A 57,671-nucleotide genomic window follows, 5' to 3' on the forward strand; every position below is an offset into this window, starting at 1 on the left:
GATATAGCAAAAATAATGTATAATATTATTTAATAAGGTAAATTTAACTCGCTAATTAATAACAATAAACTATAGTGTGGATAAGGATCAGTGAGCTTATTAAGGAGAGTGCAGGTGCGACTTATTCCGGCAATTTTTTATTTTTCAAGTGCGACAGAGCACGACTTCCAAAATCAACTTAATAAAAGCTCAATGCGCCTTGCTGATGCATCACTCTACCTTGTAACACTTTTTTTATTGTCTTTTATTTTTATGGCTTGGTTTAATCAACAAGAGCCTGCTAATTCAACCATAACAATTTTACGTGTAGTTATGGTATTGCTATCGATAGTTCTGATTATTATAAATAAAACACTAAGTTCAGAGTACTTACATTCGCGCTTTTTTAGTTATGCGGTTTTATTTTGTTTTTTATTTAGTTATTTCTTCTGGGTATATGTTCAGCGTTACGGTGAGTTGAAAGAGGGAGGGCCTATGCTTGTAGCGGCTGCATTTATAGCCATACCGATGCTGCACTTAGGACATAAACTGGTTTTATGGTCAATAATCGGCATTGCCTTGATATTTATTGAGCTTTTTTCTTCTACTTCGATTGTATGGACACTTTATTTTTATTTTAGCATGGTGATTGTATTGGCTATTGTGCAATATCAACTAGATACCTTATTAAGAAAGCAATATAAAGCGGAGTTATTTGAAACGGAAAAAGCCAACACCGATCAGTTGACAGGTATGCATAATCGGCATAGTTTTGATCGGCGCTGTAAAGCATTAATTAACAAGTTAGCGCCATCACAATATTTAGGGTTAGCCATGATTGATGTCGACTATTTTAAAAAATATAACGATAACTACGGCCACTTAGAGGGAGATAACGTACTAATAGCAGTAGCAAACCGATTAAAATATTGTGACGCTGATATTGTGGTGCGTTTTGGTGGTGAAGAATTCATATTGGTAAAAACATTGCAAGCGAATGAGCTAGACTGGTTGAATGACTTACCTAAGCGCTTCGCAGACGACCCCATTGCACACCAATATTCACCTTTTAACCGTATTACTGTCTCTGCCGGTATTGCAATTGATCAATACACGACATATAGACCTTCAATAAAATCATTGTTAGCAACAGCTGATGTAGGGGTTTATAAAGCTAAAAATGCAGGACGAAATATCAGTATTACCGATTTTGTTGACCCTAAACAACCTGAAATTGAGTAAGACAATGCAAAGCACTAAGCTGATAGTGCTTCGCATTGAATCGGATTACGAAAATGCAGATTCGGCGAGCTCTTCTTGCATTTGTTCACGCATTTTAAATTTTTGCAATTTGCCGGTTACCGTCATCGGGTAATTTTCAACAAAGCGAATGTATTTAGGTTGTTTAAAGTAGGCGAGTTTGTCCTTTAAAAACAGACGAATAGCTTGCTCATCTAGTACTTCACCTTCTTTGGGTTGGATCCAAGCACAGACTTCTTCACCGAATTTTTCATCACTAATGCCAAAAATAGCGGCGTCTTGTATACCCGGATAGGTGTAAAGCACTTCTTCAATTTCACGCGGATAAATGTTTTCACCACCACGAATAATCATGTCTTTAATTCTGCCAACAATGCTGACAAAGCCCTCACTGTCCATTACCCCTAAATCGCCCGAGTGCAGCCAGCCTTCATTGTCGATAGTAGCTTTGGTTTTCTCTTCATCATTCCAATAGCAACGCATTATGCCCGCACCACGGCTACATACTTCACCAGGCTGCCCGATTTTTTGAATGTCACCAACCTCATCAATAATTTTTACTTCGGTGTGTGCAAGTGCTCGGCCAACCGTAGTGACTTGACGCTCAATAGAAGAGTCGGTTTCGGTAATGTTATTAATTGGGCTGCATTCTGTTTGCCCATAGGCAATTACCACCTGATTCATATTCATGAGTGTTTGTACTTTACGCATCACCTGTTCAGGACAAGTTGAGCCTGCCATAACACCCGTTCGCAGTGTACTTAAGTCATACTCGTTAAAGTTATTAAGCTCTAACTCGCTTATAAACATAGTGGGTACACCATGAAGGCCGGTGCATTTTTCTTGTTGTACCACCTCTAATGTAGTTTTTGGATCAAAAGAATCACTTGGATAAATTGCAGCGGCCCCTTTACTGACACACAATAAACTGCCTAATACCATGCCAAAGCAGTGATATAGCGGAACAGGAATACAGAGCTTATCGCGCTCAGTAAAGTGCATAGCTTGTGCGACTAAAAGCGCATTATTCAATATATTTTTATGCGTCAACGTAGCCCCTTTAGGGTTTCCTGTTGTGCCAGAGGTAAATTGAATATTGATATCTTGATTGCAATCGAGGGTTTTGGCCACCGCTTGCAGTTCTAATTTATGTGCATCGGTGGGCATGCTCATAACCTCATTAAAGGAAAACATCCCATCGACGGGTTCATCACCAATACAAATTACATTTTTTAAAGTGGGTAATTTGACTGCGGTTAACTCACCTTTGTTACAACCGCTAAGCTCAGGAGCTAAACTTTGCAGCATATTAATATAGTGGCTGCCTTTAAATTCAGTGGCGGTTATAAGCGTAGAGCATTCCACACTGTTTAGTGCATATTGCAGTTCACTAGGGCGGTAAGCTGGGTTAATGCATACCATAATGGCACCTATTTTAGCGGTGGCAAATTGTGTTAAGCACCACTGTATATTGTTCGGTGACCAAATACCGACCCGTTCACCAGGTTTTACCCCTAAAGCCAGCAACCCCATAGCAAGTTGATTAATCTGCTGTTGAAATTGCTTATAGCTTAAACGTATATTTTGATGGGCAACGACTACGGCCAGAGCGTCTGGGTTATTGTCGACAATGGCGTCAAAGTAATCGCCTATGGTTTGTTCTATTAATGGTGTGCTCTGAATTCCTTTAAAATAGCTGCTTGATAGCGGTATAGTGTTTATTTGCTCTACTTCTTTTATCACTTTTTGTGTCGCTTTCATGACATACTCCATGTTTTTATTTTTGAGAGGCCTGCTGTTTAAATAAACACGAATTGTCGACAAAAGGAAGAGGGTTAGACTAATGTATTATACCAATCGGCAATAATACTAAATCATTTTGAGGGGGCAAATCAGACGCTAGCTGTGTTAAAAATTTCTCATTTAGAACAACTAACTAACGAAATTTTTGCTTTGATATCGACACGATTTTCCTCCCTCAAATTAGATCACTTAGTTAAGCGAATTGGTATTACTGTTTTTATGTAGAATTTAAAGACAAAAAAACGCGTACTCTCTAGCGAATACGCGTTTCTATAAGGATGTAATTAATTTACATTTCGTCGCTGCGATACGTTTTTTTCATGATGTAAACGTAAGCATTAATAAATGCATTTTCTTGATACTTTTTAAGACCGGTGTCTTCAAACGCGATAGGTATCGGATTACGTTTTACTTGTTCTTTTATTTCGGTGGTTGAAAACACGCGTACATCGAGATTATCGATTAACTGAATAGCGGTTTCCATTTTGAATCCTTTAGCGCTGCCAGCAAACTTACCTTTAGGTTGGCGTTCGCGAATGGCAACCGAATCAATTTGGTAATCTTGCATTAACTTGGCAAAATCAAACTGAAACTTACGCATTACTTCAGTGTCGTTACCGTTACCTAAGGTAAAGCGTGTTTGGCGCACATCACGAATATCAAAAACGTCATTATCTTTACTTAAAATACAAAGTAGTACATCACTACCGGTAATTTCTACACCACATGTTCTCATTGCTAATCTCTACTATAACTTAATTACCCGTTATTATACGCAACACGCATTAAAATGCGAGTTTAAGCACTTACAGTGGTGTTTTTGTTAGCGCTTAACGTCCATTCGTCATTTTGATGTAACAAGGTCTGTTTATCTTTGCGGCTAAATGTGCAGCCCTCCTTTTTTTAGCCAAGACAGCGCTATGGGTTGTTTACTTTAAATAGGTGTGAGCGTTGCTCAATTTTTTACTTAGCGCCAGGTGATAGCTCCCGGGCGTTAACTAAATCGCCCCTAGATTGAACAAATCCTAATATAGAAAGCCAACAGACTCCTATTAAACGTTATTAATTGCACTTTTATGGTAAAATTGGGTGGTTTTTAATAGCTTAAAACTTGTAATTAATGCTGCAGCACGCGACAATAACTCTCTTGTAGTTGAGCAGACTCAGCATCTACATTAGCCATTTTTGGCGAAAAATAGTCAATGCTTATTCGTAAAAGCGTTGTCGAGTCATTCTCATTTAATTAATTAAAAATACACGTGATACATTGTAGGTGTCACCACTGTATGTAAGGATTTATAATGCCAGTTATTACTCTTCCTGACGGTAGTCAGCGTAGTTTTGAAAACCCTGTAAGCACACTTGATGTAGCAAACGATATAGGCCCAGGTCTTGCTAAAGCCACCATTGCGGGTCGTGTTAATGGCGAACGCGTAGATGCGTGTGATTTAATTAGTGACGATTCTCGTCTTGAGATCATTACCGCAAAAGACGACGATGGCCTAGAGATTATTCGCCACTCGTGTGCGCACTTAATTGGTCATGCTGTTAAACAACTTTTCCCTGATGCAAAAATGGCGATTGGTCCAACAATTGATAACGGTTTTTACTACGATATTGATATGGAACATTCGTTATCTCAAGATGATCTTGATGCCATTGAAAAACGTATGCATCAGCTTGCAAAAACAAACTACGACGTAGTGAAAAAAACCGTTAGCTGGCAAGAAGCGCGCGACACTTTTGCAGCGCGTGGCGAAACATACAAAATTGAAATACTAGACGAAAATATCGCACAAGATGACCGTCCAGGTTTATATCATCACGAAGAATACATCGATATGTGTCGTGGTCCTCATGTGCCAAACATGAAATTTTGTCAAAACTTCAAAATTATGAAAGTGGCCGGCGCATACTGGCGCGGTGATTCTGAAAACAAAATGCTACAGCGTATTTACGGCACAGCATGGGGCGATAAAAAGCAACTTAAAGCGTATTTAAAGCGTTTAGAAGAGGCTGAGAAGCGCGATCACCGTCGTATCGGTAAAGCACTCGATTTATGGCACTGGCAAGAAGAAGCGCCAGGTATGGTATTTTGGCACAACGATGGTTGGAGCATTTACCGCGAGCTAGAAGACTTTGTGCGTGAAAAATTACGTGAGTACCAATACGAAGAAGTGAAAGGTCCAATGATGATGGATCGCTCTTTGTGGGAAAAATCAGGGCATTGGGAAAAGTATTCAGAGGCAATGTTTACCACTGAATCTGAAAAGCGTGAATACGCAATTAAACCAATGAACTGTCCAGGTCACGTACAAATATTTAACCAAGGTTTAAAATCGTACCGTGACTTACCACTGCGTATGGCAGAGTTTGGTTGTTGTCACCGTAATGAACCATCAGGCGCGCTTCATGGCTTAATGCGTGTACGCGGCTTTACCCAAGATGATGCTCATGTATTTTGTACAGAAGAGCAAATCATGGATGAAGTATCGGCCTGTATTAAAATGGTTTACGATACCTATGAAACATTTGGTTTCGAAAAAATTGTTGTTAAACTTTCAACTCGCCCAGAGCAACGTATTGGCGAAGATGAAATGTGGGACAAAGCAGAGCTTGCACTTGCTGACGCACTTAAAGCAAATGACATTGAATTTGATTATTTACCAGGTGAAGGGGCGTTTTATGGCCCTAAAATTGAATTTACTTTGTACGATTGCTTAGACAGAGCGTGGCAGTGTGGTACAGTGCAACTAGATTTTGCATTACCGGGTCGTTTGGGCGCTACTTATGTAGCTGAAAATAACGAACGTCGCACACCTGTTATGATACACCGCGCTATTTTAGGGTCTATTGAGCGCTTTATCGGTATCTTAACAGAAGAGTACGCTGGTTTATTCCCAACGTGGCTTGCGCCTAAGCAAGTGGTGATTATGAATATCACCGATAAACAAGCACCTTATGTGCAGGAAATTGTACAAAAATTAAATAAACTTGGAATTAGAGCCGCTGCTGACTTGAGAAATGAGAAGATTGGCTTTAAAATCCGAGAACATACACTTAAGCGTATTCCTTACTTACTGGTTGTTGGCGATAAAGAAGTTGAACAACAAGAAGTAGCAGTACGAACTCGCACAGGTGAAGACCTAGGCAAATTTAATGTCGATGATTTTATCGCTAAAATCAGTGAAGAAATCAAAAATCGACAGTAAAAATCGAGCGTGTAGGGCAATCACAAACGGCCAACTACACGCTTATATTATTGATATTCTTGGAGGAACGTACCATTAGAGGCGGCAAGAAAGGGCAACAAACAGCTCAAAAAAATCGTATTAACGAAGAAATTACAGCGCTAGAAGTTCGTTTAATCGACATCGACGGCGAACAAGCTGGAATTCAGTCATTAAAAGACGCGCAAGCTATGGCTGATGCAGCGGGTGTTGATCTTGTAGAGATCAGTCCAAACGCTGAGCCGCCTGTTTGTAAGGTTATGGACTACGGTAAGTTCATCTTTGAAAAAAGCAAAGAACTAAAAGAGCAGAAGAAGAAGCAAAAGCAAATCCAGATTAAAGAAATCAAATTCCGTCCGGGAACGGATGAAGGCGATTATCAGGTTAAGCTGCGCAACTTACGTAAGTTCTTAGAAGCTGGCGATAAAGCTAAGATAACTATCCGCTTCCGTGGTCGTGAAATGGCTCACCAAGAAATTGGTATCGAATTATTAAACCGTATTAAAACCGATTTAGAAGAATTAGCAGTAGTTGAATCTTTCCCAAATCGTGTTGAAGGTCGTCAGATGGTTATGATGATGGCACCGGTTGCTAAAAAGTAATAATTAGGCGATAATACGCACCGAATTTAGCTCAGGTTTGCAAGTGATGTGAAAATGTCCACCTGAGTTAACCGGTTTTAAAGTAAAATTGCGGTATTCATATCGGGTTTTCACCGGAACATAGCAGTAAGTTAGGCCTTTAAAGTGGAGCTATAGCAATATATCTCACGCCTTCTTACTAATTTTAAAGCAATACAATTGGAGTTATTGCAATGGCTTACAAGCTAAAAAGTCACAGAGGCGCAGCTAAGCGTTTCAAAAAGACTGCTTCTGGCGGTTTCAAGCGTAAACAAGCGCATCTTCGTCACATTCTTACTAAGAAAACTTCTAAGCGTAAGTTACACCTACGTCCTAAGATGATGGTTCATAAAAATGACCATGGTCTAGTTTCACGTATGTTACCATTCGCTTAATAGGGGTTTTTAGAAATGGCAAGAGTTAAACGCGGCGTTGTCGCACGTGCACGTCACAAAAAAGTTTTAAAACAAGCGAAAGGTTACTACGGAGCACGTTCACGTGTTTACCGCGTAGCTTTCCAGGCTGTTACTAAAGCGGGTCAATACGCTTACCGTGACCGCCGTGCTAAGAAACGTACTTTCCGTCAATTATGGATTGCACGTATCAATGCTGCTTCACGTCAAAATGGTCTGTCTTACAGCCGTTTTATCAATGGTCTTAAAAAGACATCTGTAGAAATCGATCGTAAGATCCTTGCAGATATCGCTGTTTACGACCAAGTTGCATTCGCAGCGCTTGTAGCAAAAGCAAAAGAAGGCCTAGCGGCAGCTTAAGTTTTTGTATAAGTAATGAAAAGGAGCCCATGGCTCCTTTTTTTGTGCCTGTAATTTATTATCTTTTTTATGCGCTTGTAGGCTTTTTCCTTTATTTATTACCGTTGTGTGTTCGTTTTTTTAGGTACTTATTAGCCCTTTTTATTCAGTAGATGTTGATAGCGTGGCTGGGCTGCAACTAAAAATGCCGTTGGCTGTATTTTTTTGTTGAACCACCGCAGTTTTGGCAACTAGAAAAGTTTAATTGCTATAATTTTTCTTAATTAATGGGTTTGTTAGAGAAGTATATGTTTATAAGTTTATTGGTTTTATCTGCAAGTATGGCAAATAGCAATCATTTACCGCCATTATTACCATGGGAAGGTAGTAGTACCTCACTATTGCAACAACAGGGACCCTTAACCACAGACTTTGAAATTTCTGCAGGAGTCTCGTCTCCCAATTATGCTAATACCATGGCATTTGTAGATAGATTAGTTGCGGCTAACCCTACTCAGTTCAAATCAAAAATAATAGGTCATAGTAACAGTAAGCGCGCTATAAAAATGCTAATTGCTAGTGAGCAAGGTTTTTTTGATGCGGGGCAAATGGCCAATAGCACTAAACCTACCGTACTTATACAGGCAGGTATTCACGCTGGTGAGATTGATGGTAAAGATGCGATGTTTATGCTGCTTAGAGATATTGCGACAGGTAAGCGCCGTGACATTTTAAAAAAGGTAAATATTTTATTTATCCCAATATTAAACGTTGATGGTCACGAGCGTAGTAGTGCGTTTAATCGTATTAATCAGCGTGGCCCTGTCAAAATGGGTTTTAGAACAAACTCAAATAATCTTAATTTAAATCGTGATTACACTAAGCTTGATACGCCAGAGGTTAAAAGCGTACTTAAAGTAATTAATGACTATAATCCGAATTTGTATATTGACGTACACGTGACCGATGGGGCTGATTACCAATACGATGTAACCTATGGCTATAACCCAGTATTTGCTAGCGAGTCGCCTGCCATTTCAGATGCGCTTAACCGTTATTTTAAACCAATGATTGATCAAACCCTCACTGAGCAAGGCCATATTCCGGGCCCTTTAGTGTTTGTTATGGATAAACAAGAATTTAAATCAGGTTTAGCAGGTTGGGTGGCGACGCCTCGTTTTTCTAATGGCTGGGGTGATTTAAAGTCATTGCCTACCATTTTAGTTGAAAACCATTCTTTAAAGCCATACAAACAACGCGTGTTAGGGACTTATGTGTTTATAGATGGTGCTATTGAAGCATTATCAGCGCATAAAGATAAACTCGCTAATGCAGTAAAAAAAGAACAAGAATTTGTTCCTAAGCAATTAATTGTTAAGCGTGGTTATTCTGAGCAGCCTGATCATATCGCGTTTAAAGGTATTGCTTATTCTAAAAGCCTGAGCCCATTGTCAAATCAACAAGAAGTAAGCTATTTGGGTAAAAAACAGGATTATGACAAGCTGCCTATTTTTTGGCAAAAAGAGGTACAGCACACGGTTGAAGTACCAAAATCATTTTTTATTCCACCTGTTTACACCGATATTATTGAGAAATTAGCCTTGCATGGTGTGTCAATTAATAAGCTCAGTGGTGCCAACACTCAGCCATTAAAAATGGCAAAAGTAGCGCAATATAGTTTTGATAAAGCGCCATTTGAAGGGCGTTTTAGAGTGTCGGCTAGTTTTGATTATGTACCAGCTACAAATGTGGATTTAGATGGTTGGTTTGAAGTGAGTACGCAGCAAAAGGCAGGAGAGTTAGCTGTCCACTTGCTACATCCTGAAGCACCAGATTCATTTTTTGCTTGGGGGGAGTTTAATACTATTTTTCAGCGCACTGAATATATGGAAAATTATGCTTTGATACCGTTTGCTGAAAAAATGCTTGCTGATGACCCCAAATTAGCCCAAGAATTTGATAAAAAAGTAAACCAGGATAAAGACTTTGCTAAGAACGCTGAAGCACGTTTAAATTGGTTATATGAGCATAGCCCATTTTATGATCAAGCTTATTTGAAATACCCAGTTTTAATGTCATACCAAGAGAATATAGTTATTCCAGCACAAAAAGATAAAGAAATATAAGATGAAAATAATCACTATTCCCGTAACCCCGTTTATGCAAAATTGCCGCATTATAGTATGTGAACAAACCCAGCAAGCTGTCGTGGTCGACCCTGGCGGTGATGCTGAAAAAATTAATGCATCACTTAAGCAGCATAATTTATCATTAGCAGCGATTTGGTTAACCCATGGGCATTTAGATCATGTAGGCGCTGCGCATAATTTACGCGAGCAACACAAGGTAAAGATGATTGGGCCTCATGAGGATGAACGTTTTTGGTTCGACAATTTACCGATGCAAGCCACTATGTTTGGCTTTAAACCGATCAACTCCTTCTATCCTGATGAATGGTTAGCCCATGGTGATAGTATCAAGGTTGGGCAGCTTGAATTTAAAGTACTTCATTGCCCAGGACATACGCCAGGGCATGTTGTGTTTTATCAACAAGCACACAATACGGTTATCGTCGGGGATGTTATTTTCAAAGGTTCAATAGGGCGTACCGACTTTCCTAAAGGCGACAGCAAGCAGTTAATCGACTCTATAGTGCAACATATCATGACATTACCACCGAACACTGCAATTTTAAGTGGCCATGGTGACAACACCCATGTTGCTCATGAACAGGCTACTAACCCATTTGTAAGTGGCCAGTTTGGTTGATGTGCATATTTGTTAAAAATAAGCAGACTGCTTTTTAAAAAGGCTGTATAATTTAACCAATTTATTAGATAAATAAGAAATAAAATGTCTCTAAATCACGTAGATCGCCAAATATTGGCACTTTTACAACAAGATGCAAGTTTATCAACTGCTGAGATTGCAGACAAAGTCGGACTTTCTCAGTCTCCTTGTTGGCGTCGTATTGCTAAATTAGAACAAGATGGCTACATCAAAAGTAAAGTCGCATTGCTTGATGAAAAAAAGCTGGGCTTTGATATGTTGGTTTACGCCCATGTACGTTTATCAAACCATGGTAAAAAGAATTTAGCTGAGTTTGAAAAATTAATACTTAGCTATGATGAAGTGACTGAATGTTACACCATGGCTGGCACTATGGACTTTATGTTGCGTATTATTTCTCAAGGCATAGAAGGTTATGAGCACTTTGTACGCGATAACTTGCTTAGCTTAGAATATGTGCAAGAGGTTCATTCTAATGTGACCATGACGTGTGTTAAACGAAGCACGGCACTGCCACTTTAAACTTTACTAAGCAGCTAAAAACACACAGGCTGAATTAACTATAATTGTGAAATGAGCGCTAATTTGATAAAATCTAGCGCTTTTTTTGTTAGCGAAATAAAACTGAGGAACTCAATGTTTAACTTACTCAGCAGAGCGCCAAGCTCTGCTAAAAACGATATTCTCTCTGGATTGACAGTGGCACTTGCCTTGATCCCAGAAGCTGTTGCATTTGCCTTTGTTGCAAATGTAGAACCTCTTGTTGGTTTATACGCCGCATTTATTGTGGGCTTAATTACGGCTATTTTTGGTGGTCGTCCGGGTATGATTTCGGGTGCAACCGGTGCATTAGCGGTTGTGATGGTAAGTTTAGTACTTGATCACGGAGTGGAATACCTATTTGCCACTGTGTTGCTGATGGGACTACTACAAATATTGGCTGGGGTATTTAAGCTTGGTAAATTTATTCGTATGGTTCCGCATCCTGTTATGCTCGGTTTCGTTAACGGTTTAGCGATTGTTATATTTTTAGCCCAGCTTGGACAGTTTAAAGTGCCTGATGGTGCTGGCGGCCAAATGTGGATGTCGGGCAGTGCGCTTTACATCATGTTAGGTTTAGTGGCGCTAACGATGGCAATTATTCACTTTTTACCAAAATTAACTACCGCAGTGCCTTCATCACTGGTTGCTATTGTTACTGTAACGGGTTTAGTGATTGGTCTTGATTTAGAAGCGCGTACAGTACTTGATTTCTTAAAAGGCATGACAGGAAATGAAGCTGCAACCATTGCCGGTGGTTTACCACAGTTTCATATTCCTATGGTCCCTTTTAACCTAGAAACACTACAAATTATCTTTCCATATGCGCTTATTCTTGCAGCAATTGGCTTAATTGAATCGCTGTTAACGCTAAGCTTGATTGACGAAATTACAGAAACCCGTGGCCATTCTAATAAAGAATGTATTGGCCAAGGTGCGGCCAACGTCACATGTGGTTTCTTTGGTGCAATGGGTGGCTGTGCCATGATTGGCCAATCTATGATCAACATTAATTCAGGTGGGCGTTCGCGTTTATCAGGTATTAGTGCCGCATTGATGTTACTTGCATTTATTATCTTCGCTTCAAGCTTAATCGAAATGATTCCACTGGCGGCATTAGTTGGGGTTATGTTTATGGTGGTGCTGGGTACGTTTGAATGGGCGAGTTTTAAAATGATGAAACGCGTGCCTTTATCTGATGCTTTTGTAATTGTATTAGTTTCGGGTGTAACGGTTATTACCGACCTTGCGATTGCGGTGTGTGTAGGTGTTATTGTCTCTGCGTTAGTGTTTGCATGGCAGCATGCAAAACATATTTACACAACTAACTATATTGATAAAGAAGGTTCAAAAGTGTACGAGCTACATGGGCCTTTATTTTTTGGTTCGGTTAAAAACTTTGCTGATTTATTTGATGTTAAGAATGACCCTAAAGATGTGATTGTTGAGTTTAAATACAGTCGCGTTGCGGATCATAGTGCGATTGAGGCCATCGACAGCTTAGCTGACAAATACAATAAAGCGGGTAAAAAGCTGCACTTGCGTCACTTAAGTAAAGACTGTACAGAACTACTTCATAAAGCACGTGACTTAGTTGAAGTGAACGTAATTGAAGATCCGACTTATAAAGTTGCTTCAGATAAGCTTGCTTAAAAAATAAAAGTAAACATTGATAAGCGAAAGGTGGATGCCTTTCGCTTTTTTTATGCGCTTTAAACCATCCGCAAGGGGTAATTGCAACACGAGTTTTAGCCTGTTTAACGTAACAACTAAACCAGAACTGAACATCCATCCTGTATTTATTTAATTTATTGTTTGCGATAGGGCTATTAAAAAGTAAGACAGTTGGTAGTGCTATACCCGACGATAAATCGATATAATAGTGACAAATTTACAAGGTAATAATTAATTTTGAATTGGCAGTCTTTAATTGATAACAGACAACGTTTTTTCTGGCTTTTGCAAATTGCAGGCTGGATAGGTTATGCGTTAGTTAACTATATTGGTTCTAAAGTATTCGAAATGCGTGATATTTACGTATTCGTTATTTTACTAAACGCCTATGCGGGCTGTTTAATGACTGTGCCTCTGCGTTATATTTATCGCAAAATTTGGAATGCCTCACCTTGGGTATTAATTATTGTTGTATTTGGCGCCTCTTATATAACCGGTACATTATGGGCCGTGGTGCAAAAGTTTAACCTGTGGGAAATTTATCGCCACGGATACCGTCCTGAAGAATGGTTTTATTATTTACAACAAGGACTTGATTCTGTTTATATTATTTTGTGTTGGAGTGGTTTGTACTTTGGGGTTAAGTATTACCAGTTATTACAAAGTGAACGTCAAAAAGCCTTAAAAGCAACCACAATGGCGCACGAAGCACAGTTAAAAATGCTTAGATACCAGCTAAATCCTCATTTTTTGTTTAATACGCTCAATGCAATATCAACCTTAGTTTTGGTAAAAGAAAATAAAGATGCTAACTTGATGGTATCTAAATTGAGTGACTTTTTACGCTATACGCTTAATACTGATCCAATTAAAAAAGTGCCGCTGGAGCAAGAGTTACATGCATTAATGCTCTATTTAGAAATTGAACGTGTACGTTTTGATGAGCGCTTACAAGTTAATGTGGACGTGAGTGAGCAGGCCAAACAAGCATTAGTGCCAAGCTTAATATTACAACCGATCATCGAAAATGCCATTAAGTACGCCATTGCCCATATGTCAGAAGGTGGTGTTATTGATATAAAAGCGCAAGTTTTTGCTAATGAATTATTACTTGAAGTGGGCGATAATGGGCCTGGCACTGATATTGAAAATGGTCAGTTAGTTAATGCACAAGGCGTAGGGGTGGCAAACACCCGAGACAGATTAAAAACGCTCTACGAAAATAATTACTCGTTTGTATTATCACATAATACGCCAAGTGGATTAAAAGTTAATCTGCGAGTCCCGTTTGAGAAGGCTGTGAAGAAATGACAAGAATAAAAACGCTTATTGTTGATGATGAACCATTAGCACGTAAAGGTTTAGCCGTCAGGCTTGAAGAGTTTTCTGATATTGAAGTGATCAAACTGTGTAGCTCAGGTTTTGATGCGATTGAAAGTTGTAAAAACGAAAAAATTGATCTTGTCTTTCTTGATATTCAAATGCCTGGTATGAACGGTTTTGAAGTGGCGCGTGCTTTAAGTGAAAGCAGTAAAGATTTACCTGCCATTGTGTTTGTTACGGCGTTTGATCACTTTGCTGTTAAAGCATTTGAAATTCATGCTTTAGATTACATTTTAAAACCCGTTGATGATAACAGATTAAAACAGGCGGTAGAAAAAGTGCATACCTATTTAAAAACTCAGCAGGATAACGCCCATAAGAAAAAACTAGCGAGTTTCGTAGCAGGGATAACAGGCAATAACTGCGAAGAAATTTTAAAGAAATTAGCCACAGGCGATACCCTTACAGATCGTCGTTATCCTGAGTCATTGGCTGTAAAAGAGCAGGGCGAAATTGTCAGAGTACCCGTTGCTACTATACAGTGGGTAGATGCGGCAGGTGATTACATGTGTCTGCATTGCCAAGATGGGCAAACGCATATATTACGTAAAACTATGAAAGAGCTTGAACAAGAATTAGATCCAAGCCTATTTGTACGTGTTCATCGCAGCGCGATTGTTAACACCAAACAAATTAGCAAGCTGGTAACTCAGGTTAGTGGTGAATATTTATTAGTGTTAGATAACGGACAAGAGCTTAAAGTAAGTAGAAGTTACCGTGATAAAGTAAAAGCAGCATTAGCAAGCTAACTTTAATAAATAGCATAAAAAAACGCGAGCTTTTAGCTCGCGTTTTTTTATGCGCGTTACAGTTACGAAACTGTGACTATTTTCATCGTGTTGGTTGCACCAATCGTTTCCATCGCATCACCGTGGGTAATAATCACGGTATCGCCTGCTTGTAATGAGCCTGCGGCTACGAGTGTGCTTAGTGCATCTTTAACCATGCTATCTTTTTCACATTTTGTAGAGTCAAAAAATACAGGGTAAACACCACGATACAGCGCTGTTTGACCTAATGTACTTGCATGACGTGAAAGTGAATAAATAGGCAGTCCAGAGCTAATACGCGACATCAATTTTGCCGTGCTACCTGACTCAGTAAGGGTGATAATCGCTTTAACAGAGTCTAAGTGGTTAGCTGCATACATAGCTGATAAGGCAATTGATTCGGCGTTAGAAGAAAAACGGCTGTCTAAACGATGTTTAGAAACGTGTGTTTCTTTTTGGGATTCAGCACCTAAACAAACACGCGCCATAGTAGCAACGGTTTCTTCCGGGTAATCACCAGCGGCTGTTTCAGCAGAAAGCATCACTGCATCTGTGCCATCAAGTACCGCATTGGCAACATCCATAACTTCTGCACGTGTTGGCATAGGGTTATCGATCATCGATTCCATCATTTGCGTAGCGGTTACAACGGTACGGTTCAATGAACGAGCACGACGAATAATGAGTTTTTGTTTACCCATTAGTGCAGCATCACCAATTTCAACACCTAAGTCGCCACGGGCAACCATAACAGCGTCAGAGGCTAAAATAATGTCATCAACTGCCTCTTGTGTTTCTACTGCTTCAGCACGCTCAATTTTAGCTAAAAGCTGTGCATTAGAGCCTGCAGCCTCCGCTAATGAACGCACATAACGCATATCATCGCCACTGCGAGGAAAAGAAACTGCAATGTAATCAACGCCAATTTCAGCAGCGGTGATTAAATCTTCTTTATCTTTTTCCGTAAATGCAGGTGCCGTTAAGCCTCCACCTAAACGGTTAATCCCTTTATTATTAGAAAGTACGCCGCCAACAGTCACAATGGTATGAACTAAGTGACCTTCAACACTTTCTACGGTGAGTTGAATTAAGCCATCGTTTAATAGCAATAAATCTCCAGGGGCAACATCTTGTGGTAGCTCTTTGTAGTCAATACCGACGGCATTAATATCGCCTTGGCCTTTTTCCATTTTGGCATCAAGAATAAATTTTGCACCAACAGATAAGGTCACTTTGCCTTCTTTGAAGGTTGAAACGCGAATTTTTGGGCCTTGTAAGTCAGCGAGAATCGCGATGTGCTTACCAAGTTTAGTTGCAATATCTCGAACAGCTTGTGCACGGTCTTTATGATCTTGTGCAACACCGTGTGAGAAATTTAATCGAACGACATTTGCGCCTGCACGAATAATTTTTTCTAAGTTATTATCTCTATCTGTTGCAGGTCCAAGTGTCGCGACTATTTTTGTACGTCTTAACATTAAATTCTCCTGTGTGCTTTTTTTAAGCAAGTTGACGGTTATTTTGTTTTTAGCGATCACTAATAAAGAGCAATCTTTAGTTTTATGCAATTTTTATAACATTGCGACTATTATATACAAAATGAATATGTCATCATTATGACACCGGTGTCACAGGGCGTCAATGATCTAAAAATTTAAATAGCACTGCTATTTCTTCCCCTGAGAGGGCGGTTGTTTGATATAATTGCGGCGTTTATTTTAACTGTAATAAATGCATGTAGCTTTGCTCATGGCTGCGGTCTGAGTATAATGCACGCGGTATTATTTTAATTTACTAACCAAATAGTTGTTACCGAGGAGGGCACTAAATGCAAGTTGCATTAGTAGGGTTAGGCGTTATGGGGAAAAATCTTGCCCTGAACTTGATTGAAAAAGGGATAACGCTTGTCGCTTATGACAAAAACCCAAATGCGGGTGAAGAATTACTAAGTTGTGCTAAATCACAAGGCATGGCTGATAAACTTCACATTGTCTCTGATCTAGGGGATATGGTTAGGCGTTTAGAAGCACCGCGTTCTATTTTATTACTTGTGCCTGCTGGTGAGTTAGTTGATGCGGTTTGCAACGAGCTTATTGAAGCGGGTGTTCAGTGTAGTGATATTATTGTTGATTGTGGTAACAGTAATTATAAAGACGGTATTAACCGTAAGCTCAAATACCAAGATAAGTTTGAATTTGCCACTATGGGTATTTCAGGCGGTGCTGAGGGTGCACGTCACGGTCCAGCTATGATGGCCAGTGGTTCTGAAGGCGGCTGGGAGCGTGTCGAGCCATGGTTTACAAAGGTTGCTGCAAGCTATAAAGGCGAGTCGTGTTTTGCGCGTGTGGGCCAGTCAGCCAGCGGCCATTTTGTAAAAATGGTTCACAATGGAATTGAATACGCACTCATGCAACTGATTGCAGAAATGTATCAGCTATTACGTCACGGCACTAATCGCTCACCTAAAGAAATTGCAGAGATATTTAACGAATGGTCTCAAGGGCAGCTAAATAGTTATTTACTGTCAATCTCAAGCCATATTTTATCACTTGAAAATTCGCATAATGTGCCGCTTGTAGATTTAATTGACAATAAAGTAGGCGCAAAAGGCACCGGTTTATGGACAGCACAAAACGCCCTTGAATTAGGTATTGCGGTACCGTCGCTAGTGGCTGCTGTACAAGCTCGTCATTTAACCAATGCGTGTAATACGACTGCCGCACAAGAAATGACATACAGCGCACAAAATACCACACAAGTTGATATTGATTTAGATGAATTAAAAGATGCGTTTACCCTTGCGAGCCTGTTGGCTTATCGTCAAGGACTTGCATTAATTAAAGGCGCTTCACGAACTCATCAATGGAAAGTTGATTTAGCGAAAACGCTACAAACATGGCGTGCAGGGTGTATTATCCGTGCTGATTACCTTGATAGTGTAGCGCAAGGCGTTGAGTTTATTGACACCCTTGAAAAAGAGTCATTAGCGATGCGTAAAGTGACTGGCCAAGCCGTTATGACGGGTCTGGCGTTTCCTGTGCTTAGTGCAACACAAACATACTTAGCAACGCTAACAACACCAAGTAATGGGCACTTAGTTCAAGCCCAGCGTGATTACTTTGGTGAGCATGGCATTAAAACCCACAGTGGTGAAACGTGTCATTTAACTGACTTAGTTGATATTGACGCAAAAGTTCGTTAATAAAATCTAAGTTATCAAAAAGGACGCTAAGTAGCGTCCTTTTTTGTTATTCGCTTAACTGATTACTTAACGGGTCAGCTCACCACGCAGGTTATCTTGCATTAAATGGCGAATTGTTTCAATTTCTAGGTTTTGACTAAACAAGTAATGCAGCTTAGTTAAGCATGCTTCTAAGGTCATATCGTAACCGCTGATCACGCCTATGTTTAACAGCGCATTACCCGTGGCATAACCGCCCATGTTCACTTGGCCTTTTAAACATTGGGTTAAATTAGTAATAATAACACCCCGTTTACTTGCTTCATCCAGAATCGCTAAAAACTCAGGGTCTTGTGGCGCATTGCCTACACCAAAGCTTAGCAGTACAAGGGCTTTAATATTGCCATTAACTAAGCTTTTTACTACTTCTTTGCTGATCCCTGGGTATAAATACAGCACGCCAATAGCTTGCGGTGTAATAGGGGTAACTTGGAGTTCATTTTCTACATACGGGCTTAATTGCCCTTTGATCAGCTGAATATTAATACCTGAAAGCGCAAGCGGCTCTAAGTTAGGTGAGGCGAATGCATCAAACCCATCTGCATGGGCTTTAGTGGCACGATTACCTCTGAACAACTGATTATTAAAAAATAAGCTGACTTCTGCAATGGGGTAGTTAGCCGCTAAATACATGGCATTAAGTAGGTTAACTTGGCCATCTGAGCGTAATTGAGACAGCGGAATTTGTGAACCGGTCACAATAATAGGTTTAGTTAAGTTTTCAAACATAAACGACAGAGCTGATGCAGTATAGGCCATAGTATCGGTGCCATGCAGTACCACAAAGCCATCGTAATCTTGGTATTTACTTTTTATGTCATCGGCGATGAGTTGCCAATGAGCAGGTGACATATCTGAAGAATCTATAAGCGGGCAGTATTCATGAATATCAAATAATGGCATTTCTTCACGATTAAACTCTGCGTTATTAACCACGGTTTCGGTTAAAAACCCTTCAGCAGGAATATAGCCGCGAATTGATTTTTTCATTCCTATGGTACCGCCAGTGTAAGCGATATAAATGCGTTTACGTTTCATAAAAAAAGCCCAGTAAAAAAACTGGGCTTAGTATAACGCTAACTGCTAATCAATACAGCCTGTTAAGGCACTATTGTGCAACTGTACACTCTAAACAGCGGGCATAAACACCTTGTGGATCGTTATAATCTTTTAGGTTTTCTACTTCACTGCTTAATTGTTTAATAACACTTTGCAGATTAGCTTGGCTGGCTAATACTGCTGTTTTTTGTGTTTCAAGCCCAAGTACTGATTTAACGGCGGCACTGCCGAAAATATCTTGAAGCATTTTTTCTTGTGGGCTAAGCGATTGCTTAATTGTTTTAACGTCATAGTAGTTAAGCTTTGCAAGCTCTGCAGCTGCTTTAATCGCATCTTGTTTATTACCAAGTTTATCAACTAAACCAAGCTCTTGAGCTTGAGAGGCAATCCATACCCGACCTTGGGCAATTTTATCAACTTGCTCTGGGGTCATATTACGTGCCTCAGCAACCACATCTAAAAAGCGTCCATACGCTTCTTCAACACTCATTTGAATAACTTTAGCCATTTTCTCGTTAAGTGGGCGAGTGATTGAAAAACCTGCCAATTCGGTGGTCGCTACGCCATCTGAATACACGCCTATTTTAGCGAGGGTATCTTCAAATGTCATAAAGGTACCAAATACGCCAATTGAACCGGTAATTGTACTCGGCGCTGCCCAAATTTCATTGGCCGCCGATGCAATCCAATAACCGCCTGATGCAGCTACTGAGCTCATTGATGCAATAACGGGTTTACCAGCAGCTTTAAGTGCAAGTACTTCAGCACGAATTACTTCTGAGGCAAACATGCTGCCACCGCCTGAATCTATTCGTAAAACCACCGCTTTAACCTTGTCATCAAGTCGGGCTTTGCGAAGGAGGGCTGCAGTTGAATCACCACCAATTTCACCAGCACGGCGTTCACCATCAACAATAGTGCCTTTAGCAACCACAACAGCGACTTTTTCAGTCATAGGGTTATCAAACTCAATAGGCGGTTTTACTAAACTTAAGTATTCACCAAAAGAGACTTGTTTAAATGTTTTTCCATCTTCATTTTCTCCAACCAATTCAATTAACTGTTGGCGAATTTGCTGATTGGTTTTTAATGAGTCAACCCATTGGTTATCCAGTGCATATTTACCGGCATCACCATTAGCGGCTTGCATTTTAGCTAAATAAACATCCATTGTTTCATCAAAGTTTGACTCATCAAAAGGACGTACAGCACTAACGTCTTGCTTATATTCATTCCATAAAGCACCAAGCCATACGCGGTTTGCTTCTTTAGCTGCCTCTGACATATCGTTTCTGATAAACGGTTCAACGGCCGATTTAAAGGTACCTACACGGAATATATGCTGAGTGACTTCTAATTTTTCTAATGCGTCTTTGAAGTAAAGCGGGTACATACCGTAGCCTTCAATAAGCACACTACCATAAGGATGCATCGCAATTTCGTCTGCATGCGCGGCAATGTAATATTGTGCTTGGGTGTAGTAATACCCTGAGGCAATCACTTTTTTACCAGTTGCTTTAAATGTTTCAAGTGCCTGCGTAATTTGTTTGAGCTTATTTAAATGTGCTTTTGGCATTTCTTGTAAATCAAGCAAAATAGCGCTTATACGCGAGTCTTGTGCTGCTTCATTAATTACTTCAACTACATCGTCGAGCAATATTTCACTGGGTGAGTCAGCACTGGCCGTTGCATCATTAATAGCGGCTTCAACAGGGTCTATATAGGTTTTTTCTTCGACAATAGGGCCATTAAGGTTAAGTCTAAGAACAGAGCCCTCTTCGACAATAATTTTATCACCGTCACTTGATACCGATACGATAAAAATGACGACCAAAAATAAAAACAATACGTTGAGTATTAAACGACGTGAGAAGTTGATCCCCGTCCATATACCTTTAAATACCTTTGCTATCAAAATAGCTCCTTAAATTGGTACAGCTAAAACGTTATTGCCATCTTAGCGTAGAAAATAAATAAATTTAACTGCTAAATCGTAACGAAACATTTATAAATTCAATTACACTTGAGATTAAACACGTGTTTATTTAATAAATAATTACTGAAATTATGGCTGTAGTCACTACTTTTATCACACGCTATTGGTCAAGATAAACGCAGTTAACAGATTTTGAGTTAAAAAATTATTAAGTTTAATCTGCTCATATATTGCTTATTGTTGGTCATTAAAGCAGAATTGACTAAATGCACACAGGTTAGACCAGTTATTGGGGCACAGGATGTTAGAACAAAAATTAGAACTAAAACACACACAATTACGTAACCGTTTAGTAATGGGATCAATGCATACCGGCCTCGAAGAGGGATGGCATAATCGTAAACGCCTACGTGCTTTTTATGAAGCACGTGCTAAAGGTGGCACAGCAATGCTCATTACGGGGGGATATAGCCCTAATCTTCGCGGCAAGTTAACGCCTATTTCATCATCATTTAATAGTTATTATGATGTTTTTAAACACCGCGCTTATACACAAGCTGTTCATCAACATGGTGGTAAAATTTGCCTGCAGTTATTGCATGCTGGGCGCTATGCTTATCATCCATTCAATCAAGCCCCAAGTGCGATAAAAGCACCGATCAACCCTTATAAACCTAAGGCTATGTCTTTAAGTTCAATTAAAAAAACCATTAAAGATTTTGCTCACTCTGCATATTTAGCAGAAAAAGCAGGTTACGATGGCGTTGAGGTGATGGGCTCTGAAGGTTACTTAATCAATGAGTTTATGGCACCGCATACAAACAAACGAGACGATGAGTTTGGTGGCAGTCTTGAAAACAGAATGCGTTTAGCTGTTGAGATTGTAAAAGCAGTAAGAGCTAAAGTTTCAGATAAATTTCTAATTATTTTTAGACTTTCTGTTATCGATTTAATTCCGAATGGCTCAACTCCTGAGGAAGTAACACAACAAGCTATTGCACTTGAAAAAGCAGGTGTTGATATTTTTAATACTGGCATTGGTTGGCATGAAGCACGGGTACCGACAATTGCAAGCATGGTACCCCCAGGCGCATTTAAAGAAGCGTCAAAGCGGTTGAAAGATGTTATTAGCGTGCCTGTTATTGCCGTAAACCGCATTAATACACCAGAGATTGCCAACGATATTTTAACGGCGGGTGAAGCTGATTTAATCTCTATGGCGCGCCCTTTACTTGCCGATCCTGAGTTTTTTAATAAATATCAAGCCAAGCGCTCTGACCATATTAATATTTGTATTGGATGTAACCAGGGCTGTTTAGACCATGTATTTAAAGGTAAACGTGCCACGTGCTTAGTTAACCCACAAGCGGGTTTTGAACTTGATTACCCTCTAGAAAAAGCCGCAACAGCTAAAAATGTATTAGTGGTTGGAGCGGGTCCTGCTGGGCTTTCTTCAAGTTGCTACTTAGCGCAAAAAGGTCACAATGTAACGCTTATTGACCAAAAGCAGCATATGGGTGGGCAGTTTAATTTAGCCATGCAAATACCAGGTAAAGAAGACTTTAACCATACACTGGCTTACTTTACCAATGAACTTAAGCGTTTAAACGTCACCATTGAATTAGGCAAAGCATTTGATGATAGTATGCTGAGCCAGTTTGACGATGTGGTTTTTGCCACGGGTGTAAGGCCACGTGAAGCCTCTATAGAATGTAGTGATGACAAACGTGTTTTTGCCTACGATGAAGTCATTCGCGGTGAGGTTGAACTTGGTAACTCGATTGCGATTTTAGGCGCAGGCGGTATCGGTTTTGATATGGTGGCATTTTTAAGTGAACATAAATCACAAAGTATCAGCGACTTTAAAACCCAGTGGGGAATAGAGTGCGATGCTCAGCCTCATAAAGATGAGCGTCAACTTTATATGCTTAAACGCAGTGAAGGGCGCTTTGGTGGTGATTTAGGTAAAACAACCGGTTGGATACATCGTCAAGTTGCTAAACAACATGGCGTTAAGCAAATTGCCAATTGCCAATACCATCGTTTTGATAAAAACGGCCTAACGATCAGTGTTGCTGGCGAAACGCAAGTATTGCCAGTTGATACTGTGATTGCTTGTATTGGCCAAGTGTCTAATGACGAACTATTTAAGACGCAAGCAGAGAATGCCAAGGTTCATGTTATTGGTGGCGCTAAACTAGCAGCGGCTATTGATGCCAAGCGCGCTATATTTGAAGCTTTACAAGTTGCACGCAGTATTTAATATGCAATTTAAGTAAGTACACGGGTCTGATTATTTTTTAAAGATAGTTAACTTTTAATCAGACCCTTATATTGTTGTTTTTTACCTTACCCCATTCCTTGTATAGCTAATAAATACGCTATTGCGACTTTCAATGGTGCCTCGGCTACAACGCTTAACTGGCAAAATTAAACCTATAAAGCCCCTCATTAGTTCGACCTAATTATTTACACGCAAAAGGCGAGCGCCACTTTGTAATGGCACAAATACACGGCTATTTGGGTTGCGATATTATTTGTGTGCTTTTTTAACCTAGGTACTTTCTTGATAAGCAAATAATAACAGCGGGGTGCCCATTATATTTTAACCTAAGGGTTTCAATGGTATGCTATTGTTTTGTCTTTTGAGTAATTATAATGGATGCTATTGAGCTTTTATTAACCCGCCAGTCAGATGCAAAACTGACAGAGCCAGGCCCTAATGAAGAACAACTAAACATTATTCAGCAGGCTGGGCTCAGAGTTCCCGATCATGGCTGTATTGCGCCTTGGCAATATATCATTGTTCAAGGGGATGCACGTCATAAGTTGGGTGAAATTTATTATCAAAGCGCTTTGGCCGAGCAGCAAGCTGAAAAAGTAATTAATCGTGCTAAAGAGTTACCCCTTAGAGCACCCATGATCATTATTGCCATTGCAAAATATCAACAACATCCAAAAGTACCAAGAATAGAACAAGTTCAAAGTGCAGGCTGTGGCGTGCTGGCTATGCAACAAGCCGCATTTGCACAAGGGCTTGGCGGTATTTGGCGCACAGGTTACTTTGCACAAAGCCCCAGTGTTAAACACGCGCTTAACTTAAACAATGATGATGAAATAGTGGGTTATTTGTATTTAGGGACGCCAGCAGTTGAGTGTAAAAAGTCACCGCGCCATAAACCAGAAAACTATTTTAGTTTTTTGTAGCAATAGGATGAACTTTTTATATTCAATATAGTCATAATTCATTAAGTTAATCGTGTTACACTACCTCGGTTAATATTGTAGCTGCGAGAAGCGCACGGAAGCACCATACGCAATAAATCTTCTTCAGTTTGTTTTTTAATCGGTTGTTTTTTGGTAATGTATGGAAAGTCTTACCAATAATAACGATAAAGAAGACGAAAATGATGGGAAATTTATTTTTACGTGAAAAAGAAAACTGGTTTGCCTGGTCAATCTGGGGTGTTGTTGGCGCGCTTGCGACATTTTATGTTGCAATGAATACACAAGCAGCTCACTTTATTGCTGCAACTGCGATGGGTGTCCTAGTACTGCTAACATGGTGGATGCAACAGTCTCGACGATTTGATTTTGGCAGAGCCTTTAAAATATGCTGCTATGTTCTATTATTCACCGTACTGCCTTCGTTTGTGTTAGTTGTGATCCCAAGTGATGATTTAAACCGCTTCGATTTAATATTTCAAAGTATTGCATTTTTAACTGCCAGCTTATTGGTGTGTTTAGTATGTTCTTGGATTGCCCGCAGACCTAAACAATATTACTAGGGTTTATGACTATCTTGGTTAATATTTAACTATTTAATCAGTTTTAGTAAAATAGGGCTTTACAAGCTAAGCGTATGATCTTATTATGCGCGCCGTACGGAGAGATGGCAGAGTGGTCGAATGCACCGGTCTTGAAAACCGGCAGGGGTTTATAGCCCCTCTAGGGTTCAAATCCCTATCTCTCCACCATTATTTAAAAAACCGCCTTATTGGCGGTTTTTTGCTATCTGGAGCTTTATTATGTCACAGTCCCCGGAGTTATCCTTTTCTAAACGTTTACTCAAGCACATCCTGCTATGGACTGTGTTTGGTTATTGTTACCAAAGTGCCATATCGTTATTACAAAAAATGGCCATTGATGCATACCCAGATAATGCGCTGATGATGACTTTCTTATATGGCATCGGGTTTAATCTTTTATCCGGGCATTTAATCACAAAATACGATCATTTTTGGCCAGTGTGGGGCGCGTTTTACATTGGCATTATCGGTTTGGTGGCTGTGCCTCTTTTGTTGATCGGCGTGGTCGGATTGTTGCCGATGAGCTTACTTGTTGGAATTTTGCTCAGTTTACCTGTGTGTACCTTTGCTATTGGTTTAATTAAAGAAAAACTCAATAAAAACTAGCCCCAAACGGCTTTTATTTTGTGATAGCATATACGGGTCTTTTAACTAACAAAACGTGAATAACACATTATGTCAGATAATTTTACTACAGATGCTGAAAAAGCAAGTTACGGTATTGGCTTACAAATGGGTGAGCAACTTAAGGCTAACCCTTTTGAAGGTTTAAACTTAAATTCAGTATTTGAAGGCATGAAAGATGCGTATGCAGGCAGTGCTTTTCAAGTAGAGATCCCTGAGATCCAAGCTGCATTTGAGAAAATCAATGAAGAGATCCAAGCTCGTCGTGAAGAAGAAGCTAAAGTATTGGCTGCTGAAGGTATTGCATTTTTAGAAGAAAACGCAAAACGTCCTGAAATTACAGTTACTGAGTCAGGTCTTCAGTACGAAGTACTTGCAACAGGTGAAGGCGAAAAGCCAACTGCAGAGTCTACAGTACGTGTTGATTACCACGGTACTTTAGTAAACGGTACTGTTTTTGATAGCTCATACGAGCGCGGTCAACCTGCTGAATTCCCAGTAGGTGGCGTGATCAAAGGTTGGACTGAAGCATTACAAATGATGCCAGTAGGTACTAAATGGCGTTTATACGTTCCTCATGAGCTTGCTTATGGTGAACGTGGTGCCGGTGCTGCAATCGCACCTTACTCAACTCTAGTATTTGACGTTGAGTTACACGCAATTCTTTAATTAGAATTTAGTTGTAAAAAAACCGCATTCATTATTACGAATGCGGTTTTTTATTGTCTGATTAAAAATGAGCGCGTTTTAAAAGTAGCCTCTAACGCCAAATTGGAAGTTACGTCCAGGAAGAGGTGCCGTATCTTTAATAAATGAACTATGTACAAAACCAAGTTCATCAGTAATGTTATCAACACTTAGGTATAGCTGCGTGTCAACTGCGCCTAAATCAAGTTGATAATTGGCTTGTAAATCAATTAATGTATAGCCATCCGTTGCCGTTTCGTAAGCACTAATATCATTTTGCTCAAAGTAATGGGTTCCTGTTAAGGTAAATTGCGCATTACCTAGGGTATATTGTAGTTCTGAGCCCAATTTATTGGCAGGGATATGTGGTAAATTACCTTCATTATCTTTTAGTTTGGCGCGAGTAGAGTCACCAAATACTTTTACCATGGCGCTGGGGTTTATTTGATAATGTGCATCAAATTCAAAACCATAAAGCTGCGCATCTTTACTGGTAAATTGATAAACATCAATTGCATCGCTGTGTCCATTGGCAGCAGACTCAAAGCCATCCATCTCATCAAACACTAATCCGGTGTTTTGTTGATAATAAAAGTTTTTAATATCGTTATAGAAAAAGTTGACGGTGTAGCCAAAGTCACCGCTAAAACGACGTAAACTAATATCAAGATTGGTAGAGGTCTCTTGTTTAATTTCTTCAGGTTCAAAATGCGCTTCTGCCCCTTCAATATGATAGCCCAAGCCAAGCTCATAAGTACCTGTGGCAACATGCAAACCATTAGAGAGTAATTCAGCTGAAAGTGGCGCACGCTCTGAATGTGATAAGCTAACGGCTAGGTTGTGACTTGGCATATACTCCCAAATCGCACCGGCTGAGGCACTTACATTAGTAAAGCTTTGGGTGTAGTTAATAGTCTCATCTGCCGATACAGGTTGTTCATCATGGCTGTGCTGATGTGTATCTACATCACTTTTGATATCATAATCTTCTAGGCGGGCGCCAAGCTCTACGGTGACATCGCCAAATGTGCGTTCTTCAAGTAAATATAACGCATGAGTGGTAGTGACACTTGCAGGCGTAAACGCTTCTTCGCCAATTGCATCGTAATCAGATTCACTATAGTGATAGCCAATCATGCCATGCCATTGGCCTAACTGATGCTCTACATTTAAACGTGCTTCAGTGGTTGCGTTACTAAACGTGGTGCCAATCGCGCCATCTTCAATTTCACTGTGAGTGTAGTCGGTGTAGCCAAGACGAAGATTAATCGATTCAATCCAGTTATCATGAAATGCATAACTTACCAGTCCTTGCCAACGATCTTGCTCTAAATGAGCATAAACGGGAGTTTCTGCGTGTTCTTCATCCGCATGATCTTCATGATCGCCTTCTTCTTCATGGGCATGACCGTGATCATGTGAATGCCCTGGAATGCCATAGTCTGTTTCAATATTGCCGTATGAAAAGCCAACGGTTAAATGCTCACCGACATAGCTGGTACCAAAGTTCACTGTTTCACTGTCGATAAAAGTATTTTCAACTGAAGTGGCTGTTTCTTCATCGCCCTCAATGTGTACTTCACCTTCTTCATGTTCATCTGGTAGGTTAAAGCGAGGCGTTTGATAGTCATCACCACTGCGTTTGGTGCCATCAAAATGAAAATTAAAGTTATTGCTGCCTGTTTCTAATTTTGCCGCATAGGTGTTCGCATTTGAAACGGTATCGTGTGTGTATTGTGCCGCTCCCGAGAGTGCGTCAATATTATTGGTTGGAATACGGTTATCAACCACATTTACTACACCGCCAATAGCACCAGAGCCATATAGTAGGGTGCTTGGGCCTCGTAGTACTTCAATTTGTTCAGCGGCTAAGCTATCACTTGATGTCGCGTGATCTGGACCGATACGTGATGCATCACTGCTATCTAAACCGTTTTGAGTAATTTTAACACGAGGACCACCTAGGCCACGAATAATCGGACTTGAAGAGACAGGGCCGAAGTAGCTAGCGTTTACTCCTGGTATTCCTTTAAGTGTTTCACCTAGGGTCGGTTTCGCTTTATTTTTTAGTTCATCCCCTGATAGTACGCTTACAGGTGAAATCATTTCTAAGCTATTTTTATGCAGTGCCGAGGCATACACAACCACAGTTTCAACCGAAGACGGCTTTAATGTAACAGTAATAGTATCGTCTACATTCTCAAGCGATATACGTGAATCGATGTAGTTATCTTTACTAATGTGTAATTGGCTTTTAGCATCTATGTCGATACTAAACTGACCTTGTTCATTGCTTTTCACGCTTTGTGACTTTCCATGAACATGGATAGTTGCATTAGCAATAGGTTGTTTTTTTGAATCTGTTACTGTGCCGTTAATCGTTGCTGCTAGGGCAGAGTGAGAACACAAAACAGACAGTAGCGCTGAGGATATGAGTGTTAACTTTGTCATAATTACTTCGAATCGTGGTTGTTATGTTGTGATATAATATAACACTACAAAATGGCATCATCAACAATGTTATACTATAACTTTTAATTTTGCGTTGAATGGCAAAATAATCGCGTTAAATTTACATTACCAGCTTATTATTACAGATCAGTGCATTTGTTATATTTATTCGCTTAAGAGCGGCTGTCTATCATTAGTATGTCTAATTTTTTTGTGCTTTGAAAGGATTTTGTTTATCGATTGGTTCAAGCATTTCACAGTCATCGTTTATCATTTCTGAAATTAAACTTGGGTAGTGTCGGCAATCTTGAGGACGGTCATGGTAAATACTGCATGTATATTTATCTTTTTCTTGTGGATATTTTTTACTGCTAAGTACTAAAAATGGGCATTGCGTTAATTGCTCGCCTGTTTTGGGATCAAACCATAACTGATCGTTTTTAACATATTGAAATATTTCTGGGTTGAATAACGCCCACATTTCAATTTCATCCTGATTTGTATCTAAATCTGCCGCACCATATTTAGTGCAGCATTTACCGCATTGATTGCAATTTTGCATAGGGTAGGTATTTACTATTGCGACTTAAATTAAGCGTTAAGTGTAGCACTGTAATATCCAGGTTTTTAAATTAAACCTCTATTTTTATCGCTTATAATACTTTTGTAACAACGCAGCGCTTAATAATAATGTACTATTAGGGAATATATTTCGAATACGATGCCTTTAATAAATCAAAAAAGGCGCGTTAATAAGGTAGCAATTAACTATGAATACTAAAGTATACAAAGCGGTTCACGATTTGGCGGAAAAGCTGATGGCAGCGGCTAATAAAAATGATACTAAACAGTTTGAATCTTTATATGCTGAGCTAAAAGCTATTTGTATTGAAAACGAAAATACAGCGAAAGATCACCCTGTTCAGTGGGAAACATTGGCTGATTTCACCGAAGAGCTAGAAGAAGCTATTGAGACTTACGAAAAAGCGTTACAGAAGTCGATAGAAATTAATAACAAAGATCATATGTCGTCTGTTGCCTTTTCTATGGCTACTTTACAGCTTGAGCTGGGTGATAAAGAGGCGGCAATTAAAAATCTGCAAGATGCTAAAATCAGTGCGAATAAAATTGAAGACAAAGAATTAAAATCAGAGATCCATGAGTTATTAGAATCATTGGTTGAAGAAGAAGGCTAGGCAATTTTATAGCCATTATTAATAATCAGCGTCAGTAATAATACCATTGGCGCTTTTTTTTGATAAAAGCAAATTCTGCGTCATTAAATATTTATGCTTAAATTAAGTCACTAAGCAAATTTTTTGGAGAAAACATGCTAGCGCAAATAGAACAATGGATTGATAAAACGAATAGCGAGTATGTTGATCAAAGAATATGTTGTGATACATTTGTTAGCGAATTTGCTGGCTTTTACCCGCATGATTTTTTGAAAACTGCATTTTATGTGGTTGTTGAACACATTCCCAAGCCTGACTTTACTGGTTTACGTGAAATTGGTTTAAGCGATTTTATTGACATGGATGTAGCAGGGATCACCTATAAAAACACTTATTACATATTACCTCATGTTGCGCGTAATTTAAGAGTGCATTTTCATGAGCTGGCTCATGTCGTTCAATGGCGCGAGCTCGGTGCTCACGCTTTTATTATGCGCTACATCAATGAAATCCAAACCTGTGGTTATGATGATGCTCCGCTTGAAAAAATGGCCTATGCACTTGATGCGCACTTTACCAGCAATGGAAATAAATTTAATATTCCTGACTATATTACTCAACAGCTTTAGTTAATAAATATTATAAAAGGAATTTATATGTCGCGCTTTGTGCTCTATTTACTAGCTTTATCTGCCCTTGATGTAAAGGCAGCCGATTTTAATCATGATATTGTCAACGCATTGATACACAGAACAACGCAACAAGTAACTTACGATGGCGCCTATCATAGGCTTGAATACCCTGGTGGCGATGTACCCGCTAATATTGGTGTATGTACCGATGTTATAATTCGATCCTATCGACAGCTTGGTATTGATTTGCAAAAGTTAGTACATGAAGACATGCAGGCCAATTTTCGCGCATATCCTTCTAAGCGTATTTGGGGATTAACCAAGCCAGATAAAAACATTGATCATCGACGTGTACCTAACTTACAGGTTTACTTTGAGCGCCATGCTCAAGTGTTAACTAAATCGCTTAATGCAGCAGATTATAAAACCGGTGACATAGTCACTTGGATGCTGCCAGGCAATTTACCGCACATAGGTATGGTCGTTAATCAAATAGCGCAGGACAGTGGTCACCCGCTTATTGTGCACAATATTGGTCGCGGACCTGAAATGAGCGATATGCTTTTTGCTTATACAATTACGGGTCATTACCGATTTGTACCTGCTGCTTATTCAGAGTAAATAACACGGCTATAATCGCGATTACTTGAGTAATAATTGCAGAAACAGGTAAGTGAATAAAGCGAGCTGTTAGGCATTATACTGTGTGGTTTGCTAGTTACTTTAAATTAATACTGATATCACCATTGGGCTTGCAGCAACACAATAGTATTTCACCATCACGCACAAAGGCTAACGGTTCTTCATTGTAATTGACTTCACCAGAGACAAGCGTAGCACGACACGCACCACAATATCCCTCACGGCACTGGTAAGCAGCATCAATTTTATTCGATTCTAAGCAGTGTAAAAGAGAAGGGCAGCCAGCGGTAAAATCTAAACACTGGCTGTTATCTGCAAGCGTAACACTTGCAGTGGTTCTATCAGTCATTATAAATCAAAGTCACCAAATTCAGCTGCATCAACCTGTGAATCAATTTGACCTACAAGGTATGAGCTAATTTCCGCTTCTTGTGGAGCAACTTGCACGTTATCAGAAACAAGCCATGAGTTGATCCATGGAATCGGATTACTGTTATTATCAAACTGTGCTGGTAAACCAATAGCAGTCATGCGTGCATTGGTAATGTATTCAACATACTGACATAAAATATGTTTATTTAAGCCAATCATTGAACCATCTTTAAACAGGTACTCTGCCCATTCTTTTTCTTGCTCTGCAGCGTCAACAAACATTTTGATTGCTTCTTCACGGCACTGTGCAGCAACAATTGCCATTTCAGGGTCGTCTTTGCCATCCTGCATAATATTTAAAATATGCTGAGTGCCTGAAAGGTGAAGCGCTTCATCACGGGCAATAAGCTTAATAATTTTTGCATTGCCTTCCATTAGCTCACGCTCTGCAAACGCAAATGAACACGCAAAGCTGACATAAAAGCGAATAGCTTCAAGAATGTTCACTGACATCATCGCCAGGTACAATTTCTTTTTCAGCTCGAATAGGTTAACCACCACGGTTTCACCATTAATGTCATGTTTGCCTTCACCGTACAGGTTGTAAAGCGACACTGAGTTAATTAAATCGTCGTAATAAGTGGTTACGGCATCGGCACGTTCACTAATTTTGTCATTGCTAACAATGTCGTCAAAGATGAGTTCAGGCGCTTGGGTTACGTTACGAATAATATGTGTGTATGAGCGGCTGTGAATGGTTTCACTAAACGCCCATGTTTCAATCCATGTTTCAAGCTCAGGAATTGACACAATTGGCAATAGTGCAACGTTAGGCGAACGGCCTTGAACACTATCAAGCAAAGTTTGGTATTTTAAGTTACTTAAAAAGATATGCTTTTCGTGATCAGGAAGCGCTTGAAAGTCTAAACGGTCTTTACTTACGTCAACTTCTTCAGGACGCCAAAAGAAAGACAATTGTTTTTCAATCAGCTTTTCAAAAATAGGGTATTTTTGTTGATCGTAACGTGACACGTTAACGGTTTGACCAAAAAACATTGGCTCTTGCATTTGGTTATTATGATTTCTGCTAAAAGTAGTATAAGACATGTTTATCACTCAAAAAACTATCACTAAAACTATCAGGACAAAGCGGGCAAGGCGCCCGCTTTAAGTTTAACTATTAAATTTTACACGCGCCGCCTGCACAATCGTCATCTTCCACTTCTGGAGCGTCTTCTTGTGCATCTGATGCGCCATCACGGGTGTTATGGTAGTACAGCGTTTTAACACCTAGCTTGTAGGCACCAAGTAAGTCTTTTAATAAGACTTTCATAGGTACTCTACCGCCTTCGTATTTATTTGGATCATAATTAGTATTTGCTGAAATCGTTTGGTCGATAAATTTCTGCATTATGCCTACTAATTGTAAGTAACCATCGTTAGATGGGATATCCCACAGTAGCTCATAGCTATCTTTGAGGCGTTCGTACTCAGGGACAACTTGTTTTAAAATACCGTCTTTACTTGCTTTAACACTAATATGGCCACGCGGTGGCTCAATGCCATTGGTTGCATTAGATATTTGCGATGATGTTTCTGATGGCATTAATGCGCTCAGTGTTGAGTTACGCATACCGTGCTCTTTAATGCTGGCACGTAACGTATCCCAATCAAGATGAAGTGGTTCATCACAAATTTTATCTAAATCACGCTTGTACGTATCCGTTGGCATAATACCTTGTGAGTACGTTGTTTCGTTAAATTTAGGACAGGCACCACGTTCTTTTGCCAGCTCATTAGACGCTTTCATTAGGTAGTACTGAATCGCTTCAAATGTTTTGTGCGTAAGCGCATTTGCGCTGCCATCTGAATAACGCTTACCGTTTTTAGCTAGGTAGTATGCGTAGTTAATAACGCCTATGCCTAGCGTACGACGTCCCATAGTTGCATTTTTAGCTGCAGGTACTGGGTAGTCTTGGAAATCAAGTAGGTTATCAAGTGCGCGTACTGCAAGCTCAGCTAACTCTTCTAGTTCATCTAAAGACTCAATCGCGCCTAAGTTAAACGCAGATAATGTACAAAGTGCAATTTCACCTTCTTCATCATTCACGTTGCTAAGAGGCTTAGTTGGTAACGCAATTTCTAAACATAAGTTAGATTGACGGATCGGAGCCACTTTTGAGATAAACGGACTGTGTGTATTACAGTGGTCAACGTTTTGTAAGTAAATACGACCCGTGCTAGCACGTTCTTGAGCAAACATAGAGAACAGCTCAATTGCTTTAATTCGTTTTTTACGAATTGACTCGTCTTGCTCATATTTTACATATAGCGCGTCAAACTCGTCTTGATCTTCAAAAAATGCATCGTAAAGGCCAGGCACATCAGAGGGGCTGAATAACGTAATGTAATCGTCTTTAATTAAACGTGAGTACATGAGTTTATTAAACTGTACGCCGTAATCTAAGTGACGTACGCGGTTATCATCAACGCCACGGTTGTTTTTAAGCACTAATAAGTTTTCAACTTCTAAATGCCAAAGCGGGTAGAAAAGGGTTGCTGCGCCACCACGTACACCGCCTTGCGAACAGCTTTTAACCGCTGTTTGAAAGTGCTTATAAAACGGAATACAGCCAGTGTGATACGCTTCACCGTTACGAATAGGGCTACCTAGTGCACGAATACGACCTGCATTAATACCAATACCAGCACGTTGAGAAACGTATTTAACAATCGCTGATGATGTAGCGTTAATTGAGTCTAGGCTATCGCCACACTCAATAAGTACGCATGAGCTAAACTGGCGTGTTGGCGTACGTACGCCCGACATAATTGGCGTAGGTAAAGAAATTTTAAATAATGAAACCGCATCATAAAAACGTTTAATGTAATCAATACGTGTATCACGAGGGTAATCAGAGAATAAGCTTGCAGCCACTAAAATATATAAAAACTGCGCGCTTTCGTAAATTTCACCCGTTACACGGTTTTGAACTAGGTATTTACCTTCAAGCTGTTTTACTGCTGCGTAGCTAAAGTTAAGATCGCGAGAATGATCTAAGTACGCATCTAGCTCATCTAATTCTTGCTCTGTGTAATCAACGAGTAAATGTGCATCGTAACGTTTTTGTTCAACCATGTTAGTAACATGGTCAAAAAGACGCGGTGGCTCAAACTGGCCATAGGCTTTTTTACGTAAATGGAATACAGCTAAACGAGCAGCAAGATACTGATAATCAGGTGATTCTTTTGAGATCTGATCCGCAGCGGCTTTAATAATCGTTTCGTGGATGTCTTTAGTACGAATACCGTCATAAAATTGAATATGCGATTTAAGTTCAACTTGTGAAACCGAAACGTTATTTAAACCTTCGGCGGCCCATTCAATAACGCGATGGATCTTATCAAGATCGAGTGGCTCTTTACGACCGTCACGTTTGCTTACAGATAACTGTTGGTTCATAGCTTTGCCTGTATTCCTTGGGAATTAAATATTTTTGACCAATGCGTGCACCTAAAAAAGCGCAGTGCCTATTCGTTTATTGTTATTTTCACCGGTTTGGTGAATTTAATTGAATAACATTTAGCCACAATATCTGGTGTTGTTCAAATTAGAGATCACAAGATAGTGTGGTCTGGTATCTTTTGCAAGGGACAGAAACCGCTCTCATTGTGGATAACGTTGGGATAACGTAATTGTGTTAGTAGGCATTAACCTTTGATCAATCGGTTAAGTTGAAATTTGTAAAAATCAACTAAGGAAAGATTAAATTTACGCTTTTTTAAAATAAATTTTGTCTGCTTTTTTTATCATCAAGCTTTGCGTAAAAACTAACACAATCACAATATGTAGTGTTTATTAATTAACATGGCACTATATGTGGTTAAATGCATCTATAGGACTGTGCCAATTAAAATCCGCATTCCAAGCCAATGCCTCGTCAACACTCGGTACATATCCCCATAGTGCGGTTGCGGTGTGCATATTGGCTGCTTTACCTGCTTGAATGTCACGCTGCGCATCACCTATATATAAGCAACGCGAAGGATCAACACTCATTTGCTCAGCGCAATACAGTAAAGGAAGGGGTGAGGGCTTAGATTCAGCTAAGGTATCACCGCTTATCACAATACGTGCATTTTTTAATGCAGGAATCGCCTTGACTAAAGGATCAGTTAAAAATCCGGGCTTATTAGTCATAATTCCCCAGGGTATTGCTTTGTTATCAAGTGCGATTAGTAATTGCTCTATTCCTACAAAACATCGAGTATGGGTGGCAATATTGGCAGCGTATTGCGTGACTAGCTCATGTAAAAGTTGCTCTTGCGGCTGTTGTGCCCAGCTTTCTTTAAAACCAGCAGCCAATAAAGCGGCAGCACCGTTTGAAGCCGCGGGGCGATATATATCACTGCCCACTTGGGGCTGTTGATGATTTTGCAGCACGGTGTTTAGTGCGGCGCCTAAATCATCAGCGGTATCGAGTAAAGTGCCATCTAAGTCAAACAGCAATGCTTGATATTCCATTGGGACAATGGGGGTTTGAGAGCTTGCCATTACGCTAACTTCTCAAAATGCAGCATATAATTTACGCTTACATCATCATTCATTGTGTATTGCTTAGAAAGCGGGTTGTAACTTAAACCAGCACTGGCACGTACTTTTAAGCCAGCTTGCTCTGCCCATGCAATTAATTGTGCAGGTTTAATAAACTTTTTATGGTCATGGGTACCCTCTGGGACCATTTTTAACAGTTTTTCTGCACCGACAATAGCGTATAAGTAAGCTTTTGGGGTTTTATTAAGAGTAGAGAAAAAAACATCAGCCCCAGGTTTTGCTAATTTAGCCACCGCATGAATAATAGAAGCAGGGTCGGGGACGTGCTCTAACATTTCCATACAAGTGATCACATCAAAGCGCTCAGGGTGCTCATCTGCAAACTGCTCTGCAGGTACTTTTATATACTCAACGGGGACACTTGTTTCTAAGCTGTGTAACTTAGCTACGGTTAAAGGCTCTTGGCCCATATCGATGCCTGTTACGTTTGCGCCCATTCGCGCCATGCTGTGACTTAAAATGCCACCACCACATCCTACATCTAGGGTTTCTTTATCAAATAATCCTTTGGTTTTGTCTGCGATGAAATCTAATCGTAATGGATTAATTTCGTGAAGCGGCTTAAATTCGCCTTCTAAATCCCACCAACGTTCTGCGATGGCTTCAAACTTTGCTATTTCTGCGTTATCTACATTTTGATGTTCGGTCATAAAATACTTCCTCGTCAATCTGAGGCCATTATATAGGCCTAAATTGATAAATCGCAAAGTTTTGCGCCTGTAAATTAAAATTAATTGTGATAGCATGGTTACTTAGAAATAATAACAAACACTCTTAATACCTAATACTGGGTTGTTAAGAGCTGATACTGAAGGAATGTGATATCAAATGACTGATCTCGCCAATGAAATTCTGCCAGTCAATATTGAAGACGAGTTAAAAAACTCCTACTTAGATTACGCCATGAGTGTAATTGTAGGACGTGCATTACCAGACGTACGTGACGGTTTAAAACCTGTTCACCGCCGCGTTTTGTTTGCAATGAACGAGCTTAGTAATGACTGGAACAAGCCTTACAAAAAATCGGCCCGTGTGGTCGGTGACGTAATTGGTAAATACCACCCACACGGCGACAGTGCAGTTTATGACACCATCGTACGTATGGCTCAGCCATTCTCACTGCGTTACATGCTAGTAGATGGTCAGGGTAACTTTGGTTCGGTTGATGGTGATTCTGCAGCGGCAATGCGTTATACAGAAGTACGTATGGCAAAAATGTCGCACGAATTATTAGCCGATCTTGAAAAAGAAACGGTTGATTTTGTGCCTAACTACGATGGCACAGAGCAAATTCCTGATGTGTTACCCACTAAAATACCTAACCTGTTAGTTAATGGTTCATCGGGTATTGCGGTTGGTATGGCAACAAATATTCCGCCACATAACTTAACAGAAGTCGTGAATGGCTGTTTAGCGCTTATTCAAAACCCTGAATTGACCATTACGGAGTTAATGGATTACATTCCTGGGCCTGATTTCCCAACTGCGGCGATTATTAACGGTAAAAAAGGCATTGAACAAGCTTATCAAACCGGTCGTGGTAAAGTGTACATGCGTGCGCGTGCTGACATCGAAACCGATGAAAAGACGGGTCGCGAAACCATTATTGTTCATGAAATCCCTTACCAAGTTAACAAAGCACGTTTGATTGAAAAAATCGCCGAGCTAGTTAAAGATAAAAAAATTGAAGGGATCAGCGCATTACGTGATGAATCAGATAAAGACGGTATGCGTATCGTTATCGAGATCAAACGTGGTGACGTAGGTGAAGTTATTTTAAACAACCTTTATGCACAAACTCAGTTGCAAACTGTGTTTGGTATGAATATGGTTGCGTTAATTAATAACCAACCTAAGTGTTTCAACTTAAAAGAAATGCTTGAAGAGTTTATTATTCACCGCCGTGAAGTTGTTACCCGTCGTACGGTATTTGATTTACGCAAAGCCCGCGACCGTGCGCATACGCTAGAAGGTTTAGCGATTGCACTGGCTAACATTGACCCAATTATCGAACTTATCCGTAAGTCGCCAACACCTGCTGAAGCAAAAGTTGCATTAACAGCGCGTCCATGGGAATTAGGTAATGTTAAAGCCATGCTTGATAAAGCAGGCGAAGACAACGTGGCACGCCCAGATTGGTTAGCAAGCGAGCTTGGTATTCGTGATGGTCAGTACTATATTTCTGAGCAACAAGCTCAAGCAATATTAGACTTACGTTTACATAAACTTACTGGTCTTGAACACGAAAAAATTCTTACCGAATATCAATCATTACTTGAGTTGATTGCTGAGTTATTATTCATTTTGGCAAATCCAGAGCGTTTAATGGAAGTTATTCGTGATGAGCTCGTTGAAATTAAAGAGCAATATGGTGATGAGCGCCGCACTGAAATAAATGCTGCAGCACACGATATTAGCCTTGAAGATTTAATCAACGAAGAAAACGTAGTTGTTACGCTTTCACATGAAGGGTACGTTAAGTATCAAGCATTAACTGATTACGAAGCGCAGCGTCGTGGTGGTAAAGGTAAATCAGCAACTAAGATGAAAGATGAAGATTTCATTGAACGTTTATTGGTTGCCAATACGCACGATACTATTCTTTGTTTCTCTACAGCGGGTCGTTTATATTGGCTTAAAGTATACCAGTTGCCACTTGCCAGTCGTGCAGCGCGCGGTAAGCCAATTGTTAACTTATTACCACTTGAAGCAGATGAACGTATTACTGCAATCTTGCCAGTACGCGATTATGAAGATGATAAGTACATCTTTATGGCGACAGCATTTGGTACGGTTAAGAAGACGCCATTAACGGCATACAGTCGTCAACGTGCAAGCGGTATTATTGCGGTTAACTTAAACGAAGGTGATAGCTTAATCGGTGTTGATATTACCGATGGCAGCAACGAAATTATGTTGTTCACTGATGCGGGTAAAGTTGTTCGCTTTAAAGAAGCTGAAGAAACGGCTGTCGTTGATGAAAATGGTAACCCAGTACTAGACGAAGAAGGCAAACCTGAAATCCGTTTCAAAGGTGTACGTCCTATGGGCCGTACTGCAACGGGTGTTCGTGGTATTAAGATGCCAGACGATCAGCGTGTTGTATCACTTATTGTACCAAAGAATGATGGTGCAATATTAACAGTGACAGAAAATGGCTACGGCAAGCGTACCCAACTTGAAGATTACCCATCTAAGAGTCGTGCAACTCAAGGTGTTGTATCAATCAAAGTGAGTGAGCGTAACGGTGCTGTTGTTGGTGCTGTACAGGTTGATGACAACGACGAAATAATGATTATTTCGAATCGTGGTACCTTAGTGCGTACTCGCGTTAATGAAGTTTCTACGGTTGGACGTAACACTCAAGGTGTTATTTTGATCAGAACTATTGACGAAGAGCAAGTAGTTGGTTTACAACGTATAGAAGAAATTGAAGTGACTGAAAGTGACTTGGTTGATATCGAAGACGTTGAAACAGTAGATACAGTTATTGATGAAGTGGCGGATGACAATCCTCCTTCAGAATAATTAGATTGAAAAAAGCGGCCTTGGCCGCTTTTTTTATGTGGTTGAAAAAAATTAAATTAGTTTAATTCAAGTTAAATTACTGGAATGAGGAAAAGGTAATGAGTATATATAATTTTTGTGCAGGCCCTGCAATGTTACCACCGGCTGTTATGCAAAAAGCGCAAAAAGAGTTTTTAAACTGGCAAGGTCTTGGTGTATCGGTGATGGAAATAAGTCATCGTAGTCATGAATTTTTAGCATTAACCGCTAAATGTGAAGCCAGCCTGCGTCGTTTAATGAATATAAGTGACGAGTTTGAAGTGCTATTTATGCACGGTGGTGGTCGAGGTCAATTCAGTGCCGTACCTTTAAACCTTCATGTTAACGGTAAAAAAGCAGTTTATTGTGAAAATGGCGTTTGGTCAAAAAGTGCAACCAGCGAAGCCGATAAGTTTACAAATACACACGCTGTTGATGTGCGCAATGATGATAACGGCCTGTTTTCTATTAAGCAGGTAGCCGATTGGGTTTTACCTGCTGATGCGGCTTACATTCACTATTGCCCGAATGAAACCGTAGACGGCCTTGAAATATTTGATGTACCCAGTCATCCAACGGCGCCGATTGTGGCCGATATGTCGTCGACTATTTTATCGCGCGAAATTGACGTTAATAAATTTGATTTAATCTACGCGGGTGCACAAAAAAATATCGGTCCGTCGGGCATTGCTATTGTGATTGTTCGCAAAACGCTACTTGAGCGTGAAGGGCTCGCCAAGCCGGGTATTTTAGATTACGCCCTTGAAGCAAAACAAGGCAGCATGTTTAACACCCCACCGACTTTTGCTTGGTATTTAGCGGCAGAAGTATTTGCATGGCTTGAGCAAACCGGGGGTGTAAAAGCCATGGAAGCTCATAATATTGCCAAAGCGCAGCTGCTTTATGATTTTATTGATGGTTCAGATTTTTATACCAATAAAGTAGCGAAGCATTGCCGTTCACGTATGAATGTGCCTTTTTGGCTGGTTGATGAAAGCTTAAATGATAAGTTTGTTAAAGAGTCAAAAGAAGCGGGCTTGTTAGCGCTTGAAGGTCATCGTATTGTTGGCGGGATGCGCGCCAGTATTTATAACGCGATGCCATTGGAAGGTGTACAAGCCTTAGTTGACTTTATGGCTAACTTCGCCAAGGAGAATAGTTAATGGAGCAACTTTCCTTAGCCCCTATTTCACAAGTGAATGGCAGTGTGACATTACCGGGCTCAAAGAGTTTATCAAACCGAATTTTATTATTAGCAGCATTATCTAACGGCACCACGGTTGTTGAAAACTTACTCGACAGCGACGATATTCGCCATATGTTGGGTGCGTTAAAGCACTTGGGCGTTAATGTAACGCTTAATACTGAGCGCACCGTAGCGACCGTAGAGGGTGTGAGTGGCGTGTTTAATACGCCAACTGAGCCGTTGTTTTTAGGTAATGCAGGTACAGCGTATCGGCCATTAACGGCAGTACTGAGTGCGATTGCTGGTGAGTATGAGTTAATTGGTGAGCCGCGCATGGAAGAGCGCCCTATAGGGCATTTAGTTGATGCTTTACAAGCGCTCGGGGGTGATGTTAGTTATTTAAAAAATAAAGATTACCCACCACTTAAAATTATCGGTGGGCAAATAGCCGGCGGTGAAGTCGAAATTGACGGCAGTATTTCAAGTCAATTTTTAACGGCGCTGCTCATGGCTGCGCCGTTATTTAAAGGCGATACACACATTAAAATTAAAGGTACCTTAGTCTCTAAGCCTTATATTGATATTACGCTGGATGTGATGGCGCGCTTTGGTGTAACTGTTGAGCATGATAATTACACCACGTTCTTCGTTAAAGGTGCTCAGCAATACCAAGCGGTTGAGCGCATAATGGTTGAAGGTGATGCTTCATCGGCTTCTTATTTTATTGCTGCTGCAGCAATTGCCGGTGGCGAAATAGAAATTAAAGGCGTTGGCGCTAAATCAGTTCAAGGTGATATTGGCTTTGCTAAAGTGATGGAGCAGGTTGGTGCCAAAATTGATTGGTATGACGAGCGTTTAGTTGTTCGTAAAGGCGAGCTTAACGGTATCGATATAGATGCTAATGCGATACCTGATGCTGCAATGACCTTGGCGACTGTTGCCTTGTTTGCTAAAGGGCCAACCGCTATTCGTAATATTTATAACTGGCGTGTAAAAGAAACTGACCGTTTACATGCAATGGCCACCGAGCTTAAAAAAGTAGGGGCTGAAGTGGTTGAAGGGCACGACTTTATTGAGATCACACCGCCAAAGCAATTTAATAATGTGGCTGTAGATACCTACGACGATCACCGTATTGCCATGTGCTTTGCAATGGTGGCAGTAGGGGGTAAGCCCATAACGATTAACGATCCGGCCTGTACTTATAAGACATTCCCAACATTTTTCAAAGTGTTAGCATCTGTCAGTAAATAGGCTATTTATAAGTATTTATAAAAAGTTACATACTAAAAGCGGATAATCTTTATTAATTGGCGTATAATGTGGCGGTTTATTTTGGTGTGCATTGAAGGAGGTTTTAAATGCTGGCGTTATTAATGCCCGTAATCACCGTAGATGGCCCAAGTGGTTCTGGTAAAGGAACTGTTTGTCGCCTATTGGCTGAAAAATTAGGCTGGGATGTGTTAGATAGCGGAGCAATTTATCGCGTACTATCACTTGCAGCACTTCATCACCAAATTGCGTTAGATAACGAAGAAGCACTTGTCCCACTAGCTGCAAATCTTGATGTGCAGTTTTTGATAGACAGTGACACTAATGCAGGAAAGATTATTTTAGAAGGCGAAGATGTTACAACCACTATTCGAAATGAAGAAGTGGGTGCTGCAGCGTCGAAAGTGGCCGCATTGCCGCGTGTTCGAGAAGCGTTGCTTCGCCGCCAGCGTGCGTTTAGAACAGAAAACGGTTTAATTGCCGATGGCCGCGATATGGGCACTGTGGTATTTCCAGATGCGCCATTAAAGATATTTCTAACCGCAAGTGCAGAAGAACGTGCTCGCAGACGTTTTGTTGAGTTGAATGAGCGCGGGCTTGATGTTACACTAAGTGGTCTATTACAGGACATTCAAGCACGTGACGATCGCGATATGAATCGTGCCGTTGCGCCGCTTGTACCTGCAGAGGATGCGATTGAGCTTGATACTAGCGAACTCAACGCACAGCAAGTCTTTGATAAAGTTATAACTTTATTAGATGCGAGCATCTCAGAAGGTAAGCTTCCTAAACGAAGCTAAATACATTTTATGCACCAGCAGGATGCCAGTGCTATTTTAACAACCCCATGCAGCATGGTTGCTTATTGGTATTAATATATGAGACGTATATTCGTATGTCAGAAAATTTTGCGCAGTTATTTGAAGAAAGCTTAAAGGGTTTTGAAGCAGAGCAAGGCTCTATCGTTAAAGGTACAGTAATCTCAATCGAGAACAACATTGTACTTGTAGATGCTGGTCTTAAATCAGAAAGTGCTATCCCTGCAGAGCAGTTCAAAAATGCTGCTGGTGAACTAGAAGTTGCTGTTGGCGACGAAGTAGATGTTGCACTAGATGCAATCGAAGACGGTTTTGGTGAAACTATCCTTTCTCGTGAGAAAGCGAAGCGTCACGAAGCGTGGATCCGTCTTGAGAAAGCATGTGAAGAGCAAGAGACTGTTACTGGTGTTATCAACGGTAAAGTTAAAGGCGGTTTCACTGTTGAAGTTGATTCAATCCGTGCTTTCCTACCTGGTTCACTTGTTGATGTTCGTCCAGTACGTGACACAACTCACCTTGAAGGCAAAGAGCTTGAATTTAAAGTAATCAAGCTTGATCAAAAACGTAACAACGTTGTTGTTTCACGTCGTGCAGTTATCGAATCAGAAAACTCACAAGAACGTGAAGAGCTTCTTGCTAACCTTGTTGAAGGTCAAGAAGTTAAAGGTATCGTTAAGAACCTTACTGACTACGGTGCATTCGTTGACCTTGGTGGTGTTGATGGTCTACTACACATTACTGATATGGCGTGGAAGCGTGTTAAGCACCCTTCAGAAATCGTTAATGTTGGCGACGAAATCGCAGTTAAAGTTCTTAAATTCGACAAAGATAAAACTCGTGTATCTCTAGGCCTTAAACAGCTTGGCGAAGATCCATGGGCAGCTATCGCTGGTCGTTACCCAGAAGGTTCTAAACTTTCTGGCCGTGTAACTAACCTTACTGATTACGGTTGCTTCGTAGAAATCGAAGAAGGCGTTGAAGGTCTAGTACACGTTTCTGAAATGGATTGGACTAACAAGAACATCCACCCTTCAAAAGTTGTATCATTAGGTGACACTGTTGAAGTTATGGTTCTTGAAATCGACGAAGAACGTCGTCGTATTTCTCTTGGTCTTAAGCAATGTATTGCTAATCCTTGGCAGGAATTTGCTCGTCTACAAAACAAAGGCGACCAAGTTACTGGTAAGATCAAATCAATCACTGACTTCGGTATCTTTATCGGTCTTGACGGTGGTATTGATGGTCTTGTACACCTTTCAGACATTTCTTGGAATACACCTGGCGAAGAAGCTGTACGTGAATTCAAGAAAGGCGACGAAATCACTGCTATCGTATTGCAAGTTGACCCAGAGCGTGAACGTATCTCTCTAGGTGTTAAGCAAATCGAAGCTGACCCATTCAATAACTACCTTGATGCAAACAAAAAAGGTGCTATTGTTAAAGGTAAAGTGACTGAAGTTGATGCGAAAGGCGCAACTGTTGAACTTATCGAAGGCGTTGAAGGTTACATCCGTGTAGCTGATATCGCTCAAGAGCGCGTTGAAGATGCAACTACTGTTGTTTCTGTAGGCGACGAGATTGAAGTTAAATACGTTGGTGTTGATCGTAAGAACCGCACTTTAAGCTTATCTGTTAAAGCTCTTTTCGAAGCAGAAGAGAAAGAAGTACTAGAGAAGCTTAAGAAAGAAGAGCCAGTGTTTGAAAACGCAATGGCAGCTGCTTTCGCAAATGCACAAAAAGACTAATTAATTATAGTCTTTTAATTGGAAGGGCAGTTTATGCCCTTCCACTATTTCTTTTTAAGGAAACGCTATGACTAAGTCAGAACTGATAGAAACACTTGCTGAACAACATTCACATATTCCTGTGAAAGATGTTGAGAACGCTGTTAAAGAAATTCTTGAACAAATGGCCGGCTCATTATCTTCTTCAGATCGTATTGAGATCCGAGGTTTTGGAAGTTTCTCTTTGCATTACCGTGCGCCTCGTACAGGCCGTAACCCTAAAACAGGTGAAACTGTAGAGTTAGATGGTAAGCATGTACCTCATTTTAAACCAGGCAAAGAACTACGTGACCGTGTAAACGAGAGCATTGCTTAGTAAACTTATTGGAGTAGTTACTTGTTCAAGGTATTAAAAATTATTCTGGCGGCACTTTTTTTAATTGGTGCATTTGTATTGGGTTCTCAAAACCCACAATTAACACAAATTAACTACATAATAGCCAGTAATACATTACCTTTAGCCGTTATAATAAGTATCTGCTTTTTGCTAGGTGTTGTAGTGGGTTGTTTTGTGAGTTTTAAATTGTTCACGCAATTAAAGTGGCAAAATTACCGTTTAAAAAAGCAATTAACGCCTGAAAAAGATAATAAAAAGCGTATTGCCAACAAAGACACCTAATTATGATTGAGCTGTTGTTTTTACTGCTTCCCGTTGCTGCCGGTTATGGTTGGATCATGGGGAAAAACAGTGCAAAAAATCAGGCTCATCAGTTTAATCGTCAAATTACTTCTGAATACAGTAAAGGCTTAAAGTTTTTACTGGACAGAGAAGAAGATCAGGGGCTTGAGCATTTAATTAATTTGCTCGAAGTAGCTGCTGACTCTGTTGAACATTATTCTACTTTAGCCACCATGTTTCGCCGCCGTGGTGAGCTTGACCGCGCAATAAAAATTCACGAACTACTGCTAAAACACCCAAGTCTTAACGAAAAACAAGCCGCTAATAGCCGTTTAGAACTAGCCGAAGATTATATTATGGCTGGCTTATTAGACAGCGCAGAAGAACATTTAATATGGCTGGTAAAAAATAGCCATGCAGATGCACTCGATCCTATTATTTCTTTATATTCACAAACCCGTGAATGGCAAAAAGGCATTAATATGTTTGAAGCGCATACTGAGCTTTTTTCAAAAGAACAACACTTTAAAGCCATCGCTAATTTTTACTGTGAGCATGCCATTGCCAGTAATAACCCACAACTTATGCGCAAAGCCATTAGCTTAAACTTTAAAACAATTAGGCCTTTATATGAGCTTGGACTGTCAGCTTACACCAAAGAAGATTACGTAAAAGCAATTTACTATTGGCGAGAATTAATCTGCCAATTTACTTTTTTTGCGCCATTGTTTATTGAAAAGTTAGCTCACAGCTATAAGCAATTAAAATTAACTCACCAATTCCATGAACTCATTACTGAGTTACTAGAAAAGGGTGGGGTGATGATAAAAATACAGCATTGCCAAGCCTTGCTTGAGCAAGGACACACTGAACAAGCCTTTGAATTTTTAACTGATAATTTAAAACGTCAACCCACTATTCGTGGCTTTAGTTTTTTATTACAGTTAATGAGTACAGAAAATAAAAATACAAAAGATGTGCTTAATCAAATCGATAAACTTGTTACTTCGTACATTGCCACTAAACCTGACTTTCAATGTCAGCATTGTGGCTTTACTAGCTACACCATTTATTGGAATTGCCCTTCATGTAAACACTGGGAAACCATTGTGCCTAGCAGAGGCTTAGACGGATTTTAATCTTTATACTTTTCGCTCACTAGTAGGATAGTTATGTCTTTCGAAAAATCAAAAAAAATTCTTATCGCGCTTGATTATGATGATCAGCAAACTGCTTTAGCATTTGTAAAACAGTTATCACCAGATACCTGTCGATTAAAAGTGGGCAAAGAAATGTTTACTTATTTTGGTCCTGCATTTGTTAAAGAATTGGTCGATTTAGGTTTTGATGTATTTTTAGATTTAAAGTTTCACGATATTCCAAACACCGTTGCTAAAGCGGTGACTGCTGCGGCTAAAATGGGTGTATGGATGGTCAATGTACATGCATCGGGCGGTTATGAAATGATGCATAAAGCTAAACAAGCACTCGAGCAGTTTGGCGACAAAGCGCCATTACTGATTGCGGTAACTGTATTAACCAGCATGGACGAAGCTGAACTTGAGCGTTTAGGTATAACTAAATCACCCCAAGAGCAAGTTATGCATTTAGCTAAATTAACAAAGCAAGCAGGACTTGACGGTGTTGTTTGTTCCGCGCAAGAAGCGCAAAGTTTAAAGGCTGCTTTAGGGAAAGAGTTTAAATTAGTTACGCCAGGTATTCGCCCAGCGGGAAGTGATGCGGGCGATCAAAAACGTATTATGACACCTAAAGAAGCGATTGAAGCGGGTAGTGACTATTTAGTGATTGGGCGTCCGATCACTCAGGCACAAAACCCTGTAAAAGTACTAAATGATGTAAATGAATCAATAGCTTAAATTAAAAATTAGCATAATTGAGAGCAGTTCCTTACAACTGCTTTTCTTTGTGCTACATTTAAATTATGGGTGTGCAGTGAGGGATTTGCTTTGCGTATAATAATATTTTTAGTTGTAATTATCATTAGTGGCTTTGCTGTAAATAAATATGTTTTTTCAACTAAAATGTATGATGATGTTTCAAACGTTACTGACTTGGTATCTGGTTACCCCGTTGATTTATTCAAGTTTAAAAAAATTGCTCAAAATTATGCACAGCATCTGTGTTACACCAATGAAGGTGTGTTAGCAGGAATAGATGTTAGCAGCAGAGACTGTGTTGCGACACATGATGAAATGCAAAATGAGTGTACAGAAAAAGTTTTTAGGCTAGCGCCGTTAAATCTAGATTCTAAAAAAGAATTAATTGAATACTCAAATGAATATTCTCGCTGTACCTTACCTTATAAAAATATTAGGTTATAAATTTCAGATACTAAAAAGCCACTTAGGTTTAAAACTTAAGTGGCTTTTTATTTAATTATTTTAAACGAATAGACTTAGCTTCAATATCAATTAAGCCTTGTTTAAATAAACCGCCAATGGCTTTTTTGTAATTTGCTTTGCTGGTCGAAAACACTTTTTTAATTAATTCAGGATCAGACTTATCGCCTATGGCTAATATGCCACCTTCATCTTTTAGTTTTTCCATTATTTTTTCACCAAGCTCGCTTACTTTTCCCATGCCTGGCTTTTCAAGTATGACGTCAATTTTTCCGTCTTCACGTACTTTTTGAATAAATCCTTTTAGCTTTTGACCAACAAACAGGTTTTTAAACACCATGTTGTAAAACACGACGCCAAAATGGGATTCTTCAATAAGCACCTTGTAACCAATATCAGTTTTGCCTGCAACAATTAAGTCAACTTCTTGTAAGTGACTATACTGAGGCTCATCTTTTGATAAAAAACGGTTAAAGTTAGTTGAGGCACAAATACGCTGACTGGCGTTATCAAGATATAAACGCACTAAATATGAGTAGCCTTCTTGCATACGTGGTTTTTGTTCATTAAACGGTGCGAGTACGTCTTTTTCTAAACCCCAATCTAAAAACGCGCCTATGCTGTTTATTTCTTTCACACGCAGTAGGGCATATTCACCCACTTGAGCATGCGGCTTTTTAGTTGTGGCTGTTGGCAGGTTTGCATTATCTAAAAATGTGAATACGCTGATGCTATCGCCGGCTTCAAGCTCATGTTTTATTTCATGTTTAGGTAAAAAAACTTCACCTAAGTCGTGCCCATCTAAATAGGCACCTTCGTTGCTGACTTCTTTAACAAAAAGGGTTTGGGTGGTTCCTAGGTAACTCATAATTATTCCTGCTCAGGCTTTTTTTTACGACGCATCGGGGTATCACCATCAATATTAAGAGGTGCTTTAATTGGGGCCGCTGGCTTTTTCGGTTTTGCTTTTCGTTTTGGCTGTGGCTTATTCGTGGTCACTGCTTTTTTAGTCGATTTAATTGGCGCTACTTTTTTCTCTTTAATACCTTTAAATTTCGCTTTTAAATCCTCAACAGCAGCAAACGATAATTCATCATTTAAAAATGATTTTATTGCCAAGTAACTTGCCCAATCTTTAGGGCCCACAAGTGATAATGCGTTACCTTTAAAACCAGCACGACCAGTTCGACCAATACGATGAACGTATTCTTCTGCGTGTTTTGGTAAATCAAAGTTAATAACATGGGTAACACTGAGTAAATCTAAACCGCGCGAAGCAACATCTGTGGTAATTAATATTTTAAAGTTTTCACGGCTAAACGCATCCATAATATCAAGGCGCTTACTTTGAGTTAAATCCCCAGCTAATGCGACAGATTTAAAGCCTTTACTATTTAATGATTCACTTAAACGGCTGGTATCAACTCGTGTGGCAGTAAATATAATGCACTGGCCAACGTTATCTTGGTTTAAAAAGTGCTCAAGCAGTGCTTCTTTATGATCAAGATGGTCAGCTAAATACAGTGTTTGTTTAATATCACTGTGTTGCTCATTAGCTGCACTGAGAATAATTTGTTTTGGTTTTTTTAATAAATTACGCGATAACGCATCAACTTGAGCATGATCTAATGTCGCCGAAAACAACAAAGTTTGACGAAGACGATGATCGGCCAGTTCATTAATTAATTTAAGTTGATCGGTAAAACCTAAATCTAAAATACGGTCAGCTTCATCGAATATAAGTAATTCTAGGCCACTTAATTGTAATGAACGTTGCTTTAAATGATCGGCTAAACGCCCAGGTGTGGCGACCACAAAATGAGGGTCGTTACGCAATGCTTTAATTTGGTCGTTAAAATTTTCGCCACCGAGGATTTTAACGGCCTTTATGTTGGTACCGGCGATAAGTAATCGAAGTTGAGTAAAAACTTGGGTCGCAAGCTCACGAGTTGGAGCAACAATAAGTACACGAGGATCACGTTTACTGAGTGCTTTTTGTTTCATTACACGCTGCACAGCCGGTAATAAAAACGCTAAAGTTTTGCCTGACCCAGTTTTTGACTGAGCGAAAATGTCATGTCCCGCCAGCGCCGTTGGCACAGCATGGGCTTGAATATCGGTAGGCTGGGTGATCCCTTGGTGCGCTAATTGTGTTTCTAGGCGAGTATCAATCCCAAGTTCAGTAAAGTGCAATGTATGTTTCTCCAATATGAGCAAGTCTGTATAAATTTATCCGCGCATTATAGCCCACTGAGCTACTGCGCTAACAGTAAAAAGCGCATTATCATCCATTTTTTTGCATTTAAATAAAAAAAGCGTAAAATACGCGCCCCATATGCGCCGGATTTACGATTCGGTAAACGCCCCTTGCGGGTTTTAAAAGCAAAATAGGAATACCATGACTGCTGTCCATAAAGATAATGTAACCAGCGAACACTTTGTTGTATGCGCTCTGTATAAATTTGTTTCTCTACCGGATTTTGAAGCACTTCGCCAACCTTTACTTAATGTAATGGAGCAAAACGAAGTACGAGGCACTTTATTAATTGCCGCAGAGGGGATTAACGGTACTGTCTCTGCAAAACGTGAAGGCATAGATAATTTACTTGCGTGGTTAGACACCCAACCAAATTTAGACAACATTGTTACCAAAGAATCATTTGATGACGAATGCCCGTTTTACCGCACAAAAGTTAAGCTGAAAAAAGAAATTGTGACTATGGGTGTTGAAGGCGTAGACCCATTAAAAGTAGTGGGCAGTTATGTTAAGCCAAATGAATGGAATGCCCTTATTTCTGATCCAGAGGTGATCCTTGTTGATACCCGTAATGATTACGAAATTGAAATTGGTACGTTTCAAAACGCAGTAGACCCAAACACTAAAACGTTCCGTGAATTTCCTCAGTGGGCCAAAGAAAACTTAGACCCATCAAAACATAAAAAAGTAGCCATGTTTTGTACTGGTGGTATTCGCTGTGAAAAATCAACAGCCTATATGAAAGAGCAAGGTTTTGATGAGGTATATCACCTTGAAGGCGGCATATTAAAATACCTAGAAGAAGTGCCAAAAGAAGAAACCATGTGGGAAGGCGAGTGTTTTGTATTTGATAACCGTGTAGCGGTAAATCATGACTTACAAAAAGGCTCATACGATCAATGTCACGCATGTCGCATGCCTATCACAGAAGAAGAAAAGCAAAAGCCAGAATACATGGAAGGGGTGTCGTGTCACCACTGTATTGACAATGTAACCGATGAACAACGCGCTCGCTTTGCAGAGCGCCAAAAGCAAATAGAGCTTGCTCAAGCGCGCGGTGAAGGCCACATTGGTAACGAAGCACAAGCTGTTTTACAACAACGTAAAGAAGCTAAAAAAGCGCAAAAAGACGCACAGCGAAATAAATAAGCGGTACTTTTTGTTTGTACGTTATTAATAAAAACCTCAGTTTCAACTGAGGTTTTTTATTTTAAACTCTTTTCACAATTGCTTGTATCTGTAGTAGAGAGCGTGACCTTGTTGTCAGCATTGACGAGCACACATTTTGTGTTTTTATCGAGCTTTTTCTTTTGAATAACGGTAAATTTACCTTCATCAGCAGCATATAGATTATACTGATACGCGGTGTTGCCCCCTTCAAATAAAGCAGTAAATAATCCACCGACTAATCCACCAACAATGGCGCCGCCAATCATTTCTTCTTTATTGCCATCTAAGCTATCTACAAAGCCAAACCCCGCACCAGCAGCTATTCCAGTTCCCACTTCTGAGGAGAGTGTTACTTTTTGTATTGATTCAACAGACGCATAATAACGTTTAACAACTTGATTTTGATCTGCCCGATCAATCCCTGGTGATGCACAGCCTGATAGCAAGATCACCATAATTAAACTCTTTTTCATAAATGTTGCCTTTATTAAAAATATTGATGAGCTAAATCATAGTTATAAATGTAATTTAAATATGTGTGGATTTTGTATGCTGCTGTAAAAATATGTAGAGTGGCTAGCATGCTTAATTTCAGCTTATTGTTTTGCTAATTTGTCGTACTTAGCTATTTATTGATCATAGAGCTGTTAAACTGCGTAACATAATGCAAATAATAATTAATTAGGGTGATCCTTTGAAATCGCGAATTCTTTTTACCAGCGTGTTTTTTTCTTTAATGTCGTTAAGTTTATCTGTAAAGAGTGCCAATGTCGTGGTGGAGCAGGTAGCGATGGAACGTGCTAAAGAGCAAGTTCAGGCTGTCGGTAACGCCGAAGCAATTCATTCGGTTATTTTATATCCGGCTGTGGGCGATAAAGTAACGGCGGTGCATTTTAAACCGGGTGATAGCGTAAAGGCCGGTGATGTGTTACTTGAACTTGATTCACGCAGACAAAAAGCGGCACTTGAAGAGGCAAAAATAAAACTTGCTGACACCCAAAGAACCCTCGCACGTTTAAAGCAAAGCCAAGCAAAAGGGGCTGTGCCACAAAGTGATGTGGATGATGCAAAAACAGTTGTTGAATTAGCAAAAGTGACCCTTACCCAAGCAGAAACAGAATTTGAAGACCGCCAAGTTCGTGCGCCTTTTAACGGCACTATGGGACTTACCGACGTTGAAGTGGGTGACAGAATTACTCCCCAAACGGCGATTGCAAGTATTGATGATACGCGTGCTTTATATATAAATTTTAACGCCCCAGAATCGGCCGTTTATATGCTGCGCAATAAAGGCAATGTAAAAGTATTCCCTTGGCAGTCACAAAATGCTGTAAACGCAAAAATTGCTTATCTAGATTCACGAATAGACCCACAAACCCGCACCTTACGTGTAAAAGCGCAGCTTGAAAACCCGCAGCAAAAGTTCTTACCTGGCATGAGTTTTCGTGTTCATATTGAAGTAGAAGGGCAACGTTTTGCTGCTGTACCTGAAGCGGCATTACTGTGGGGAGCCACAGGCCCTTACGTTTGGACAAGTGTTGATAAAAAAGCTACTCGAATTGATGTGAAAATTGAACAACGACTTGCTGGTCGTTTATTAGTTTCGGGGGCTTTAAAAGAACAAGATAACTTAGTGGTAGAGGGCGTACAGCGCTTACGAGCTAACCAAGAGCTAAGCTTCTCAGCGCCAATCGCTAATACGCAGGAGTAGCCATGAAACAGCAACCTATGATGCAAGACTTGCCATCAATGGCTATTCGCCGTCCAGTGCTTATTGTGGTTCTGAATTTACTGATTATTATTGCCGGAATTGCCGCCATAGCAGGCGTAGAAGTTCGAGAGCTTCCAGATGTAGACAGACCCCGTATTACCGTATCAGCCTCGTTCCCTGGTGGTTCACCTGAAACCGTTGATACCGAAGTTACCAGTAAACTTGAAGGTGCCGTGGCCCGTGTGAGCGGTGTTAAATCGATTCGTGCGCAAAGTGAAGAAGGTAATTCACGTATTGTGGTTGAATTTAGACCGGGTGTTAACCTTGACGACGCTGCGAATGAAACGCGTGAGTCAGTTGCTCGAGTGCAAAGAGAGCTCCCTGAAGAGGTAGAGCGCGTTTCTATTATTAAGGCTGATAACGACGCTGAAGCGGTGGTTTCATTAACAGTATCAAGTGAAAGCTTATCGTTAGAGGCATTAACAGAGCGGGTTGATGTTGACTTAGCGCCGCAGTTTTTAACTATTCCTGGTGTTGCCGATGTACGATTAAACGGCGATAGAGAACGTGTGCTCAGGGTTCGCATTGATCCATTAAAGCTCAGCAGTTTTAACTTAACGATTCCAGATGTCGCCGATGTACTCAGGCAAGCCCCCTTTGATGTGCCTGCAGGGAGTTTAAAATCAAACGATCAGCAAATAATAGTGCGTGCTGATGCAACGTCTGTTACCCCCGCACAGGTGGGCGACATTATAATTCAGGGAGATACTCGTATTAGCGATATTGCTGCCGTGTATTTTGGTCCTGCGGATCCACGCTCTATGGTAAGGCTTAATGGTAAACCTGTTATTGGCATGGAAATTATTCGTCAAGCACAGTCCAACACCATCGAAATTTCTGATGAAGTACTCAACCTTATAGAGGGAATGCGTGAGCGCTTTCCAGAGATGGAGTTTACGCTAACATCAGATGACGCGCAGTTTATTAGAAGCTCAGTAGATGAAGTGATTAACTCATTGGTTCTAACGGTACTGCTAGTGATCATCACCTTGTGGGTGTTTATTGGTTCATGGCGTGCAACATTAGTCCCAGCATTTGCCATTCCTGTTGCGCTTATAGGTTCATTAGCTTTGATATGGGCACTTGGGTTTTCAATTAATATTTTAACCTTATTAGCACTGGTATTAGCGACAGGATTAATTGTTGATGATGCAATTGTAGTGAGTGAAAACATTCAACGCCAGCGAGGATTAGGTCTTGGAAGGCGTGCCGCAGCGGTTGTTGGTACCCGCGAAGTATTTTTTGCCGTTATTGCCACCACTGCAGTATTAGCGGCTGTGTTTGTACCCATCGCATTTTTACCCTCTACAGCAGGGCGTTTATTTAGGGAGTTTGGTGGCGTACTAGCTGGTGCGGTAATTATATCTAGCTTTGTTGCTTTATCGTTAGTACCGGCGCTCACCTCAAAACTAAAGCTTAAGCAAGGTGGTTTTCATCCCTTTGCGAAATTTGGTAACGTGCTTGCCAATATTTATACCAAAACAATTCATAAAGTACTGGATCATGCGTGGGTTACCTTTATTGTTTGTTTATTAGTTGCAGGCGGTTCGGGTGCTTTGTATATGAGTTTAGATAACGAACTGCTCCCTACTGAAGACCGCGGTAAAATTAGAATATTTGCCCGCGGACCTGATGGCGTAGGCTTAAATTTTATGGATAGACAAGCCATTAAAATGGAAGATACCTTATTGCCTTTCGTTGAAAGTGGTGAAATTGAGTCTATTTACACTGTGGTTGGGCAATGGGATCCCAATATTGTGTTTATTACTGTGCCATTAAAGCATTGGGATGAACGTAACTTTAGCCAACAAGAAATTATTAATAAAATTCGCCAGCCTTTAGGCAACATCCCAGGCGCACCAGCTTACCCTGGTGGAGCAAATAGCTTAAATTTACGTGGCCAAGGTGGCGGCATAGAAATCGCTTTACTGGGACAAGATTACCTTGAAATATTTAAGGCTGCACAGCAGTTCTCAGCTGATCTTGAAAAAGCTGTGCCAGAGGTTGCGCCGGTAAGAGTATCGTATCAGCCATCGCAGCCGCAATTGCGTGTTAATATTGACAGACGACGCGCAGAAGAACTTGGCGTGTCTTTAAGTGATATCGCAATTACGTTAAGAGCCGCTATTAATGGTGACGATATCGCTGATTTAAACATTGGCGATCAATCTATTCCTATTATGCTACAGGCACAAAATCAAACTATTAACGACCCAAGTGATTTAGCAAACTTGTTTATTAGAGCTCGTAATAATCAATTGGTGCCGCTCAGTAGTGTCGCTAACATTTCAGAGGAAGGGGTTGCTGCCGAGCTTGAGCGTCATGCTCAGCGCCGTGCCATAGAGCTCAGTATGGAGCTGCCTGAGGGCTTAACAATTGCCACCTTAGTGGAACAAATAAAGCAAGTGTCTGATCAATCATTACCAGCAGGTATTACTCTTGCATTTAAAGGGGAAGCACTGACATTTGAAGAAACCTCCAACGAAGTATTAATGACCTACGTATTGGCATTTTTAATTGTGTTTTTAGTACTTGCGGCGCAATTTGAAAATGTTAACAGTGCAATCGTGGTAATGATCACTGTACCATTTGGGATTACATCGGCCATTCTAGCGCTGTATTTAACCGGTACCTCACTGAATATTTACTCGCAAATAGGCCTAGTGATGTTAATTGGGTTAATCGCTAAAAATGCAATTTTATTGGTCGAGTTTGCTGATCAATTAAGAGATCAGGGGCTGAGTGTTCGAAAAGCGGTTGAACAAGCTGCATTGGTACGTTTAAGACCAATCACCATGACCTTAATATCGACCTTACTCGGTGCGTTACCCCTCATTATGTCAACAGGTGCCGGAGCAGAAGCACGTAATGCCATTGGCTGGGTGGTATTTGGTGGACTTGCGTTAGCGGTATTGTTTACGCTTTACTTAACACCGGTGATTTATTTAGGATTAGCCCGCTTTACCAGTCCTCGTGGCGATGAGTCAAAGCAATTAGCCCAAGAGCTGGAGCAACTTGACTAACTAATTACGCTAATTGGCTATTTTTCTTTGAAAAAATAGCCAATTAAGCCCACAATTCAACTAGATTTAAGCCACAAGGATCACCCATGCAGGCCGAGCAAGTTGAAATAGCCCAATTTTTAGTTGAACACCCCCCTTTTGATACGCTTGAGAGCGAGGCACTAAACGAACTAGCAATGCAAATTGAAGTTGCTTATTTTCGTGCGCAAACTGATATTTTACATTTAGGCCAAGATATTAGTGACTTATATATTATTCGTAGTGGCTCGGTTGAAATTTCACGTCGTAATGGCGAGCTCTATAATCGTTTAGCCACAGGCGGCATTTTTGGCCAAATGGGCCTATTGATGAACCGCAAAGTGCGCTTTCCGGCTCGAGCCCTAGAAGACACCTTAACCTATTGTATTAACGTTAATACCTTCAACGAATATTGTGATAAATACGAAACCTTTGCCGATTTTTTTGAAGTGGATGGTAACGTACGTTTGCACCAAGCCATTGTAGAGCAAGCCGACAGCAATGATTTAACCACCGCGAAAGTAAAGTCATTATTACACCGTGATGTGGTCACAGTAACAATGCAAACTGCTATTCAAGACGTCGCATTTTTAATGACGCAAGAATCGGTCTCTTCAGTGTTAGTTACCGACATAGAAAAACAAATAAGCGACGACCCAGAAGAAGACGACGGTCAAGTTGTTGGGATCATAACCGACAGAGATATTCGCACTAAGGTGGTTGCCCAAGGGTTAACATATGATACACCCGCCAAAGAAGTAATGACATCAAGCTTAGTACTACTTGATAGCAACGCCTATGTGTTTGAAGCCGTATTAGCCATGCTAAGAGATAACTTACATCATTTACCTGTGGTACATAAAAAACGGCCTATTGGGGTAATATCGCTGTCTGACATTTTACGTTATGAATCACAAAGTAGCTTACTGTTAGTACGCGGTATTTTAGCGCAGCAATCAGTTGATGACTTAGTTCATTACGCGCGCCAATTACCTAATGTATTTGTACGTATGGTTAATGAAGATGCAAATTCGCATATGATAGGAACCGCTATGGCGGTCATAGGGCGTACCTTTAAACAGCGTTTATTAGCACTGGCCGAAGAAAAATTTGGCGAGCCGCCTATTCCTTATTGTTTTATAGCCTTAGGCTCAATGGCCCGCGACGAGCAGCTAATTGTGACTGATCAAGATAATGCTCTCATTTTGGATAATAGTTTTGATGAAGCACTGCACGATGAGTATTTTCAAAACCTATCAGATTTTGTGTGTGATGGTTTAGCTAAATGTGGCTATACCTATTGTGACGGTGAAATTATGGCGTCGTTTAAAAAATGGCGTATGACCCGCACACAGTGGAAAGAAAAATTTGCTAGCTGGATGGCCGAGCCAAAACCGCAAGCACTGCTTAATAGTTCGATATTTTTTGACTTAGATGGTGTATGGGGCAAGCTAAAATGGGCCGATGAGCTTAAAACGCTGGTGGCCAAAGAAAGCAAAGTAAACAAACGCTTTTTAGCGAACCTTGCTGCCAATGCCCGCAATAGAACGCCGCCACTAGGATTCTTTAACGGTTTTGTGCTTGAGCATAATGGCCAGCATAAGCGGTCAATGAACTTAAAACGCCGTGGTACGGCGCCGCTATCTGATGTGGTGCGCGTTCATGCGTTAGCGGTTGGCTCACGTAAACAAAATTCGTTTGAGCGCTTAGAAGATATTATAGAGGCAAATTTACTGCCTAAAGGTAAAGCACAAGATTTACGTGATGCGTTTGAGTATATTGCCACAGTGCGTATTCGTCATC

48 protein-coding genes, 1 tRNA gene and 1 pseudogene (1 of these 50 running past the window's edge) are annotated in these 57,671 nt (G+C 40.2%); 35 read left to right on the forward strand and 15 right to left on the reverse strand.

The genetic code is table 11. The annotated features are described in order from the left end of the window. Nucleotides 1–114 precede the first annotated feature (114 nt). Nucleotides 115–1,221 (forward strand): GGDEF domain-containing protein, encoded by a 1,107-nt coding sequence (locus A9479_RS03830; protein ID WP_064662735.1) that lies wholly within the window; start codon nucleotides 115–117, stop codon nucleotides 1,219–1,221. Nucleotides 1,222–1,266: 45 nt separating this feature from the next. Here A9479_RS03830 and A9479_RS03835 read toward each other — a convergent pair whose 3' ends face one another. Both A9479_RS03835 and A9479_RS03840 read right to left on the reverse strand, forming a co-directional pair. Beyond that, the gene (locus tag A9479_RS03835; protein WP_064662736.1) at nucleotides 1,267–3,000 is read right to left on the reverse strand and encodes an AMP-binding protein; all 1,734 of its coding nucleotides are present in this window, start codon (nucleotides 2,998–3,000) and stop codon (nucleotides 1,267–1,269) included. A 331-nt stretch (nucleotides 3,001–3,331) separates the two neighbouring features. Continuing rightward, nucleotides 3,332–3,778 carry a DUF3010 family protein gene (locus A9479_RS03840; protein WP_064662737.1) on the reverse strand — a complete coding sequence of 149 codons (447 nt, stop codon included), beginning with the start codon at nucleotides 3,776–3,778 and terminating at the stop codon, nucleotides 3,332–3,334. A gap of 565 nt (nucleotides 3,779–4,343) precedes the next feature. Here A9479_RS03840 and thrS point away from each other — a divergent pair. The 10 genes from thrS (at nucleotide 4,344) to A9479_RS03890 (ending at nucleotide 14,780) form a co-directional block, all read left to right on the forward strand. After that, the gene (gene thrS / locus A9479_RS03845) at nucleotides 4,344–6,254 is read left to right on the forward strand and encodes a threonine--tRNA ligase (RefSeq protein WP_064662738.1); all 1,911 of its coding nucleotides are present in this window, start codon (nucleotides 4,344–4,346) and stop codon (nucleotides 6,252–6,254) included. A gap of 59 nt (nucleotides 6,255–6,313) precedes the next feature. After that, entirely contained in the window at nucleotides 6,314–6,874 is a 561-nt protein-coding gene (infC, locus tag A9479_RS03850) for a translation initiation factor IF-3 (protein WP_008110479.1), read from the forward strand. A gap of 212 nt (nucleotides 6,875–7,086) precedes the next feature. Further along, the gene (gene rpmI / locus A9479_RS03855) at nucleotides 7,087–7,287 is read left to right on the forward strand and encodes a 50S ribosomal protein L35 (protein WP_004587840.1); all 201 of its coding nucleotides are present in this window, start codon (nucleotides 7,087–7,089) and stop codon (nucleotides 7,285–7,287) included. Between the two features lie 15 nt (nucleotides 7,288–7,302). Further along, nucleotides 7,303–7,665: a 50S ribosomal protein L20 gene (gene rplT / locus A9479_RS03860; RefSeq protein WP_008110477.1), complete on the forward strand. Its 363-nt coding sequence runs from the start codon at nucleotides 7,303–7,305 to the stop codon at nucleotides 7,663–7,665. 287 nt (nucleotides 7,666–7,952) lie between these two features. Beyond that, nucleotides 7,953–9,770 carry a M14 family metallopeptidase gene (locus tag A9479_RS03865; RefSeq protein ID WP_064662739.1) on the forward strand — a complete coding sequence of 606 codons (1,818 nt, stop codon included), beginning with the start codon at nucleotides 7,953–7,955 and terminating at the stop codon, nucleotides 9,768–9,770. A 1-nt stretch (nucleotide 9,771) separates the two neighbouring features. Then, nucleotides 9,772–10,413, forward strand: a complete 642-nt coding sequence (locus A9479_RS03870) for an MBL fold metallo-hydrolase (protein WP_064662740.1) — start codon at nucleotides 9,772–9,774, stop codon at nucleotides 10,411–10,413. Nucleotides 10,414–10,497: 84 nt separating this feature from the next. Continuing rightward, nucleotides 10,498–10,956: an Lrp/AsnC family transcriptional regulator gene (locus A9479_RS03875; RefSeq protein WP_008110469.1), complete on the forward strand. Its 459-nt coding sequence runs from the start codon at nucleotides 10,498–10,500 to the stop codon at nucleotides 10,954–10,956. Between the two features lie 114 nt (nucleotides 10,957–11,070). Next, nucleotides 11,071–12,627, forward strand: a complete 1,557-nt coding sequence (locus A9479_RS03880) for a SulP family inorganic anion transporter (RefSeq protein WP_033103251.1) — start codon at nucleotides 11,071–11,073, stop codon at nucleotides 12,625–12,627. 258 nt (nucleotides 12,628–12,885) lie between these two features. After that, a complete protein-coding gene (locus A9479_RS03885) occupies nucleotides 12,886–13,959 on the forward strand; it encodes a sensor histidine kinase (RefSeq protein WP_008110465.1) in 1,074 nt (357 codons plus the stop codon). After that, the gene (locus A9479_RS03890) at nucleotides 13,956–14,780 is read left to right on the forward strand and encodes a LytTR family DNA-binding domain-containing protein (RefSeq protein WP_008110464.1); all 825 of its coding nucleotides are present in this window, start codon (nucleotides 13,956–13,958) and stop codon (nucleotides 14,778–14,780) included. Before A9479_RS03885 ends, A9479_RS03890 begins: the two co-directional genes overlap by 4 nt. A gap of 62 nt (nucleotides 14,781–14,842) precedes the next feature. On the opposite strand, the gene pyk is transcribed toward A9479_RS03890, so the two are convergent. Beyond that, nucleotides 14,843–16,279, reverse strand: a complete 1,437-nt coding sequence (gene pyk / locus A9479_RS03895) for a pyruvate kinase (RefSeq protein ID WP_008112452.1) — start codon at nucleotides 16,277–16,279, stop codon at nucleotides 14,843–14,845. A 350-nt stretch (nucleotides 16,280–16,629) separates the two neighbouring features. Between pyk and gndA the strand changes: the two genes are divergently transcribed. Next, on the forward strand, nucleotides 16,630–18,003 hold the full coding sequence (gndA, locus tag A9479_RS03900; RefSeq protein WP_013464864.1) for an NADP-dependent phosphogluconate dehydrogenase: 1,374 nt from the start codon (nucleotides 16,630–16,632) through the stop codon (nucleotides 18,001–18,003). Between the two features lie 66 nt (nucleotides 18,004–18,069). Here the strand turns inward: gndA and ansA are convergent, their stop codons facing one another. Together ansA and sppA are read right to left on the reverse strand one after the other, a co-directional pair. After that, entirely contained in the window at nucleotides 18,070–19,080 is a 1,011-nt protein-coding gene (gene ansA, locus A9479_RS03905; RefSeq protein ID WP_024601031.1) for an asparaginase, read from the reverse strand. A 70-nt stretch (nucleotides 19,081–19,150) separates the two neighbouring features. Beyond that, the gene (gene sppA, locus A9479_RS03910) at nucleotides 19,151–21,016 is read right to left on the reverse strand and encodes a signal peptide peptidase SppA (protein ID WP_008112457.1); all 1,866 of its coding nucleotides are present in this window, start codon (nucleotides 21,014–21,016) and stop codon (nucleotides 19,151–19,153) included. Nucleotides 21,017–21,338: 322 nt separating this feature from the next. Here sppA and A9479_RS03915 point away from each other — a divergent pair, with 322 nt between their 5' ends. The 6 genes from A9479_RS03915 to A9479_RS03940 all read left to right on the forward strand — a co-directional run bounded on the left by A9479_RS03915 (nucleotide 21,339) and on the right by A9479_RS03940 (nucleotide 26,139). After that, the gene (locus A9479_RS03915) at nucleotides 21,339–23,300 is read left to right on the forward strand and encodes an FAD-dependent oxidoreductase (RefSeq protein ID WP_064662741.1); all 1,962 of its coding nucleotides are present in this window, start codon (nucleotides 21,339–21,341) and stop codon (nucleotides 23,298–23,300) included. Between the two features lie 395 nt (nucleotides 23,301–23,695). Continuing rightward, nucleotides 23,696–24,244, forward strand: coding sequence for an NAD(P)H nitroreductase (locus A9479_RS03920; protein WP_013464866.1), 549 nt, complete (start codon nucleotides 23,696–23,698; stop codon nucleotides 24,242–24,244). A 203-nt stretch (nucleotides 24,245–24,447) separates the two neighbouring features. Then, nucleotides 24,448–24,825 carry a hypothetical protein gene (locus A9479_RS03925; protein WP_024601029.1) on the forward strand — a complete coding sequence of 126 codons (378 nt, stop codon included), beginning with the start codon at nucleotides 24,448–24,450 and terminating at the stop codon, nucleotides 24,823–24,825. A 98-nt stretch (nucleotides 24,826–24,923) separates the two neighbouring features. Beyond that, a tRNA-Ser gene (locus A9479_RS03930) sits at nucleotides 24,924–25,014 on the forward strand. Nucleotides 25,015–25,128: 114 nt separating this feature from the next. Further along, entirely contained in the window at nucleotides 25,129–25,452 is a 324-nt protein-coding gene (locus A9479_RS03935; protein ID WP_013464868.1) for a hypothetical protein, read from the forward strand. A 69-nt stretch (nucleotides 25,453–25,521) separates the two neighbouring features. After that, nucleotides 25,522–26,139 carry an FKBP-type peptidyl-prolyl cis-trans isomerase gene (locus tag A9479_RS03940; protein WP_008112467.1) on the forward strand — a complete coding sequence of 206 codons (618 nt, stop codon included), beginning with the start codon at nucleotides 25,522–25,524 and terminating at the stop codon, nucleotides 26,137–26,139. Between the two features lie 78 nt (nucleotides 26,140–26,217). On the opposite strand, the gene A9479_RS03945 is transcribed toward A9479_RS03940, so the two are convergent. After that, a complete protein-coding gene (locus tag A9479_RS03945; RefSeq protein ID WP_064662742.1) occupies nucleotides 26,218–28,608 on the reverse strand; it encodes a TonB-dependent receptor in 2,391 nt (796 codons plus the stop codon). Nucleotides 28,609–28,781: 173 nt separating this feature from the next. After that, nucleotides 28,782–29,170: pseudogene (locus A9479_RS03950) on the reverse strand (YkgJ family cysteine cluster protein). 208 nt (nucleotides 29,171–29,378) lie between these two features. On the opposite strand from A9479_RS03950, the gene A9479_RS03955 reads away from it, so the two are divergent. The 3 genes from A9479_RS03955 to A9479_RS03965 all read left to right on the forward strand — a co-directional run bounded on the left by A9479_RS03955 (nucleotide 29,379) and on the right by A9479_RS03965 (nucleotide 31,036). Then, nucleotides 29,379–29,804, forward strand: a complete 426-nt coding sequence (locus A9479_RS03955; RefSeq protein ID WP_008112472.1) for a tetratricopeptide repeat protein — start codon at nucleotides 29,379–29,381, stop codon at nucleotides 29,802–29,804. Nucleotides 29,805–29,938: 134 nt separating this feature from the next. Further along, the gene (locus A9479_RS03960; protein ID WP_013464870.1) at nucleotides 29,939–30,412 is read left to right on the forward strand and encodes a hypothetical protein; all 474 of its coding nucleotides are present in this window, start codon (nucleotides 29,939–29,941) and stop codon (nucleotides 30,410–30,412) included. A gap of 27 nt (nucleotides 30,413–30,439) precedes the next feature. Next, a complete protein-coding gene (locus A9479_RS03965) occupies nucleotides 30,440–31,036 on the forward strand; it encodes a DUF1287 domain-containing protein (protein ID WP_013464871.1) in 597 nt (198 codons plus the stop codon). A gap of 97 nt (nucleotides 31,037–31,133) precedes the next feature. On the opposite strand, the gene yfaE is transcribed toward A9479_RS03965, so the two are convergent. From yfaE to ubiG, 5 genes are all read right to left on the reverse strand, one after another. Further along, entirely contained in the window at nucleotides 31,134–31,406 is a 273-nt protein-coding gene (yfaE, locus tag A9479_RS03970; protein ID WP_013464872.1) for a class I ribonucleotide reductase maintenance protein YfaE, read from the reverse strand. Beyond that, entirely contained in the window at nucleotides 31,406–32,536 is a 1,131-nt protein-coding gene (gene nrdB, locus A9479_RS03975; RefSeq protein ID WP_013464873.1) for a class Ia ribonucleoside-diphosphate reductase subunit beta, read from the reverse strand. The genes yfaE and nrdB overlap by 1 nt, the downstream gene beginning before the upstream one ends. A gap of 73 nt (nucleotides 32,537–32,609) precedes the next feature. Continuing rightward, nucleotides 32,610–34,892: a class 1a ribonucleoside-diphosphate reductase subunit alpha gene (gene nrdA / locus A9479_RS03980; RefSeq protein WP_064662743.1), complete on the reverse strand. Its 2,283-nt coding sequence runs from the start codon at nucleotides 34,890–34,892 to the stop codon at nucleotides 32,610–32,612. A 411-nt stretch (nucleotides 34,893–35,303) separates the two neighbouring features. Beyond that, a complete protein-coding gene (locus tag A9479_RS03985) occupies nucleotides 35,304–35,984 on the reverse strand; it encodes an HAD family hydrolase (protein WP_058154559.1) in 681 nt (226 codons plus the stop codon). Beyond that, nucleotides 35,984–36,694, reverse strand: a complete 711-nt coding sequence (ubiG, locus tag A9479_RS03990; protein WP_028835280.1) for a bifunctional 2-polyprenyl-6-hydroxyphenol methylase/3-demethylubiquinol 3-O-methyltransferase UbiG — start codon at nucleotides 36,692–36,694, stop codon at nucleotides 35,984–35,986. The genes A9479_RS03985 and ubiG overlap by 1 nt, the downstream gene beginning before the upstream one ends. A gap of 178 nt (nucleotides 36,695–36,872) precedes the next feature. Here ubiG and gyrA point away from each other — a divergent pair, with 178 nt between their 5' ends. The 10 genes from gyrA to A9479_RS04040 all read left to right on the forward strand — a co-directional run bounded on the left by gyrA (nucleotide 36,873) and on the right by A9479_RS04040 (nucleotide 47,611). After that, nucleotides 36,873–39,572 (forward strand): DNA topoisomerase (ATP-hydrolyzing) subunit A, encoded by a 2,700-nt coding sequence (gyrA, locus tag A9479_RS03995; RefSeq protein WP_064662744.1) that lies wholly within the window; start codon nucleotides 36,873–36,875, stop codon nucleotides 39,570–39,572. 98 nt (nucleotides 39,573–39,670) lie between these two features. Next, on the forward strand, nucleotides 39,671–40,753 hold the full coding sequence (gene serC / locus A9479_RS04000) for a 3-phosphoserine/phosphohydroxythreonine transaminase (protein ID WP_036956455.1): 1,083 nt from the start codon (nucleotides 39,671–39,673) through the stop codon (nucleotides 40,751–40,753). Continuing rightward, complete coding sequence (gene aroA, locus A9479_RS04005) at nucleotides 40,753–42,030, forward strand: 3-phosphoshikimate 1-carboxyvinyltransferase (RefSeq protein WP_064662745.1); 1,278 nt, start codon at nucleotides 40,753–40,755, stop codon at nucleotides 42,028–42,030. The genes serC and aroA overlap by 1 nt, the downstream gene beginning before the upstream one ends. A 107-nt stretch (nucleotides 42,031–42,137) precedes the next feature. Further along, on the forward strand, nucleotides 42,138–42,848 hold the full coding sequence (gene cmk / locus A9479_RS04010; protein ID WP_064662746.1) for a (d)CMP kinase: 711 nt from the start codon (nucleotides 42,138–42,140) through the stop codon (nucleotides 42,846–42,848). A gap of 95 nt (nucleotides 42,849–42,943) precedes the next feature. Beyond that, the gene (gene rpsA, locus A9479_RS04015) at nucleotides 42,944–44,611 is read left to right on the forward strand and encodes a 30S ribosomal protein S1 (protein ID WP_002961176.1); all 1,668 of its coding nucleotides are present in this window, start codon (nucleotides 42,944–42,946) and stop codon (nucleotides 44,609–44,611) included. A 67-nt stretch (nucleotides 44,612–44,678) separates the two neighbouring features. Further along, nucleotides 44,679–44,966, forward strand: coding sequence for an integration host factor subunit beta (gene ihfB, locus A9479_RS04020; protein WP_008114744.1), 288 nt, complete (start codon nucleotides 44,679–44,681; stop codon nucleotides 44,964–44,966). A 21-nt stretch (nucleotides 44,967–44,987) separates the two neighbouring features. Next, on the forward strand, nucleotides 44,988–45,269 hold the full coding sequence (locus tag A9479_RS04025) for a lipopolysaccharide assembly protein LapA domain-containing protein (protein ID WP_008114742.1): 282 nt from the start codon (nucleotides 44,988–44,990) through the stop codon (nucleotides 45,267–45,269). 2 nt (nucleotides 45,270–45,271) lie between these two features. Then, entirely contained in the window at nucleotides 45,272–46,408 is a 1,137-nt protein-coding gene (gene lapB, locus A9479_RS04030) for a lipopolysaccharide assembly protein LapB (RefSeq protein ID WP_028835278.1), read from the forward strand. A gap of 33 nt (nucleotides 46,409–46,441) precedes the next feature. Beyond that, nucleotides 46,442–47,146, forward strand: a complete 705-nt coding sequence (gene pyrF, locus A9479_RS04035) for an orotidine-5'-phosphate decarboxylase (protein ID WP_016899932.1) — start codon at nucleotides 46,442–46,444, stop codon at nucleotides 47,144–47,146. 90 nt (nucleotides 47,147–47,236) lie between these two features. Beyond that, nucleotides 47,237–47,611, forward strand: a complete 375-nt coding sequence (locus A9479_RS04040; RefSeq protein WP_016899933.1) for a hypothetical protein — start codon at nucleotides 47,237–47,239, stop codon at nucleotides 47,609–47,611. A gap of 55 nt (nucleotides 47,612–47,666) precedes the next feature. On the opposite strand, the gene A9479_RS04045 is transcribed toward A9479_RS04040, so the two are convergent. Both A9479_RS04045 and A9479_RS04050 read right to left on the reverse strand, forming a co-directional pair. Next, nucleotides 47,667–48,497, reverse strand: a complete 831-nt coding sequence (locus A9479_RS04045) for a S1 RNA-binding domain-containing protein (RefSeq protein WP_008114734.1) — start codon at nucleotides 48,495–48,497, stop codon at nucleotides 47,667–47,669. 2 nt (nucleotides 48,498–48,499) lie between these two features. After that, nucleotides 48,500–49,822, reverse strand: coding sequence for a DEAD/DEAH box helicase (locus tag A9479_RS04050; RefSeq protein WP_064662747.1), 1,323 nt, complete (start codon nucleotides 49,820–49,822; stop codon nucleotides 48,500–48,502). A 205-nt stretch (nucleotides 49,823–50,027) separates the two neighbouring features. Here A9479_RS04050 and A9479_RS04055 point away from each other — a divergent pair, with 205 nt between their 5' ends. Beyond that, the gene (locus A9479_RS04055; RefSeq protein ID WP_064662748.1) at nucleotides 50,028–51,035 is read left to right on the forward strand and encodes a rhodanese-related sulfurtransferase; all 1,008 of its coding nucleotides are present in this window, start codon (nucleotides 50,028–50,030) and stop codon (nucleotides 51,033–51,035) included. A gap of 56 nt (nucleotides 51,036–51,091) precedes the next feature. Here the strand turns inward: A9479_RS04055 and A9479_RS04060 are convergent, their stop codons facing one another. Beyond that, the gene (locus A9479_RS04060; RefSeq protein ID WP_064662749.1) at nucleotides 51,092–51,529 is read right to left on the reverse strand and encodes a hypothetical protein; all 438 of its coding nucleotides are present in this window, start codon (nucleotides 51,527–51,529) and stop codon (nucleotides 51,092–51,094) included. A 221-nt stretch (nucleotides 51,530–51,750) separates the two neighbouring features. On the opposite strand from A9479_RS04060, the gene A9479_RS04065 reads away from it, so the two are divergent. From A9479_RS04065 to A9479_RS04075, 3 genes are all read left to right on the forward strand, one after another. Next, a complete protein-coding gene (locus A9479_RS04065) occupies nucleotides 51,751–52,767 on the forward strand; it encodes an efflux RND transporter periplasmic adaptor subunit (RefSeq protein ID WP_016899935.1) in 1,017 nt (338 codons plus the stop codon). A gap of 2 nt (nucleotides 52,768–52,769) precedes the next feature. Beyond that, nucleotides 52,770–55,850: an efflux RND transporter permease subunit gene (locus tag A9479_RS04070; RefSeq protein ID WP_064662750.1), complete on the forward strand. Its 3,081-nt coding sequence runs from the start codon at nucleotides 52,770–52,772 to the stop codon at nucleotides 55,848–55,850. Between the two features lie 86 nt (nucleotides 55,851–55,936). Beyond that, nucleotides 55,937–57,671, forward strand: the 5' portion of a protein-coding gene (locus tag A9479_RS04075) for a putative nucleotidyltransferase substrate binding domain-containing protein (RefSeq protein WP_016899937.1). The gene runs 161 nt beyond the window's last position; the window shows 1,735 of its 1,896 coding nt (coding positions 1–1,735); the start codon lies at nucleotides 55,937–55,939; its stop codon lies off the right edge, out of view.

The organism is Pseudoalteromonas sp. MQS005 (genome assembly GCF_001661605.1).
Lineage (GTDB): Bacteria > Pseudomonadota > Gammaproteobacteria > Enterobacterales > Alteromonadaceae > Pseudoalteromonas > Pseudoalteromonas tetraodonis.

Excerpts from the sequence above, each read along its gene's own strand:
- A9479_RS04055 (WP_064662748.1), top strand. The coding sequence starts at position 50,028 with ATGACTGCTGTCCATAAAGATAATGTAACCAGCGAACACTTTGTTGTA.
- lapB (WP_028835278.1), top strand. The coding sequence starts at position 45,272 with ATGATTGAGCTGTTGTTTTTACTGCTTCCCGTTGCTGCCGGTTATGGT.
- A9479_RS03960 (WP_013464870.1), top strand. The coding sequence starts at position 29,939 with ATGCTAGCGCAAATAGAACAATGGATTGATAAAACGAATAGCGAGTAT.
- A9479_RS03865 (WP_064662739.1), top strand. The coding sequence starts at position 7,953 with ATGTTTATAAGTTTATTGGTTTTATCTGCAAGTATGGCAAATAGCAAT.
- nrdA (WP_064662743.1), bottom strand. The coding sequence starts at position 34,892 with ATGAACCAACAGTTATCTGTAAGCAAACGTGACGGTCGTAAAGAGCCA.
- nrdB (WP_013464873.1), bottom strand. The coding sequence starts at position 32,536 with ATGTCTTATACTACTTTTAGCAGAAATCATAATAACCAAATGCAAGAG.
- pyk (WP_008112452.1), bottom strand. The coding sequence starts at position 16,279 with ATGTTAAGACGTACAAAAATAGTCGCGACACTTGGACCTGCAACAGAT.
- gyrA (WP_064662744.1), top strand. The coding sequence starts at position 36,873 with ATGACTGATCTCGCCAATGAAATTCTGCCAGTCAATATTGAAGACGAG.
- rpsA (WP_002961176.1), top strand. The coding sequence starts at position 42,944 with ATGTCAGAAAATTTTGCGCAGTTATTTGAAGAAAGCTTAAAGGGTTTT.
- thrS (WP_064662738.1), top strand. The coding sequence starts at position 4,344 with ATGCCAGTTATTACTCTTCCTGACGGTAGTCAGCGTAGTTTTGAAAAC.
- serC (WP_036956455.1), top strand. The coding sequence starts at position 39,671 with ATGAGTATATATAATTTTTGTGCAGGCCCTGCAATGTTACCACCGGCT.
- A9479_RS03920 (WP_013464866.1), top strand. The coding sequence starts at position 23,696 with ATGGATGCTATTGAGCTTTTATTAACCCGCCAGTCAGATGCAAAACTG.
- A9479_RS03890 (WP_008110464.1), top strand. The coding sequence starts at position 13,956 with ATGACAAGAATAAAAACGCTTATTGTTGATGATGAACCATTAGCACGT.
- rpmI (WP_004587840.1), top strand. The coding sequence starts at position 7,087 with ATGGCTTACAAGCTAAAAAGTCACAGAGGCGCAGCTAAGCGTTTCAAA.
- A9479_RS03875 (WP_008110469.1), top strand. The coding sequence starts at position 10,498 with ATGTCTCTAAATCACGTAGATCGCCAAATATTGGCACTTTTACAACAA.
- A9479_RS03985 (WP_058154559.1), bottom strand. The coding sequence starts at position 35,984 with ATGGCAAGCTCTCAAACCCCCATTGTCCCAATGGAATATCAAGCATTG.
- gndA (WP_013464864.1), top strand. The coding sequence starts at position 16,630 with ATGCAAGTTGCATTAGTAGGGTTAGGCGTTATGGGGAAAAATCTTGCC.
- ubiG (WP_028835280.1), bottom strand. The coding sequence starts at position 36,694 with ATGACCGAACATCAAAATGTAGATAACGCAGAAATAGCAAAGTTTGAA.
- A9479_RS03945 (WP_064662742.1), bottom strand. The coding sequence starts at position 28,608 with ATGACAAAGTTAACACTCATATCCTCAGCGCTACTGTCTGTTTTGTGT.
- A9479_RS04060 (WP_064662749.1), bottom strand. The coding sequence starts at position 51,529 with ATGAAAAAGAGTTTAATTATGGTGATCTTGCTATCAGGCTGTGCATCA.
- A9479_RS03835 (WP_064662736.1), bottom strand. The coding sequence starts at position 3,000 with ATGAAAGCGACACAAAAAGTGATAAAAGAAGTAGAGCAAATAAACACT.
- yfaE (WP_013464872.1), bottom strand. The coding sequence starts at position 31,406 with ATGACTGATAGAACCACTGCAAGTGTTACGCTTGCAGATAACAGCCAG.
- A9479_RS03915 (WP_064662741.1), top strand. The coding sequence starts at position 21,339 with ATGTTAGAACAAAAATTAGAACTAAAACACACACAATTACGTAACCGT.
- A9479_RS03840 (WP_064662737.1), bottom strand. The coding sequence starts at position 3,778 with ATGAGAACATGTGGTGTAGAAATTACCGGTAGTGATGTACTACTTTGT.
- pyrF (WP_016899932.1), top strand. The coding sequence starts at position 46,442 with ATGTCTTTCGAAAAATCAAAAAAAATTCTTATCGCGCTTGATTATGAT.
- A9479_RS03880 (WP_033103251.1), top strand. The coding sequence starts at position 11,071 with ATGTTTAACTTACTCAGCAGAGCGCCAAGCTCTGCTAAAAACGATATT.
- A9479_RS03940 (WP_008112467.1), top strand. The coding sequence starts at position 25,522 with ATGTCAGATAATTTTACTACAGATGCTGAAAAAGCAAGTTACGGTATT.
- rplT (WP_008110477.1), top strand. The coding sequence starts at position 7,303 with ATGGCAAGAGTTAAACGCGGCGTTGTCGCACGTGCACGTCACAAAAAA.
- aroA (WP_064662745.1), top strand. The coding sequence starts at position 40,753 with ATGGAGCAACTTTCCTTAGCCCCTATTTCACAAGTGAATGGCAGTGTG.
- ansA (WP_024601031.1), bottom strand. The coding sequence starts at position 19,080 with ATGAAACGTAAACGCATTTATATCGCTTACACTGGCGGTACCATAGGA.
- cmk (WP_064662746.1), top strand. The coding sequence starts at position 42,138 with ATGCTGGCGTTATTAATGCCCGTAATCACCGTAGATGGCCCAAGTGGT.
- ihfB (WP_008114744.1), top strand. The coding sequence starts at position 44,679 with ATGACTAAGTCAGAACTGATAGAAACACTTGCTGAACAACATTCACAT.
- A9479_RS03965 (WP_013464871.1), top strand. The coding sequence starts at position 30,440 with ATGTCGCGCTTTGTGCTCTATTTACTAGCTTTATCTGCCCTTGATGTA.
- A9479_RS03955 (WP_008112472.1), top strand. The coding sequence starts at position 29,379 with ATGAATACTAAAGTATACAAAGCGGTTCACGATTTGGCGGAAAAGCTG.
- A9479_RS04070 (WP_064662750.1), top strand. The coding sequence starts at position 52,770 with ATGAAACAGCAACCTATGATGCAAGACTTGCCATCAATGGCTATTCGC.
- A9479_RS03925 (WP_024601029.1), top strand. The coding sequence starts at position 24,448 with ATGGGAAATTTATTTTTACGTGAAAAAGAAAACTGGTTTGCCTGGTCA.
- A9479_RS04045 (WP_008114734.1), bottom strand. The coding sequence starts at position 48,497 with ATGAGTTACCTAGGAACCACCCAAACCCTTTTTGTTAAAGAAGTCAGC.
- A9479_RS03870 (WP_064662740.1), top strand. The coding sequence starts at position 9,772 with ATGAAAATAATCACTATTCCCGTAACCCCGTTTATGCAAAATTGCCGC.